Annotated in this window: 70 protein-coding genes and 1 tRNA gene (1 of these 71 cut by a window edge); 47 read left to right on the forward strand and 24 right to left on the reverse strand. The window is 49.8% G+C overall.

Features of this window, described 5'->3' with window-relative positions; translation table 11 throughout:
• From P0078_RS14830 to P0078_RS14860, 7 genes are all read right to left on the reverse strand, one after another.
• Positions 1 to 47, reverse strand: partial view of a GDSL-type esterase/lipase family protein gene (locus P0078_RS14830; protein ID WP_282930709.1) — the beginning only. 577 nt of this gene lie to the left of the window's left edge; 47 of the gene's 624 nt are visible here — the first part of the coding sequence; the start codon lies at positions 45 to 47; the stop codon falls past the left edge of the window.
• Positions 48 to 426: 379 nt separating this feature from the next.
• Positions 427 to 864 carry a DUF1810 domain-containing protein gene (locus tag P0078_RS14835; RefSeq protein ID WP_282930710.1) on the reverse strand — a complete coding sequence of 146 codons (438 nt, stop codon included), beginning with the start codon at positions 862 to 864 and terminating at the stop codon, positions 427 to 429.
• 101 nt (positions 865 to 965) lie between these two features.
• Positions 966 to 1,499 (reverse strand): hypothetical protein, encoded by a 534-nt coding sequence (locus tag P0078_RS14840; protein WP_282930711.1) that lies wholly within the window; start codon positions 1,497 to 1,499, stop codon positions 966 to 968.
• A 506-nt stretch (positions 1,500 to 2,005) separates the two neighbouring features.
• A complete protein-coding gene (locus tag P0078_RS14845) occupies positions 2,006 to 2,431 on the reverse strand; it encodes a hypothetical protein (protein WP_282930712.1) in 426 nt (141 codons plus the stop codon).
• A gap of 632 nt (positions 2,432 to 3,063) precedes the next feature.
• Positions 3,064 to 3,402 (reverse strand): hypothetical protein, encoded by a 339-nt coding sequence (locus P0078_RS14850; RefSeq protein WP_282930713.1) that lies wholly within the window; start codon positions 3,400 to 3,402, stop codon positions 3,064 to 3,066.
• Positions 3,403 to 3,867: 465 nt separating this feature from the next.
• Complete coding sequence (locus P0078_RS14855; protein ID WP_282930714.1) at positions 3,868 to 4,950, reverse strand: phage integrase; 1,083 nt, start codon at positions 4,948 to 4,950, stop codon at positions 3,868 to 3,870.
• Complete coding sequence (locus P0078_RS14860; RefSeq protein WP_282930715.1) at positions 4,950 to 5,297, reverse strand: helix-turn-helix domain-containing protein; 348 nt, start codon at positions 5,295 to 5,297, stop codon at positions 4,950 to 4,952. Before P0078_RS14860 ends, P0078_RS14855 begins: the two co-directional genes overlap by 1 nt.
• 241 nt (positions 5,298 to 5,538) lie before the next feature.
• On the opposite strand from P0078_RS14860, the gene P0078_RS14865 reads away from it, so the two are divergent.
• From P0078_RS14865 to P0078_RS14910, 10 genes are all read left to right on the forward strand, one after another.
• Complete coding sequence (locus P0078_RS14865; protein ID WP_282930716.1) at positions 5,539 to 5,937, forward strand: hypothetical protein; 399 nt, start codon at positions 5,539 to 5,541, stop codon at positions 5,935 to 5,937.
• Positions 5,938 to 5,959: 22 nt separating this feature from the next.
• Positions 5,960 to 7,828, forward strand: coding sequence for a hypothetical protein (locus P0078_RS14870; protein WP_282930717.1), 1,869 nt, complete (start codon positions 5,960 to 5,962; stop codon positions 7,826 to 7,828).
• A gap of 71 nt (positions 7,829 to 7,899) precedes the next feature.
• Positions 7,900 to 8,634 (forward strand): hypothetical protein, encoded by a 735-nt coding sequence (locus P0078_RS14875; RefSeq protein WP_282930718.1) that lies wholly within the window; start codon positions 7,900 to 7,902, stop codon positions 8,632 to 8,634.
• A 144-nt stretch (positions 8,635 to 8,778) separates the two neighbouring features.
• Positions 8,779 to 9,069, forward strand: a complete 291-nt coding sequence (locus P0078_RS14880; protein WP_282930719.1) for a hypothetical protein — start codon at positions 8,779 to 8,781, stop codon at positions 9,067 to 9,069.
• Positions 9,069 to 9,356, forward strand: a complete 288-nt coding sequence (locus P0078_RS14885; RefSeq protein WP_282930720.1) for a hypothetical protein — start codon at positions 9,069 to 9,071, stop codon at positions 9,354 to 9,356. Before P0078_RS14880 ends, P0078_RS14885 begins: the two co-directional genes overlap by 1 nt.
• A gap of 3 nt (positions 9,357 to 9,359) precedes the next feature.
• Complete coding sequence (locus P0078_RS14890; RefSeq protein ID WP_282930721.1) at positions 9,360 to 9,779, forward strand: hypothetical protein; 420 nt, start codon at positions 9,360 to 9,362, stop codon at positions 9,777 to 9,779.
• Positions 9,772 to 10,035 (forward strand): hypothetical protein, encoded by a 264-nt coding sequence (locus P0078_RS14895; protein ID WP_252472051.1) that lies wholly within the window; start codon positions 9,772 to 9,774, stop codon positions 10,033 to 10,035. Before P0078_RS14890 ends, P0078_RS14895 begins: the two co-directional genes overlap by 8 nt.
• 19 nt (positions 10,036 to 10,054) lie before the next feature.
• Complete coding sequence (locus P0078_RS14900) at positions 10,055 to 10,351, forward strand: hypothetical protein (protein ID WP_282930722.1); 297 nt, start codon at positions 10,055 to 10,057, stop codon at positions 10,349 to 10,351.
• A gap of 12 nt (positions 10,352 to 10,363) precedes the next feature.
• The gene (locus P0078_RS14905; protein ID WP_282930723.1) at positions 10,364 to 10,657 is read left to right on the forward strand and encodes a hypothetical protein; all 294 of its coding nucleotides are present in this window, start codon (positions 10,364 to 10,366) and stop codon (positions 10,655 to 10,657) included.
• 205 nt (positions 10,658 to 10,862) lie between these two features.
• Positions 10,863 to 11,672: a hypothetical protein gene (locus P0078_RS14910; protein WP_282930724.1), complete on the forward strand. Its 810-nt coding sequence runs from the start codon at positions 10,863 to 10,865 to the stop codon at positions 11,670 to 11,672.
• Here P0078_RS14910 and P0078_RS14915 read toward each other — a convergent pair.
• On the reverse strand, positions 11,669 to 12,052 hold the full coding sequence (locus P0078_RS14915) for a helix-turn-helix domain-containing protein (protein WP_282930725.1): 384 nt from the start codon (positions 12,050 to 12,052) through the stop codon (positions 11,669 to 11,671). The two genes, P0078_RS14910 and P0078_RS14915, sit on opposite strands and share 4 nt — an antisense overlap.
• Positions 12,053 to 12,273: 221 nt before the next feature.
• On the opposite strand from P0078_RS14915, the gene P0078_RS14920 reads away from it, so the two are divergent.
• Entirely contained in the window at positions 12,274 to 12,450 is a 177-nt protein-coding gene (locus tag P0078_RS14920) for a hypothetical protein (protein WP_282930726.1), read from the forward strand.
• A gap of 48 nt (positions 12,451 to 12,498) precedes the next feature.
• Here the strand turns inward: P0078_RS14920 and P0078_RS24620 are convergent, their stop codons facing one another.
• The 4 genes from P0078_RS24620 to P0078_RS14935 form a co-directional block, all read right to left on the reverse strand.
• Positions 12,499 to 12,825, reverse strand: coding sequence for an ogr/Delta-like zinc finger family protein (locus P0078_RS24620; RefSeq protein ID WP_353057008.1), 327 nt, complete (start codon positions 12,823 to 12,825; stop codon positions 12,499 to 12,501).
• The gene (locus P0078_RS14925) at positions 12,818 to 13,873 is read right to left on the reverse strand and encodes a phage portal protein (RefSeq protein WP_282930727.1); all 1,056 of its coding nucleotides are present in this window, start codon (positions 13,871 to 13,873) and stop codon (positions 12,818 to 12,820) included. The genes P0078_RS24620 and P0078_RS14925 overlap by 8 nt, the downstream gene beginning before the upstream one ends.
• A gap of 121 nt (positions 13,874 to 13,994) precedes the next feature.
• Positions 13,995 to 14,747, reverse strand: coding sequence for a terminase large subunit domain-containing protein (locus P0078_RS14930; RefSeq protein WP_282930728.1), 753 nt, complete (start codon positions 14,745 to 14,747; stop codon positions 13,995 to 13,997).
• Positions 14,748 to 14,760: 13 nt separating this feature from the next.
• Entirely contained in the window at positions 14,761 to 16,503 is a 1,743-nt protein-coding gene (locus tag P0078_RS14935; RefSeq protein ID WP_282930729.1) for a terminase large subunit domain-containing protein, read from the reverse strand.
• Positions 16,504 to 16,694: 191 nt separating this feature from the next.
• Here P0078_RS14935 and P0078_RS14940 point away from each other — a divergent pair, with 191 nt between their 5' ends.
• The 26 genes from P0078_RS14940 to P0078_RS15065 all read left to right on the forward strand — a co-directional run bounded on the left by P0078_RS14940 (position 16,695) and on the right by P0078_RS15065 (position 34,771).
• The gene (locus tag P0078_RS14940; protein ID WP_282930730.1) at positions 16,695 to 17,570 is read left to right on the forward strand and encodes a GPO family capsid scaffolding protein; all 876 of its coding nucleotides are present in this window, start codon (positions 16,695 to 16,697) and stop codon (positions 17,568 to 17,570) included.
• 54 nt (positions 17,571 to 17,624) lie between these two features.
• Positions 17,625 to 18,671: a phage major capsid protein, P2 family gene (locus P0078_RS14945; RefSeq protein WP_282930731.1), complete on the forward strand. Its 1,047-nt coding sequence runs from the start codon at positions 17,625 to 17,627 to the stop codon at positions 18,669 to 18,671.
• A gap of 68 nt (positions 18,672 to 18,739) precedes the next feature.
• A complete protein-coding gene (gene gpM, locus P0078_RS14950) occupies positions 18,740 to 19,471 on the forward strand; it encodes a phage terminase small subunit (RefSeq protein ID WP_282930732.1) in 732 nt (243 codons plus the stop codon).
• 95 nt (positions 19,472 to 19,566) lie between these two features.
• Positions 19,567 to 20,031: a head completion/stabilization protein gene (locus tag P0078_RS14955; RefSeq protein ID WP_282930733.1), complete on the forward strand. Its 465-nt coding sequence runs from the start codon at positions 19,567 to 19,569 to the stop codon at positions 20,029 to 20,031.
• 2 nt (positions 20,032 to 20,033) lie between these two features.
• The gene (locus P0078_RS14960; RefSeq protein WP_282930734.1) at positions 20,034 to 20,522 is read left to right on the forward strand and encodes a phage tail protein; all 489 of its coding nucleotides are present in this window, start codon (positions 20,034 to 20,036) and stop codon (positions 20,520 to 20,522) included.
• Positions 20,512 to 21,168 (forward strand): phage virion morphogenesis protein, encoded by a 657-nt coding sequence (locus P0078_RS14965; RefSeq protein ID WP_282930735.1) that lies wholly within the window; start codon positions 20,512 to 20,514, stop codon positions 21,166 to 21,168. The genes P0078_RS14960 and P0078_RS14965 overlap by 11 nt, the downstream gene beginning before the upstream one ends.
• A gap of 8 nt (positions 21,169 to 21,176) precedes the next feature.
• Positions 21,177 to 22,286: a DUF2586 domain-containing protein gene (locus P0078_RS14970; protein ID WP_282930736.1), complete on the forward strand. Its 1,110-nt coding sequence runs from the start codon at positions 21,177 to 21,179 to the stop codon at positions 22,284 to 22,286.
• 51 nt (positions 22,287 to 22,337) lie between these two features.
• Positions 22,338 to 22,784, forward strand: a complete 447-nt coding sequence (locus tag P0078_RS14975; RefSeq protein ID WP_282930737.1) for a phage protein — start codon at positions 22,338 to 22,340, stop codon at positions 22,782 to 22,784.
• 9 nt (positions 22,785 to 22,793) lie between these two features.
• Positions 22,794 to 23,003 carry a TraR/DksA C4-type zinc finger protein gene (locus tag P0078_RS14980; protein ID WP_282930738.1) on the forward strand — a complete coding sequence of 70 codons (210 nt, stop codon included), beginning with the start codon at positions 22,794 to 22,796 and terminating at the stop codon, positions 23,001 to 23,003.
• A gap of 2 nt (positions 23,004 to 23,005) precedes the next feature.
• A complete protein-coding gene (locus P0078_RS14985; protein ID WP_282930739.1) occupies positions 23,006 to 23,590 on the forward strand; it encodes a hypothetical protein in 585 nt (194 codons plus the stop codon).
• Entirely contained in the window at positions 23,571 to 24,086 is a 516-nt protein-coding gene (locus tag P0078_RS14990; RefSeq protein WP_282930740.1) for a hypothetical protein, read from the forward strand. Before P0078_RS14985 ends, P0078_RS14990 begins: the two co-directional genes overlap by 20 nt.
• The gene (locus tag P0078_RS14995) at positions 24,070 to 24,330 is read left to right on the forward strand and encodes a hypothetical protein (protein WP_282930741.1); all 261 of its coding nucleotides are present in this window, start codon (positions 24,070 to 24,072) and stop codon (positions 24,328 to 24,330) included. Before P0078_RS14990 ends, P0078_RS14995 begins: the two co-directional genes overlap by 17 nt.
• Before the next feature lie 30 nt (positions 24,331 to 24,360).
• Complete coding sequence (locus tag P0078_RS15000; protein WP_282930742.1) at positions 24,361 to 24,648, forward strand: putative phage tail assembly chaperone; 288 nt, start codon at positions 24,361 to 24,363, stop codon at positions 24,646 to 24,648.
• A gap of 14 nt (positions 24,649 to 24,662) precedes the next feature.
• Positions 24,663 to 24,830, forward strand: a complete 168-nt coding sequence (locus P0078_RS15005; RefSeq protein WP_282930743.1) for a DUF6890 family protein — start codon at positions 24,663 to 24,665, stop codon at positions 24,828 to 24,830.
• Between the two features lie 4 nt (positions 24,831 to 24,834).
• Positions 24,835 to 26,751 (forward strand): phage tail tape measure protein, encoded by a 1,917-nt coding sequence (locus P0078_RS15010; protein WP_282930744.1) that lies wholly within the window; start codon positions 24,835 to 24,837, stop codon positions 26,749 to 26,751.
• Positions 26,751 to 27,071, forward strand: a complete 321-nt coding sequence (locus P0078_RS15015; protein ID WP_282930745.1) for a DUF2590 family protein — start codon at positions 26,751 to 26,753, stop codon at positions 27,069 to 27,071. Before P0078_RS15010 ends, P0078_RS15015 begins: the two co-directional genes overlap by 1 nt.
• Positions 27,068 to 28,237: a baseplate J/gp47 family protein gene (locus P0078_RS15020; RefSeq protein WP_282930746.1), complete on the forward strand. Its 1,170-nt coding sequence runs from the start codon at positions 27,068 to 27,070 to the stop codon at positions 28,235 to 28,237. Before P0078_RS15015 ends, P0078_RS15020 begins: the two co-directional genes overlap by 4 nt.
• Positions 28,234 to 28,758 (forward strand): phage tail protein, encoded by a 525-nt coding sequence (locus P0078_RS15025; protein ID WP_282930747.1) that lies wholly within the window; start codon positions 28,234 to 28,236, stop codon positions 28,756 to 28,758. Before P0078_RS15020 ends, P0078_RS15025 begins: the two co-directional genes overlap by 4 nt.
• 9 nt (positions 28,759 to 28,767) lie before the next feature.
• On the forward strand, positions 28,768 to 30,546 hold the full coding sequence (locus tag P0078_RS15030; protein ID WP_282930748.1) for a phage tail-collar fiber domain-containing protein: 1,779 nt from the start codon (positions 28,768 to 28,770) through the stop codon (positions 30,544 to 30,546).
• 11 nt (positions 30,547 to 30,557) lie between these two features.
• Complete coding sequence (locus P0078_RS15035) at positions 30,558 to 31,202, forward strand: hypothetical protein (RefSeq protein WP_282930749.1); 645 nt, start codon at positions 30,558 to 30,560, stop codon at positions 31,200 to 31,202.
• A 3-nt stretch (positions 31,203 to 31,205) separates the two neighbouring features.
• Positions 31,206 to 31,406, forward strand: coding sequence for a hypothetical protein (locus tag P0078_RS15040; RefSeq protein WP_282930750.1), 201 nt, complete (start codon positions 31,206 to 31,208; stop codon positions 31,404 to 31,406).
• Complete coding sequence (locus P0078_RS15045; RefSeq protein WP_282930751.1) at positions 31,406 to 32,311, forward strand: hypothetical protein; 906 nt, start codon at positions 31,406 to 31,408, stop codon at positions 32,309 to 32,311. The genes P0078_RS15040 and P0078_RS15045 overlap by 1 nt, the downstream gene beginning before the upstream one ends.
• On the forward strand, positions 32,308 to 32,865 hold the full coding sequence (locus P0078_RS15050; protein ID WP_282930752.1) for a baseplate complex protein: 558 nt from the start codon (positions 32,308 to 32,310) through the stop codon (positions 32,863 to 32,865). Before P0078_RS15045 ends, P0078_RS15050 begins: the two co-directional genes overlap by 4 nt.
• Complete coding sequence (locus P0078_RS15055; protein ID WP_282930753.1) at positions 32,852 to 33,553, forward strand: hypothetical protein; 702 nt, start codon at positions 32,852 to 32,854, stop codon at positions 33,551 to 33,553. Before P0078_RS15050 ends, P0078_RS15055 begins: the two co-directional genes overlap by 14 nt.
• A complete protein-coding gene (locus tag P0078_RS15060) occupies positions 33,538 to 34,497 on the forward strand; it encodes a hypothetical protein (RefSeq protein WP_282930754.1) in 960 nt (319 codons plus the stop codon). Before P0078_RS15055 ends, P0078_RS15060 begins: the two co-directional genes overlap by 16 nt.
• A gap of 28 nt (positions 34,498 to 34,525) precedes the next feature.
• Positions 34,526 to 34,771: a hypothetical protein gene (locus P0078_RS15065; RefSeq protein ID WP_282930755.1), complete on the forward strand. Its 246-nt coding sequence runs from the start codon at positions 34,526 to 34,528 to the stop codon at positions 34,769 to 34,771.
• A 48-nt stretch (positions 34,772 to 34,819) separates the two neighbouring features.
• On the opposite strand, the gene P0078_RS15070 is transcribed toward P0078_RS15065, so the two are convergent.
• The 9 genes from P0078_RS15070 to P0078_RS15110 form a co-directional block, all read right to left on the reverse strand.
• Positions 34,820 to 35,002: a hypothetical protein gene (locus P0078_RS15070; RefSeq protein ID WP_282930756.1), complete on the reverse strand. Its 183-nt coding sequence runs from the start codon at positions 35,000 to 35,002 to the stop codon at positions 34,820 to 34,822.
• Positions 34,999 to 35,175 (reverse strand): hypothetical protein, encoded by a 177-nt coding sequence (locus tag P0078_RS15075; protein WP_282930757.1) that lies wholly within the window; start codon positions 35,173 to 35,175, stop codon positions 34,999 to 35,001. The genes P0078_RS15070 and P0078_RS15075 overlap by 4 nt, the downstream gene beginning before the upstream one ends.
• Positions 35,176 to 35,183: 8 nt before the next feature.
• A complete protein-coding gene (locus P0078_RS15080; RefSeq protein ID WP_282930758.1) occupies positions 35,184 to 35,468 on the reverse strand; it encodes a BrnT family toxin in 285 nt (94 codons plus the stop codon).
• Positions 35,469 to 36,044: 576 nt separating this feature from the next.
• Positions 36,045 to 36,120, reverse strand: a tRNA-Phe gene (locus P0078_RS15085).
• 124 nt (positions 36,121 to 36,244) lie between these two features.
• Positions 36,245 to 36,520 (reverse strand): oxidative damage protection protein, encoded by a 276-nt coding sequence (locus P0078_RS15090; protein WP_282930759.1) that lies wholly within the window; start codon positions 36,518 to 36,520, stop codon positions 36,245 to 36,247.
• Between the two features lie 15 nt (positions 36,521 to 36,535).
• Complete coding sequence (gene mutY / locus P0078_RS15095; RefSeq protein ID WP_282934623.1) at positions 36,536 to 37,621, reverse strand: A/G-specific adenine glycosylase; 1,086 nt, start codon at positions 37,619 to 37,621, stop codon at positions 36,536 to 36,538.
• 79 nt (positions 37,622 to 37,700) lie between these two features.
• The gene (locus tag P0078_RS15100; RefSeq protein ID WP_282930760.1) at positions 37,701 to 39,860 is read right to left on the reverse strand and encodes an AsmA family protein; all 2,160 of its coding nucleotides are present in this window, start codon (positions 39,858 to 39,860) and stop codon (positions 37,701 to 37,703) included.
• A 165-nt stretch (positions 39,861 to 40,025) separates the two neighbouring features.
• Positions 40,026 to 42,098 carry a TonB-dependent receptor gene (locus P0078_RS15105; protein WP_282930761.1) on the reverse strand — a complete coding sequence of 691 codons (2,073 nt, stop codon included), beginning with the start codon at positions 42,096 to 42,098 and terminating at the stop codon, positions 40,026 to 40,028.
• 83 nt (positions 42,099 to 42,181) lie between these two features.
• A complete protein-coding gene (locus tag P0078_RS15110) occupies positions 42,182 to 42,481 on the reverse strand; it encodes a hypothetical protein (protein ID WP_282930762.1) in 300 nt (99 codons plus the stop codon).
• 116 nt (positions 42,482 to 42,597) lie between these two features.
• Between P0078_RS15110 and hisB the strand changes: the two genes are divergently transcribed.
• The 4 genes from hisB to hisF are packed head-to-tail and all read left to right on the forward strand — an operon-like array spanning position 42,598 to position 45,379.
• A complete protein-coding gene (gene hisB, locus P0078_RS15115) occupies positions 42,598 to 43,185 on the forward strand; it encodes an imidazoleglycerol-phosphate dehydratase HisB (protein WP_282930763.1) in 588 nt (195 codons plus the stop codon).
• On the forward strand, positions 43,185 to 43,838 hold the full coding sequence (hisH, locus tag P0078_RS15120) for an imidazole glycerol phosphate synthase subunit HisH (RefSeq protein ID WP_282930764.1): 654 nt from the start codon (positions 43,185 to 43,187) through the stop codon (positions 43,836 to 43,838). The genes hisB and hisH overlap by 1 nt, the downstream gene beginning before the upstream one ends.
• A gap of 48 nt (positions 43,839 to 43,886) precedes the next feature.
• Positions 43,887 to 44,618: a 1-(5-phosphoribosyl)-5-[(5-phosphoribosylamino)methylideneamino]imidazole-4-carboxamide isomerase gene (gene hisA, locus P0078_RS15125; RefSeq protein ID WP_282930765.1), complete on the forward strand. Its 732-nt coding sequence runs from the start codon at positions 43,887 to 43,889 to the stop codon at positions 44,616 to 44,618.
• Complete coding sequence (hisF, locus tag P0078_RS15130; protein WP_282930766.1) at positions 44,618 to 45,379, forward strand: imidazole glycerol phosphate synthase subunit HisF; 762 nt, start codon at positions 44,618 to 44,620, stop codon at positions 45,377 to 45,379. The genes hisA and hisF overlap by 1 nt, the downstream gene beginning before the upstream one ends.
• Before the next feature lie 46 nt (positions 45,380 to 45,425).
• On the opposite strand, the gene P0078_RS15135 is transcribed toward hisF, so the two are convergent.
• The 3 genes from P0078_RS15135 to gpmI all read right to left on the reverse strand — a co-directional run bounded on the left by P0078_RS15135 (position 45,426) and on the right by gpmI (position 49,831).
• The gene (locus P0078_RS15135) at positions 45,426 to 46,784 is read right to left on the reverse strand and encodes a S41 family peptidase (protein ID WP_282930767.1); all 1,359 of its coding nucleotides are present in this window, start codon (positions 46,782 to 46,784) and stop codon (positions 45,426 to 45,428) included.
• A 372-nt stretch (positions 46,785 to 47,156) separates the two neighbouring features.
• A complete protein-coding gene (locus P0078_RS15140; RefSeq protein WP_282930768.1) occupies positions 47,157 to 48,284 on the reverse strand; it encodes a murein hydrolase activator EnvC family protein in 1,128 nt (375 codons plus the stop codon).
• A complete protein-coding gene (gene gpmI, locus P0078_RS15145; protein WP_282930769.1) occupies positions 48,284 to 49,831 on the reverse strand; it encodes a 2,3-bisphosphoglycerate-independent phosphoglycerate mutase in 1,548 nt (515 codons plus the stop codon). The genes P0078_RS15140 and gpmI overlap by 1 nt, the downstream gene beginning before the upstream one ends.
• Positions 49,832 to 50,047: 216 nt before the next feature.
• Here gpmI and P0078_RS15150 point away from each other — a divergent pair, with 216 nt between their 5' ends.
• The 6 genes from P0078_RS15150 (at position 50,048) to smrA (ending at position 53,455) form a co-directional block, all read left to right on the forward strand.
• Positions 50,048 to 50,464, forward strand: a complete 417-nt coding sequence (locus P0078_RS15150) for a rhodanese-like domain-containing protein (protein ID WP_282930770.1) — start codon at positions 50,048 to 50,050, stop codon at positions 50,462 to 50,464.
• Between the two features lie 30 nt (positions 50,465 to 50,494).
• Entirely contained in the window at positions 50,495 to 50,755 is a 261-nt protein-coding gene (gene grxC, locus P0078_RS15155) for a glutaredoxin 3 (RefSeq protein WP_282930771.1), read from the forward strand.
• 160 nt (positions 50,756 to 50,915) lie between these two features.
• Entirely contained in the window at positions 50,916 to 51,407 is a 492-nt protein-coding gene (gene secB, locus P0078_RS15160; RefSeq protein WP_282930772.1) for a protein-export chaperone SecB, read from the forward strand.
• 133 nt (positions 51,408 to 51,540) lie between these two features.
• A complete protein-coding gene (locus P0078_RS15165) occupies positions 51,541 to 51,993 on the forward strand; it encodes an acyl-CoA thioesterase (protein ID WP_282930773.1) in 453 nt (150 codons plus the stop codon).
• On the forward strand, positions 51,986 to 52,849 hold the full coding sequence (locus P0078_RS15170; RefSeq protein ID WP_282930774.1) for an SDR family oxidoreductase: 864 nt from the start codon (positions 51,986 to 51,988) through the stop codon (positions 52,847 to 52,849). The genes P0078_RS15165 and P0078_RS15170 overlap by 8 nt, the downstream gene beginning before the upstream one ends.
• Positions 52,850 to 52,867: 18 nt before the next feature.
• Positions 52,868 to 53,455 carry a DNA endonuclease SmrA gene (gene smrA, locus P0078_RS15175; protein WP_282930775.1) on the forward strand — a complete coding sequence of 196 codons (588 nt, stop codon included), beginning with the start codon at positions 52,868 to 52,870 and terminating at the stop codon, positions 53,453 to 53,455.
• Positions 53,456 to 53,472: the final 17 nt, after the last annotated feature.

Here is a 53,472-nt window from a genome sequence, read left to right on the forward strand (position 1 = left end):
GAACTGGAGCCAATAAAGATAATTTTTTTGGGTACTCTTCGTGCCATAGAAAGTCACTAATTTGACTGAACTTTGGATTTTATTTGCCGTTACCATTATAGACATCGACCAGGTCCAGGTTGTATGCATTAGTATCAAATCGTGATTTAGAAAAGTTGAGAGTCCAAGGCTGGGGTAGGAATAGCCTTGTTAAAAAACAAATAGAAATTGAATGGAGAGAGTTCTAAGGTGGGCAGCAGATTTACAGTTTCTTTGGGGGGAAAGAGGTGCTGATCGGTTCGGCTTAAAATGGTAGGGAAAATTTCATACGGGTAGAGTGGTAGATTCTGTGAGTATGGATACTACAGCTTGTACGCCAATATAATGGTTCAGATCATGATTGCCACCCAGCCTTCCGATCATAAAAAGCCCCACCCTTGCAGGTAACTAATGTTGGATAGGAACTTTCAGTATCTCGAAAGTACGAAGGTCCTTCTGTCCTTCATAGTATTTTTCCAGCACCTCTTCAAATAGCTTGTCTTTGGGATCGGCGATAGAAAATAGCGTCATGGATGACTTAAGTTTTACATCATCCGGTGAGCCGAATATCTGGTAAGCGGAGTAATTATTCAGTTGCAATAACTCCTTGCAGCACTCTTTGAGCCTGGGGCCGAGCACAGGGTGCTCCAGGTAAGCCCGGGCTTCATCCAGGTTTTTAATTGCAAAATGTTCGGATGTCGCGCTGTGCCCTAGGCCGGAGATCTGGGGGAATATATACCACATCCAGTGGGAGCGCTTATGGCCGCTATGTAACTCACTCAGGGCACTTTCATAAGAGCTTTCTTGCGCCGTCACAAAACGCTCAAGGTGAAATGGTTGGGCCATGCTTTGATTCCCTTTATTCTTATTCCTTTGCAGGCCCAAGGTTAGCAGCAATAAGGATGAATGCGAGAGGATGAACTGCCTGACGGCTGAACTTCCACCAATTAATTGATATTCATCATGATCTCAGCAAGGGCGGGCTCCTTGGCTCCCACTGGAGAATCTCCCAATAGGTTCTTCATATCGGCATAGGAAAGTTGAATTAGCCGATGTATGTCATTGGAAGTGTCAGCAGTAAAAGGAAAACTACCGCTGACAAAGACGGAAATTGAATTTGTTCGCTGAGTATTAAAAATACGAATTTCCCGCCTGAAAAAATCATTGCCGCGACAGGATGCCGCTCTTCCTGATGGAATACTATTGCCTGCGGGAACGCTTAGCAGTACATCTTTGGATCTTTCTTCAAAAGGGCCACGTCTATAGATCAACATTTCTCGTAGTCCTTTAGACACTGGATGGTTAAATTCCAGACCGCTAATTGCGTCGATAACCTGCAAGCTTTCAACATCGTAGTAGCTGTGAGCTTGTCGATCGAAGGGGCCCTTTAACCCATAGAGAAGCTCCCGCAAACGTCGGGAGACTTGCGACTTGACGGGCTGCTTTTCAATCTCTCCAATAAGTTCAGGATCGGTCGGCAAATAGAAATTACCAAATTCCTTTAATAGGGCCTTGGATTCACGACTTGCTTCCTAATTTTGGAACAGCTTATCGAGTAAGGCTCGAATTGAAACTGATTGGTTGTTATCATCAATTTGTAGTTCCAGCTCATTGTTTCCTATTTTCACCCGTAGGGAACCGTTACTTTCACTTTTATAGAGTAAAAAACAAAAGCTCAAAACAAAAGCTCAAAACAAAAGCTCAAAACAATAAGAGCAATGATACTTCCATAAATAAAATGAACACTCTTATTCGGCTTCCCTGCTGGCATATATACCTCTGAAACTTAGCTATAACTTTTTTGTGGTTCACTGCTTAGGTGCAAAAAGCCGCGCATTCTATAGTAGGTAGGGTGTTGGTCCAATTAAATATCTATCTTACGATTGATATTTGTGATTGAAATGGTATTGGCCGAAAAGTTACAGGCTGAGATGATTAGGAAAGGGAAGTAAAATGATTCAAAATACTGTTAAGCTGATTTTTATCTTTAAAAAATACAATTAACATCAGGGTGCCTTCTTATTGCAGAAAGTTTAACTTCGTTGAATGTTACAGCGTAATGGCGCGATTTTTCTGGGGTGTATTTTAATTGTTGAATTTTTTCAAGTTCTGTAAGATTAGGCTCAAAGTCAGCATTGTCTTTATAAAATTTCAAGCTTACTAAAGTGGATAAGCAGTTTAGATATTTTTCTTCATCTAAACCTGGGATATTCGCTATTTTGCTTCCCATGTAGCTTTCTGCCATCAAGGTTAAATTGTTATTTTTTAATTCATTGGTTGCATGTTCTTGAGCTAGTGCTCGGGCTTCATTGAGGATGTTGTCATTGCCTTCTTTTCCGTATAGAAAGCTGTAAATTGAAGAGAATAAAATAAGCATTAAAGAGGTGGAGCCAATTATTATATAGTTCTTCATGTATGTTTCTTTTGTGGACATAGTTTTCTTGGTGAAAGACACAATTGTTGAGTCTATATAATCCTATCTGTGAATAAACCTAATATATTCTTCTGTCATCCTTGATATGAGGTGGTGCCTTAGGGCGCTTTTCTTCTGAAGTCGAGTTTTTATACCTTGGTCTTGGATAGTAAGTGTAATTGGTAAGCGAGGGCTTAGCTAGTAGAGTCAGTACCTCTCTCGACTGAGAGAAAGGCGCTGATGAGCTATTGCGAGCTGAGCGAGAGCGAACGATATCATATTTATTGCCTGAGAAAATCCGGACACTCTTAGAAGGCAATATCAATACTGTTAGGACAGTATCCCTCGACGATCAATCGAGATCTGCGAAGCAATATAATTCGACAGTGTTTTTCAAAAGGGTACTGATTTTAATAAAGTGTCAGGCGAGCAGGTTTAGTTTGTAATGGGGCGGTTGAATTGTAGACCAAGAGATAATCGGATGGAGGGTGACTGAATGAATTATTTGTGGGGCTGCATGATGATTTACTTTCAGAATAAAGGAATTGTAGTCATTACTTAAAATTAATAGTTTTTAAATTATGAGAATTTCACTACTAGAATATTAAATTTTTCTAGTAGTGAGGGCTTTATCAAAAATTTACATCTACTCTATATATTGTCGGATAACCTAAAGAGTGAATTGTACAGCCACTAATGCCAAAGCCTACTTTTTTATTTGCCGTGGCCGCTGAAAGCAGAGCTGAATACATTTCTTTAGAAGTGCTGTCTTCAAACTCTAGTATAACTTGCTCCTCAGTTTCAGTTGGGCAGCCCTGTGTATTGGTAAATCCAGGTTTAAAATAAATAACTGCAAAATCTTCATATGTTCTTATTAAGTATATTTCACGATCTATTGATACTTGGTCATTTCCCCCATATGCGAAACTGGAAAGGCATAGGCATAAGGCAGCAATTGATTTTTTAAACATTTATTCCCCCTATATAAGAGTTGCTATTAAATATAAATTTTAATTTCATATTATTCATTGATTGTTAGATTGAGTAAACCTAAAGTAAATCATTGGAAAATTATTGGGTTTTAAAGTCTGCACTTTCGTACAAGTTTACACTTAAATTTTTTCTTATGTTTAGGAGAGGCTAAGGCATCTTCCTGATGCGGTAACAAGGGGGCAAGTTACTTGAAATGGTGTTTTTAGCCAGGAGGATAAGCTGGAATAATTTTGGGGGGAGTGAGAGTTAGTGTCTTTTTTAAATATATAGATATGTAAAATTTGAGGGCATCTGAATTTGCTTCAGTATTTTTGACATAAAAAAAGCCCCATCCTTGCGGATGAGGCTTTTAGATATGGTGCCCGGAGGCGGAATCGAACCACCGACACGGGGATTTTCAATCCTTCTAGATGGCATCAAGTACAACTTTTTATCTACATGAATCAAGGAGTTATGGGCATGTCAGGGCGTATATATCCTTGTATCGTCCCCTCTGCGTTGACGCTTTGTTGACACTCTAATGCTGCTAAGGGGTTCTTAGTTACAGCATCCGCTAGATGCTTAGGCGACAGTTTTGCATAGCGTACAGTCATGGCCAGTGTTTGGTGGCCCAGAATATCTTTAAGCTTCAGTATATTCCCGTCATTCATAACGTAGTGACTAGCGAAAGTATGGCGTAAAACATGCGTTAGCTGACCATCGGGCAGTGTAATCCCTGCACGCGCTACAGCTCGCCGGAATGCTTGGTGGCTGTAGTCATTGAATAGCCGACCTGATCGGGGGCGACCTTTCCTGAGATCCGCTTCAAGCTGTGCATGAATTGGGACAGCTCTGGCCTTGCTGTTTTTGGTTCTAGTGAAATGCACCTTTCCTTGGCGGATCTGCTCTGCCCGGAGCGCTTCAGCCTCTCCCCACCTGGCACCAGTGGAAAGACAAACCCGAGAAATAAGCAAGACATCAGGATTAGTGGATTGCTCTAGCGACTTTAGGAGCGCTTTTATTTGGTCAAGCTCTAGGTAAATCAGATCCAGTTCATCTAATTTTACTTTTGGGATTCCCTGGAGTGGGTTCGGCAGTTTCCAATTTCGAAGCTTTATTAAAGTGCCAAATACAGCTGATAGATACGCTTGTTCATGGTTTAAAGTGTTTGGAGAAACAAGTTTATTCCGTCGCTCCTGCTTCTCGGACAACCGTTTTTTTCGATAGCGTAGAAAGTCCTCACCACTAAAATTACGCGCTAGCGGATTACCAAGACGCTTGCAAATACCATCAAGCTTGCCTTTTCGCTTTGCCCCATCTTTAAGGGTGTATCCGTGCAGGGAGTACCATTCGTCTATCAAAAATTGTAAGCGACGATTTTCCTTGATCGGAGGTGACCACTCTCCACTATTTGCTTTTGCCCGCTGTTGGGTTTCAAAATTTTCTGCTTCCCTTTTCGTTTTAAAGGTTCGTCGAACCCTCTTCCCGCCTCGGCCTTCTGGCTGAATGTCAGCTTGCCATCCTTTGATAACCTGTTTAATCGCCATCAATAAAGCCGCTGAAACTGATTATTTAATCTTGTCGTGGATGTAATAACCGGGGGAATTTGCCCAGCGGTTATTTTGGCCGCGGCCAATTGACACAATGGCTCCGGACTATTCCTCAAGTCCTCCACCACTATGTCTCCCTCATAAGTTATCCATGGCATAAATTCAGGGAACCTTTGTCCAATCTTGGCAAACTCTTCTTCCGCCATTCGCACTTTCTGTTGTTCTATATTCTTCATTCTGATCCAGGGGATATCGACTAACTCGGAAAAGTCGTCCCGAGTAATGCCAAGCAGCTCCCGCATCCCCTTAAGGCGTTGCCCCGCCCTTAGCTTCATTTCTATCACGATTTCTCCTAAATACGACTTGCGCCATGTAGCGGCGTGTACCGCCATCCTTTTACGCCGAAGGGCGTAAAAAATCAACGGATAAGGCTAAAGAATACCCCTAAAGGGGCAAAATGTGATCATACAAGCCATTACGGGCGTTAAAATTACGCCCTAGGAGCACAAAAAGCTTGACCTTTGATATTGGGCGTAATTATTATCTCCTGCGTGTTCAGTTAATTACCACCATGGAGTACAACAAATGACCCTCAGTCAATGTCAATCCAACCCACCCACCGCACTTCCCGTCCAGCTGGCCAGCCCGGTAATGACCCGCGAGAAGTTCGCTTCTATGTCCGGCCTTCGCGAAGGGCAGATTCGCGGCCAGATAGAGCGTGGCCATCTACCAGTTTTCCACGTTGGGCGCCTCGCCTTGGTCAATGTCGCCTTACTCACCTGGGATGACGTTCACCTGATTCCCTGCCCAATCATGACCAAGGACGCATTTGCCAAAGCCACAGGTCTCCGTGAACAGCAAGTTGAGTCACAGCTTGATAGAGGGAATTTGCCTCGTAGGGATGTGGGGAGGCTGGCTCTAGTTAATGTTTCTGAATTAGTTCGTCAGTGCATGGCTCAGCAAGACAGCAGCCGTAGTTACTAATATTTACGTAATTGGAAAGACCATGGACTACAGCCAAATAAACCATGAAGTACTTGAGGCCCTGGAAAATGATCACAGCCTCAATTTGGTTCGTAAGGGCACAGGTAATAAAGCCGTGCTTCGGGGAACCTGTCCCGACTGTGCCCAGAAAACAGTTTGGATCAAAGTTGATAAACCTATCGCTTTGCGTTGTGACCGTGAGGATAAATGCGGATATGAAGAAAGGGTAAGGGATCGCTACCCGGACCTTTTCGAAAACTTCTCCAAGCGCTTTCCATCAAGCGACGAAGACCCCAAAGCTACGGCGCGAGCCTACTTATCTATTCAGCGCGGGTTTCCCGCTGCTGATATTGAAGATTGGTTTCAGCAGGGGTTTTATAAATTGCCGGATGGCTCCTGGGCGGAGACAGTACGCTTCCTTCTATTTGGAGGTGAGAAAGATTACTGGGAACGTATTGTTGATAAACAACATGTAAAAAAGGCGGGTAAAAAAGCCCGCTTTAAAACCGGCACAAGCTATGCCGGGAAGCACTGGGCACCACCTGGGCAAAAAATCAAACCCATGGAAAAAGTCTTCATTGTTGAAGGTATTTTCCACTGTATTGCGATGTACCTAAAAGGCTACAAAGCGGTTTGCGCGTTCTCCTGTTCCAATTTACCGAGAGAACTCATTAAGGAAAATAAAGGCCAGGGCATTATCTGGCACTTGGCATACGATGACGAACCCGGTGCGCGTAAGCATGTTGCTAAATACTACAAAGAACTCAAGGAGCAGAAAGAAACTGTAGAAGTCGCGCAGACCGGCAGCTGTAAAGATTGGGATGATCTTTATAGAGATGGTTTGCTTAATGATGAAACCATTGAGAACTGTGTTTGGCGTGGTCGCGTTTTTGTGGCTGAAACGCCAAAGCGTAAAGCTTATGCGCAGTATGGGTGGAAGCCATTTGGCAAAACCATCATTGAGCATAACGATAGATTACATTCTGTAAAATTCTCCCTGGAAGACTTTAACAAAGCTAGTGAGGGAGAACCCTACAAGTGGGGCTTCTCCTGGGATGCTTTTAACCAGGCTGCCAAAGTAGAGCAAATTTCAAACTGCGTTCCTAAATTCCAGTACACGGAAATCGATCGGCTAACTAATGAGCGTCGCTATTTTTTTGCTATCAAGAAATCGGGCACCAAGCGCAGCTACCTTGGTGCATTTACTCCCAACGCACTATCCGACCCCCGCGCCTTTGGCCTTGCTCTGCTTTCGCATACAGACGGCGGCAGCTTTGAGGGCGGAGCAGGTGATTTAAAAATTCTCAAGTCTCGCTGGCTAGACGGCGAAGTTAACCGGGTAACTACCTTGCCGCACATGGGATTTGATGAAAATACCCGCACTTATATCTTTCCTGGTTTTGGCTATCAAAACGGCAAATTAATTACAGCCAATGAACACGGCTTTTTACAGCAGGGTGATACCGCCATTAAAACCACCCTGGAGGGAATGCCGGTTCATCAGAGCGATAAATTTGACGGAAGCTGGTGGCCGGATTTTGTAAAGGTATTTCACTTAAACGGTATCGCCGCTTTGGCTTACTTCACCGCCAGCCTGTTTGCCCGCCAGATCAAGGAAAAACACCAGGCGTTTCATATTCTGGAAATTACCGGTGATCCCGATGCCGGTAAATCCACCCTAATCCGTTTTATCTGGAAATTACTGGGCCGAGACAACTACGAAGGTGTAGACCTACTGAGTACCTCAACGTCCAGTTACGGGCGTAACTTGGGTAAGGTTAGTAACCTTCCGGTTGTGGTCATTGAGAGTGACCGAGAAACCAGCGGCGGCACAGGGGGCGCCCTGCAAAGTCCTTTGAATGGGATATTTTCAAAAAGATCACGGATTTAGATGGCGTTGTTGATTCAAGGGGGGTCAAGACCAACGACAATAAAACCCATGACCGTATTTTCCGTGGCTCTATGGTTATCAGCCAAAATGCCACGGTTCATGCATCAGCGGCAATGCTCTCGCGTATTGTCCACCTTCACTGCACAACCGCCCACAAGCGAACGGAAAACCGCCCTCTGGCAGATCGCCTCAAACGCGAGTCGGTAGAAAACCTGGCGGGATATCTTCACCAGGTGCTTACCCATGAGACAGAGTGGCTATCTCACTTCTTTAACGCTTTTGAAAGCCACCGGGCAACCTTAACCACTGATGACGGTATTTCCCAAGGCCGGGTTATCGATTTCCATGCCCAACTGATGGCAGCGGTAGAAGCCCTGCAAGTCGTCCTGCCGAACTTTGATACTTCTTTAATTAACCAGGTGCAAGAACACCTGGTTGAGCGCGCACGGGACCGCCAGCGCCGTTTAAACAAGGATCATCCGATCATTGAGCAGTTCTGGGACACCTATCACTTTCTTAACGATCAAGTGGTTTATGTCGAAGACGAGCAAGGGAAACGGCACGTAAACACTGATCGCCTGAACCACAGCATCGATCCCGCCTTAATCGCCATCAACCTCAACGAGTACATGGAACTCTGCCGCAAACGCGGACAGGAGCTGATACCCGTAGCGGAATTAAAACAGCTATTCCCCACCAGCCAGCGTTATCCATTTGCAGGTTACAAGCGGATCAGGTCGAAGCGAGAGAAGAAGGCCAGCCCCTGGTGCTGGGTATTCAAAAGAACCGGCGGAAGTGGTCGCTGATTCTCCAGTTTGTATTTTTTTTGAGCCTGTAAGGCAGGGCGAGAAATGAGGGAGAGGGGGCTAAAAAAACATAGAACAAAGCGGAACAAGAGATAAATAGATAAAAAACTCTATATATATCAATAAGTTAAATGGATATACAGCATGGAACATTTTTGGAACATTGATGGAACAACACGGAACATGGCTTTGGTAACAAGTTACCAATCCGCCGCCAATATTGGTAACAGCCCAAAAGCCCGCAAACCCAGTAATGGCGGGGCCTCCAGCAAATCGGGAGGCGGCGTGTTCCATCTTGTTCCAAAAAAAATGGAACAAGGTAGCTCCTCTACAGGCCGCATAAAACCTAGCTTTAAAGGTGAAATAGGCGCCATGTTCCATTGTTCCGGGTTTTTTTACCCCCTCCGAGCATTTTTCAGCAAAGGGGGTGCCTGATGGTCAACGGATACCAAGACGCAGTGCCGGGCATCAGCGCCAGCATTACCGCTGCAACGGACGCGGGCTGGGTTCCCCCTCTGATCGCCGAGGCCGCCGATTCCAGCAGCGAGGACCACCGCCGTAACTGCCTGGCCTGGTACCTGTTTCGCACAAAGACCCGGCCAGAAATCCTGGCCTGGCTGAATAAACAGAACTCACGATTTAAGGCTGATATGCGCGCTCGCCTCAATACCCTGCGGGGTGAGGTGCGGCAGATGCGCGAGCAAGTACAGGAGGAGGGGTAAGTCATGGAACGCCAGCGCAGCCTGCGGTTAATCCAGGGGGAAATCACTGAAGCCCATGTGTTCAACGCCTACCAGCGAAACAGCTCAGTAAATACCGCCGTTACCTGGGAAGAGGTACTGCACAGCCCCGCGCTGTTTCACTGCCTGGCATTGGAAGCGAAATACACCTACCGGGGACAAGCACCTCGGGAATTTACAAAAAGCAAAAAACAGGAAAACGCAATGCGACACACAACCGTACTTGATGCCGCGCAAGTGGCGCAGATAAAACTGGCTTTGATGCTTTGCCGAGAGCGTATCAATTGTCCCAATACCACCACGGTCAAACAGGGCGAAGCCAGTCAGGAATTACAAAGCGCCCTGGATATATTCAGAGCACACGACCAACGCAATGGAGAAATAAAGGGAGTTACCCATGTTTGAAATTAATATCGCCATGTCAGAAGACACCGCCCAAATTATCTATGCACTGAAACAGCGCCGGGATTTGCTGATCCGTTTAATTAAGCACTCGGAAGAAATTGGGGCGACCCACCGCATAGACCCCTATGTCGATGAACTCAGTGAGATAGAAGTGAAGCTGATTTCATTCGGGGTCGAACTCCTATCAATGGGTAAGTATGTCGAAGAGAGTTCTGCATCCTATCAGCTGGCCAGTAAAACACTGGTTTTACACTAAAGGAAAAGGGGCATAAAAAATGACTGAATTATTCGCTGCCATTCGTGAAGACTCTAAATACTTTTACCAAAACCCTAAAGCTTTGCCTTTTCCCGTAAGTATTGTGAACACCACCGACGCCTACCGGGTAAAAGGCAATGGCGATCAATACCGGCTGGAAGATGTTTATCTCTTTGTGCAATCGGGACGCAATTTTCAGCAAATCAATAAGGAAGTTACAAAGCCGTTCCCAAATTGTGGTGCCTGCCCTGGAGGCGGGACAGTATGCAAAACGGCTTGTCTGCACGCTCAGGAAAATCCCACTACAGACCTATAAGGAACCTACAAAATGTTAATCGCAACCATTGATACTGAAGACTATTTATTAAAAGATTCGAAAGACGCTGAAGCTCTGTTACGTGTCCTTCAGAGAGCTAAGAAACTTAAATCCTTCCACCGGCTTGAATCTGGCATCCATTATTCAGAGAGCCAGGAATCCGTATCGGTAAAAATATCGATTGTTACCAGAGAGCTTATATCCCAAGAGGATATGGAAAAGCTCAAGAATAAGCGTGAACAGGAGATGCAAGAAAGGAGAAATAAAAGACTAGAGGAAATCGTTGCAAGGGAGGGCAACCCGTGATTTTCTTCTGGAAACTTTTTACCGGGCTTGCTGCACTAATTTTCTGTAGTACGTCTGTAGCGTTCACTATCGGTCTGTGGATTTCCATTCCCACGCCGGGGGGCCTCCCCTGGTGTGGGGGTTGTCTGCTGGCACACTGGTAGCCGGTTGTACTGCCTTCGCTTTGGAGTTGTGCAAATTTGCGTTTGCTCCCCTGGGGATATGGTTGAAGGAAAAAAAGCGCCGTATAGGTTGGGCGCTTCTGTTTATTTGGCCGATATTAGTGTTGATTAGCATTGCCGCCACCGTTGGCTTTTTGGAGAGCAACGCAACGGAACAGAAACAGACAGCAGCAACCAATAGCGTTGAGTATCAAACCTTGAAACAACAGTTAAACAGTTATAACCAGCGAATAAACAATACCAACGAGATTGTTGCAGGTTACAAAGCGGGAAATTTCAAGAAAGTGGCACTAGAAAAAGATCAGAGGATAGATGACCTTGAGGAAAAGCGGGCTCAAATACTGGCCCAGCTGAAAGCGGTACAAGGAGACAGCACAGGGAGCGCACAGGCGGCCTTCCAGGGTTGGGCAACCCTAACCCATGTGGAGTCCGATAAACTCCAGCATGGCGCCTTTCTAGCGCTAGCGGTTATTACTGATGTTGTTGGATTACTGGCACTGCTGGCCTTTAATAGCGCGGTAACTGTTAAAAGCACCGTAACGGCAGAACAGGACAACGCTGAACAGCAAGAACCGTTAACAGAGGATCAACAGCAAGAACAGAATCACCAGGAAGAACCCGAAAGCGGAATAGAATTAGATGAATCGTTTAGTGCAGTGCAACGGGATTTGGCAATCCGTATTGCTGGCGGTGAGTATGGACTAAATCCAGTCTTGCGGGACATCAACCGATCAGTGACCGGGGGCAATGCTGTAGTCAGGCCTGTCTTTCAGCACTTACAAAAAATAGGTGTGATAGATAAGCAGGGGCGAGGATTCGCCTTGATCAAATATGTAGATGTGGCCCCTACTTAAGGGGCTCTATTTCTCTCCCTTTCCTTCCTCTCATGGTTGTAAACCATCTCCAAGTGCTTCAATACTAAAGACCGGTGATCCGCGTTTAACTCTGACAAGATGGTCATATAAAAAACCGCATCCTCTTCTAATGCACCATCTACGGTATTGGGAGATAAGATACTGGATACCGGAACACACAGCACTGAACACCAGTCAGCCAGCAATTCAGCCGGGATAATTTGCTTCCCGTTTTCCATTTGTGAAAGGGAGTCGTTACGAACGTTTAATTTTTTGGCCAGTACCAGGCCAGTAACACCAGAATTCCGCCGCGCTTTTTTGAGTCGCGCCCCAATTTTGGAGCGAGAAGCCTGCCTTGTTTCAGGACTAAAATCAGTCATAATTTTTTTGACTGTCCGTCCTTAAACAGCTGTACCACCCATAATGTGAATTAATTTTTAATGTTTTTGATATATCCAAAAAGGATTCTTATCAGTTTTGGCTAGTCCAAAATGTAGCAAAATTTATACTTTACTAAAATAAAAAAATACTGCTAAATGGTTATCACATCTCCGAAATAGGTAGAGATGTTTTAAGAAGAATGTGGTACAGGAGGTTTTAAGTGTCTTCTAAAGATAATACATTGAGCATCAAGGAAGAGTTATCAGAGGTGGATAAGTTGTTGGCTTTAGTTCAGCACATCACCACAACAAATACAGACTGCCTATCAAAAGAAGCAACTGGCGGGTTGTATCTACTGGTCGACCACGTTCGCGATAGGGTCCAGGGTTGTATTTAATATAAAAGGAATATTATTTCTTTAAAGGCGCTATATGCGCCTTTTTTATTAGCTGGCTATTTGTGCCTGATTGACCAAGGCCTGGCGCTCAGAAGTTGAAAGGCCGCGCAGGTAATCCAAGGCCGTCTCTCTTACTTGCAACTGTGAAGGGGCGATTGAATGGCTATAGGTTAATTTTGCTACGAAGTAATGCCGACACTCTGGATTAGTGCAAGTGCAATAGAGATCAACCACCTTTGGGTCAATTTCATTTCGGCTATTTATTAGCGCCTTATGCCCGCACGTCTCACATTTAACCCGCATTATCGTATTCCCCTCAGCCGTAAGGGGAAATCTTATCACTTTGTTATCCCCTAGGGGGTAATTATTATCCATTAAGGGCAAACTCTGGTTTAGTGAATTCTATGCGCTTATTCCTGGGAAGCCACTCATTCAACTGCAAAAAAACGTCTTGCATAGGCACAACCTCATTCTCAAAATAAACGCGGGTAATCTTCTCTATATCACCAAACCCCCCGCTATTTTCCGGCATGACTCCAGCCAGCGCGGGCTGAATTCGCCACATGCTTAGAATATCGTTCCGCGTTAGGTTCTTGATTCGCTCGAATTCGTCTTTGGTGGCAATGTCACCCACGGGAATAATCTGAACACTCTTCTCTTTGCCGTTGGGAATATTCAGGAACATTGAACGGAAGTTGCCCACCCCTTTACTACTCTTTATTTGCTCCTTGATAGCCGCCTCATCCTCTGGGCTAAGGTGTGCGTCTGCGGTGTAGAATATATACCCCATATGGGCTCCGTTGTTGTAATAGCGGCGCCTGAAGAGTGTGCTGTCTTCATTTAGCAAAACTGATTGAACGCCGCCTAAATATTGTGGCCTACCGTAGATTTGCTGTGCGGGGTCGTACTCCTTCAGCTGTACAACCTCCCCAGGCTCATAGACGACCGGGTCAGCGCCATTTGGCTGCAACATGCAAAAGCGGTCAGACTCTTTCATTCTTCGCATATTGACCCCCGGCAAATGCTCCAAACGCAGAAGATGGCCAAAGGCGTTGTACTTTTTCTTGAAATAGCAGTGCCCTAAAACCTCATTATCAAACCCGGCTTTTGCTAGGCATTCTGTGCGAACCCCGCCCCCTGGTTTGAACCACTTGCGCAACTGGTTGCGCTTAAAGTAGGGGATAGTTCCATGATGGGCATTGGCACCTAGAAGATTGATCAACCCGGTTTGGCTTACAGGGGGCACGTAGTAGTCACCACCAGGCTGTAAGAATGTACCGAGGTAATCCCCCAGATTCCCATTTAGGACCGGCTCAGGATCACCAAAGCTAAACATTGTGGGGCCGTTATCTACGGGGGTTGCCTTCATGCTCTCAGAACTGGCTTTTGCCTTTGCTTTAAAGCGGTTTCTCTTGCGTCCCATTAATTACTCTCTCTAGCTGGCAAGTGCCACAGTGGTTTTACGTTGGTTTCGGTTTAGGGGTTAATTGCTAAGGGCGTGCATAAGTGCCCAGGACACATCCGCGTGGCCAGTGGCGCAATATTTAATTGAAGCAACACATAAAAAATCTATTAAATTCAGCTTGACTGTATTCATTGCGAAGACTGGCAATATCGAATAAATCAGAGCCTTGCTCTATGGCATCCTTTACCGTGACAACATTTCGCCAGATATTATCTAGTCCAACTTGTCCATACTTAATAATTTTATGGTCAATATTTACTAAATCTTTACCCTTGTTTTTCCGGTTGTAATGCTCACCGTTCCATATCAAGTAAGCGGGGTGATTCTCTACTGAAAGGCTAGAAAAATAAGTTTTACGATGTATTTTCTTGGCTGCCATTCCAGAAGCAATTATGTTTATAGTTTCAAAGGTCGTCATCCAAAATGGTTCATTTATATAAACATTGCCGTCGTGGCTTGCGGTTAAGCTATCTGGTGTCCAAAAAATCAGTAATGCCCCGTTAGATAACTCAATAATCTCATCACCTTTTAGTTCAATATCAAAGTACTGCTTTGCAAATTGCAAAATATACATAAGATATATTTCGCACTCTCCATTGCTGGAGCAGAGAAATATTTGATTGCTGCCTGTAATTATGGCGTCTTCAAGTGCTTCCCAAGCAAAGTAGTAAGTTGTGCCGATTTGTCGTGACTTAAGAATGAATCGCGTTCGCTCGCCTTTGTGGTCATGCCAGCGGTGCTGATAGCTGTAGAATAATTCTTTGCGGATCTCTTCCAGCTGTTCCGCTGTGATATCACTAATATCATTCTTTAGAGTTTTTCTTATTGTCATGGATTAATACTCCTCAACTGGCAAGTGCCACAGTGGTTTTACGTTGGTTTCGGTTTAGGGGTTCATTGCTAAGGGCGTGCATAATTGCCCAGGCCACGTCCGCGTGTCCGGTAGTACTGGTGCGGTTTGCGGCATAGGTGATTTGGTCGTTGCCGGTAGTGACCTGGTGAATCTGCAAAAACGCTTGGGGTATGTCGGTGTGTTCCGCGTCCCATTCGACGCGACGGGACTCAATAACGTCTTGCGCTTTGAGCACCAGGTTTGTTTTTGTATTGATGCCGTAAGTAATTGGCGTTACCCGTGGGAAGAAGTCTTTGACCATCTCATAAACCCCATTGCCCGGCCCGGTACAATCAATGCCGATAAACTGGGTATTATATTTTTCTGTCAGTTCTTTAATTCGGTTTGCTTGCCACTGCCAGGCGCGGTTGCGCATAACAATTTTTTCTAAAACCCGGAATTTACCACCAGGTTTAAGCGGCGGAGCAATAACAACGACTGCGGCACCGTCGCCACTACGGGAGGGGTCATAACCAATCCATACCGGAAGATTGCCATAAGGCCGAACTTCGCGCTTTTTAAAATCGACCCAGGTGACATTGGTATCAATCGAGCAACTAAGCAGATCATCTAATTTAAATACTGATAAGCCCGCCTCCATAAAGGCGCACATAAATAAGTTATTAAATTCAGAATCGCTGTATTCGTCCTTAAGTTCTTCGATATTGAAAAGGTCACAGCCTTGTTCCTCGGCATCCTTGACGGTGACGATGTTTCGCCAGATGCGATCCTTTCCTTTTTGCCCAGTCTTCAGGGTTTCCCGTGTAAGATCGAATTCAACTTTATTTACTCTTTTTTCGTTGTACTTCTCACCACTCCATAGCGGGTAGGCGCCGTGACTTTTTACTGACGGCGTAGAGAAATAGGTTTTACGCCATTTCTTTTGAGAAGCCATCGCACTAGCCAGCTTGTTCAGGTTCTCAAAATCGGGTATCCAAAAGACTTCATCAATATAGAGATGACCGTGATAGCTCTGGGCGGTGCGCCCGTTGGTCGATACAAAGCGCAATTCAGCTCCATTCGAAAGCTGAATAAAGTCAGCGCCTTTAAGCTCAATATCAAAATACTTGCTGGCGAATAAAAGAATGTAAGCCTTAAATACTTCTGCTTGACTGCGGCTGGCGGAAAGGAATATCTGATTGTCACCTGTGATTATGGCGTCTTCTAACGCTTCCCAGGCAAAGTAATATGTGGCGCCTATCTGACGTGATTTGAGTATAAAGCGAGTGCGCTCGCCCTTATGGTCGTGCCAGCGGTGCTGGTAGCCGTAGAATAATTCTTTGCGAATTTCTTCCAGCTGTTCCGCTGTGACTTCACTAATATCATTTTTAGGCTTTTTCTTTTTGCCTTTACTTTCCCCGCGTTCTCCACGGGAAGCCGCCGCCTTCTCTTTAGCTGCCCTCGCCTTTTTCAATTCAATCCCGGCCAGCTTATCCAGCAGATTTGCAAGGCGGTCTATTTCTGTGAAGTCCTCCTTTGTTTTGTTGGGCTTCTCCACTAAAGCAATAAGCTGGCGTGAGGTGGCTTGCTCAACAGTTTCATGTTGAAGCATGTCTTCCCAGTGGCCTTTCTCCGCCCACTGGTAAACCACTCGAACGCTGTTCAAGTTTAATTGGTCCGCTATCTCTCGCGCGCTCACTCTGCGCAACCACATCAATTTAGCGGCGGTTTTGATTTCGTCTGAATATGTAGCCATGCCGCGGAGTGTACGCAACGAAATTAATATTTTTGCCCGGTTTAATTCCTAAGAATTCCGATTTTCCAAAAATAGGAATTTTTAGGAATTTATTGAATTGTGAGGTGTGCCGACTACCTATAAATTTCAAATTCTCGGCGCGGCACAGACCGCAAAGTGAAATCAATCTTTCAATAGTGTGTAGGCGAACAATGGCAAGAAATCTGAAAACCGGCTGGGTGGTATTGGCTACTAGTGGATCAGTTGTGCATGGTCTTGATGATGGTCGAACCATAGAAAAGCAGTGGTTGTTAGATATGGCGGAAACCTACAACACAAAAATACACACCGCCAGAATCTGGCCAGACCATCAGCGCTACTGGAACGGCGGCAAAGTATTAGCTTTAAAAACAGAGGAAGCCAAAGAACCAGAACTAAAAGGGGAAATCCAGCTTTACGGGATCATGGCGCCTAATGATTCTTTGATAAGCGCAAACCGTCGCGGCGACTATACACACCCATCTATTGAAGTTGGCGAGGACTACCGAGGTACAGGCAAGTTCTTTTTAAGAGGTCTGGGCGTAACCGATGATCCAGCTAGTGCAGGAGTTTCAGAACTTCACTTTTCGGCCAAGTCTGGTGAGCAGAAAACAGCACTGATATTTCCCGGCCATCAAATCAATGTGGCTGAATCTCTCCAGGAAGAAAAGGGCCTTTTCTCAAAAATCTTCAATAAAGAGATACAGCAGGAAAAATACGAAACTCAGCAACAGGAAAATAACAGCATGGCTTTTGATGACGCTCAGAAAAGTGAACTTAGAGAAATCATCTCAACTGAAATAAAAAATGCTTTTTCAACCCAATCGGCAGGTAGTCAGGGCGACGCTAAACCAAAAGGCGGTGAGGGTGATGAAGGGGGAGCCCCTGAAAGTGATAGCGAAGAAACCGTGCCAATGAAGAAGTTCAAGAAACTGGAAGGTGAGCTTGAAGACCTGAAAACACAATTTGCGGCAGCGCTCAATCAAGAGAAGCCGGGCACGCAGGCCCCTGAAGGTACAGGCGGCGCAGAATCTAAGCGTGTTCTGTAGGTTGTTTTATTTGAGTATTTCGAATTAGTTAAATTTTTTTAAAACGGTAAATCCATGAACTTTGAAACCAAAAAACTCTTTTCAGCAATGCTGCTGGCTATGGCAACTACTTATAGTGTGCCAAGTGTTTCTGAAAAATTTAGCGTTACCCCATCGGTCGCCCAGGAACTGCAAGACGCAATCACCGAAAGTGATGAATTCCTAAAGCGTATCAACGTTATCCCTGTCGATGAGGTGAAGGGGGAAAAAGTATTAGGTTCTGTTACCGGATTGCTACCAAAGCGCACGGATACCGACAATGAAGACCGACAAACAAGTGAAGTTTGGTCTCTCGGTAGTAAAAACTATGAATTATTTAAAACAGAATATGACACCCATATTCGCTATATCACTATGGATTCCTGGGCTAAATTCCCTGATTTCCAACAAAGATATGGAAACTGGGTGCGCAGAGCAATCGGCCTAGCCCGTATCCGTGTTGGTTGGATGGGTACCCAAGCAGCAACAAAAACCGATAGTGCAAGCAACCCGAACGGTGAAGATGTTAATAAAGGTTGGCTGCAACATCTGAGGGAATATGATAGCGGTAGTCACTGGTTTGATGGCTCCAGCGGCACCCAGGTAGCCAATAAAATCCGTATTGGCGCGGGCGGCGATTTTGAAAACCTGGATTCCGCCATTCTTGCCCTAAAGCAAATGATCCACCAGATACATCGTGGCTCCAAGGATTTGGTAGCGATTGTTGGTGATGACCTTATCGCAGAAGAAAAGGCCGCACTCTATAAAGCGATGGGGCAAAAACCCTCAGAGAAAGAGCGCGTAGAAAAAGAGGTTGTCACCAAAATCTATGCGGGCCTACCCATCGTTAACGATGTTCCTAATTTTCCGGCACGGGGTATTTTGATTACCAGCCTGGATAATCTCTCTATTTACTATCAAACCGATAGCTGGCGCCGCCAAGTTACAGATAACCCTAAGCGGGACCGCATTGAGGACTACAACTCAGTCAATGAAGGATATGTGATTGAAGATGAGGAAAAGGCGGCAGGTATCGAGTTCGCGAATGTGCAGTTACCAGACGGCAGTGGTGGTTGGGCTTAGGTAGACGGTGCTTCCCCCGGCACTGCGCCGGGGGCTTTTTTAAATCCATTATAACTAGGTCAATAAAAATGCCGTTTATCACTGTTGCGCATCAAAACAAATGCAAAGCAAAAGCTGCAAAAGAAAAAGCCGAACAGCAAGCATTAGAAAATCACGCGGTTTTATTTGCTGACAACATAGCGCCGCAGAGTGCACCTACCAATGTCGAGGATAGTGCCGCATCTCACGAAGTTATAGAGGTCTCTTTAGATCGTGATCTTGAATTACTCAAAGAGCGCACGAACATTGCCGATAAAGTGGACCTCAAGCGCCAGCTGTTGCCGAAGTACCTACCGTTTGTGAAAAAATACCGCGAAAGCGGAGAGCACTATAAAAACTTGGTTTTGGTGTACTGCACACTGTGGGCAATGGATGTTGAAGATATTGAGCTTGCGCTTGATCTTGCAAAGTTCGCCGTCGAACAACAGCAAAAGCTACCGCACTATTTCAAGTCTGATGACCTGCAAACCTTTGTTGCGGAAAGCCTGCACGATTGGGCATTGAAGCAATACAAAAACAACACGACCGCCAGCCCTTATTTTGATGAAGTGTTAGAGCTGGTGACTAATAACAGCTGGCCAATTATCAACACAATTGTTCTTGGCAAGCTGTACAAGATGGCCGGGCTATTTGCCGAGAAAGCCGGCGACCAGGAATCCGCTTTTAAATGGTATCACTCCGCCGAGGAAGCCAACCCCAGAAAAGCTGGGGTTAAAACCCGCTTAGAAGCGCTGGCAAAAAAATTGAATAAACCATTGTAACGACTCCCACAGCCACGCGGGCCAGTGGGGCGCTTAACGCCCTGCGCGTTTATGCAAACCACTTGGCGCCGCGTTTTTAAAAAAGAATTTTTGTTATGAGCTTTACCGGAAGGTCTGCAAGTTATTTAGAGACCGTTTTACAAAACAGCGGTTTCTTCCCTGATATATCCCTAGGGGATTATCAGAAGATGTACAGCGCACCGGCAAGCCTGATGCAAGAAAAGGTTGAGCACTTATTGCGCCTGGCAATGATTGAAATCAACGAAGGTTTGGAGGATCAGCAAGCGCTTTGGGAAGAGGAAGGCTATTCCACGCTTGCAGAAGTACCGGCTAAGTTGGTCGGGGGTAAGAGCCGGTTATTGGTGCATTACCAGCGCGCGGTTTTTTCTTTGGCAACTGCAATGGCTTTCCGAGAATTTCCAACGGTTGCACGCCGTGAGGTGGGAGAGCACCAGGCAGCTCAAAGCCTAGATACAGAGCAAATGTACCGGGCTGAATCTGATAGAGCTGCGCGCCGCTTGCGCGGTATCTCAACCAATATAACCGCTGAGATTATCTAGTTATGGCTGGGAAAAAGTTACAAGAAATTACCGCGCATTTGCTAGCCGCTAATTTAGTGCCGCAAGAAAAGTTTGAATCTTGGATGGAAGAAGGGCGCATAGAAACAGCTAGCAAGAATTTAGGGAATGGCATTCGAATTAGTCGGACAGAGTACGACGCTGTAATCGTACTTGAAGAATATAGCGGTGACGCGGCCCTGGTCCTCGCATTGGTGACAACCTGGTTAATGGAAAATGATTCCAGCCGCTTTGATGTCGATATGCCAGAGCCGCAAATAGAAGTCACACCGATTGATGACAAGTCGGTAGATGTGGAAATCACAATCCGATTTTTTGAGAACGTGGATTTAGTGCCTGACGATAACGGCCCTATTTCGTACCTAGGGCAACGCTATGCAATTGCGACCGTGCCTATTGATGAGCCAAGCCAAGTAGCGGTTGGCGATAACAAAGAATTACCCACCGACGCCCCATATAGCCGTGCAGATTGATCTAACAGGACATTTAAAAGCTCGGCAGCAACTAGCGCTGCTAAAGCTACCACCAGCGAAACAGCGGCGTATAGGCGGCACGCTGGCCCGTAAAGTTCGCACTTATAGCCGCAAGCGATTGCGCGAACAAAAAGATCTGAATGGTAAAAGCTGGGAGAAGCGGAAGAAGCGCAGACAGGGCAAAGGAAAAAAGATGCTGCGCGGCATGAGTAAGAGAATGCGAACCAGAAGTACCGGCTTAGGTGGTGAAGTATTTTTTGCCGATAAAAACACGGCCCAAATTGCTTACCAGCACCAACACGGTATTGCTGAAGAATGGGACGGGCAAAAGGCAGAAAAGGTTTACGGCCAACCGGACTACAAGGCACCGGCAACGCGACGACAGGCAAGAGCGTTGAAAAAAGAGGGGTACAAAGTGCGGCTTCCTGGAGGCCGCAAGAAAAAGCCAACCCTGCGTTGGATCACTGAAAACCTAACCCTTGGGCAAGCGGGATTGATCTTACAGGTATTGCGCGATGAGCCGAAGGAAAACAGCTGGGTTATTGAATTACCAGAGCGCAGTTTTTTAGGTACTACAGACCGGGAAGTGAGCGAGCTTGCCGACATGATTTTTAAAGAAACCAGCGGACGTATTAACAGCATTTAGGGGGCCACATGGCACAGGGGACAGTAACGGTAAATAACCTGAACTTAGGTCAGGGCGCCTTCGATGAAATCGAACGCAAGGCACTTTTTTTGGGGGTAGGGGACACCAATAAAAATAGTGTTCTTGCATTGAATTCACAGAGTGATCTGGACGAACTACTGGGCGCAAATGATTCACAGCTAAAAACCCAAGTGATGGCCGCACAGGCCAATGGTGGGGAAAACTGGAACGCCTGGGCCGTGCCCCTGGATGTGTCCGACGATTGGAAGACCGCGCTGGATACGGCAATGCAGAGTGTCTCCCCAGAGCTGGTAGCCGTTTGTACCCCGGCATTGGTGGCCAATGACCTAGATGTAGCTTTTGCCAAGGCTGAGAGCATTAGAACCAGCCTGGGGCGCCGTGTAGGTATTCTGGTTGCTACTCCCTGTATCGATGACACTAGCGAGAGCTGGAGCGATTACCTGGCCGCACAGGCCGCCATTGTGGACCCTGTAAACGCCTATCGGGTATCAGCGGTTCCCCTGCTGCACGGAAACAACCTGGGCGAATTGGTAGGCCGCCTGTGCAATCGTGCTGCCAGCGTCGCTGATTCCCCTATGCGGGTGGCCACAGGGCCGCTGTTAGCGCTGGGTTCTGTACCCAACGACAAAGACGGCGTACCGCTAGATAACGCCATGTTGGCGAGTCTGGACGCTCTGAGGCTGTCAGTACCGCAAACCTATGTTGATTATCCGGGTACCTATTGGGGCGACTGCAACATGTTGGACGCCGAAGGGGGAGACTACCAGGTTATTGAAAACCTCCGTGTCGTGGATAAAGCAGCCCGCGCTATTCGGGTGTTGGCGATTGCGCGGATAGGCAATCGACAACTGAACAGTACCCCAATCTCTATTGCCTCCAATAAAACCTACTTTTCCCGCCCACTACGGGAAATGGCCCGCAGTGTGCAATTTGGGGCTGATGTATTCCCCGGCGAGATTAAACAGCCCAAGGACGGCGATATTGAAATTATTTGGCCGACTCGCGACAAAGTGGAAATTTATTTAAAGGTAACGCCTTACAACGCACCGAAATCTATTACCGCCAATATTGCGTTGGACCTAACCAACCTTGGCTGAGTACGGTTTTTTCAATCTTAATTTTTAGCTTTTAAATACCAGGGGATAGTTATGTCAAAAATTTCCGGACGCGACATTGACACCACGATCGGTAGTTACCGCGTCAATATCGAAGAGGCCAGTCTTTCTATCGAAGACGGCACCGGCACCACAAAAACCCGTGGTGTACCCGATGGATTTATTGAGGGTGATGTTTCGGCCAGTGGAGAGATCAAACTGAATACCGGGCAGTTTCAAATCATTGTTGAAGCGGCCAAAGAGGCGGGCAGCTTTCGGGGGCTGCCAACTTTTGATTTGGTGTTTAACGCGGAAACCACTGATGAATCCATCAATGTTGAAGCCTTTGACTGCAAGCTGAGTTTATCGGATGTCCTGAGCGCAAATCAAAGCAATGAACGGCTAATGCATACCATTAAGTACGAAGTAACAGGCCGTGAATTTGTCAATATCAACGGTGTGCCCTATCTGCGCTCTGAAGAAATAGAGCGGCTGAATTAAGGGCCTGTTATGCCAGATCTATTTGACCAGGCGTCACAGCTAGAGCAGCGGGAGCGGGACAGCGTATTAGCTGCACAGCGCGACCGATCCCGACAAAAGATATCCAGTCGGGAAAGCTGTAAAGAGTGTGACGAGCCTATCCCGTTAGCACGGCGGGCCTTTGGTGGCGTAACCAGGTGTATTGAGTGTCAGGAATTTTTTGAAAAAACGGGGCGCTAAAAATGCGAGTACGGTACGGACAATTACAAACGGCAATGATACGGAAAGGATACCGTTTCTTTGATGAAGGAGACTTTAATCTTAACTTGATTGGTATTCGTAGTTCCGACCGTGACGCCAATTCTTTTAACGATCGTTTTGCTGTTGCCTGGCGTTTTCAAGGGATGCCCCATTGCCTTAGCTTTTCCGCGACCACTGATCCCGGCAATTTCTGGCGAGAAAACCCGCTTAATGTAAACGGTACTGCCATTTTAGTCCCTGGACAGTATCCGGGGTTATGGCAACTGGGTTTACACCAGGGTAAATACCGCGCATTGGTACAGCGGAAGTCTGCGCGGGTGTATCGAGACAATAACCAGGATTCAATCATCAATATTGATTCCCCCATCGACGACGGACTATTCGGGATTAATTGTCACCGAGCAAACGCCACTCAAAAAAGCCGCCGTGTGGATCGTTGGAGCGCGGGTTGTCAGGTGTTGGCTGATCCTTTTGATTTTGCACTGCTAATTTCGCTATGTGATGTGGCGGCGGAAAAGTGGGGAACCTCATTTACCTATACGTTACTTGAAGAGAAAGACCTATGAACCTTTTAAAAAAATTGTAAGCGCTGCTACGGGTGGTATTGGAAAGTTGGCTTTCGAGGTGGCAGAAAAATATTTTCCGCCGAACATGAGTGAAGCGGAGCGAGAGAAAGTCCGTATTGATTTCCAAAAGATGGAAGATGCAAGGACTCGTGAAGCTGATAACGCGGCGCTAATGGCTGAGAAAGCCCACACAGAAAGAGTCAGTATCCTTGAGGGGTCTGCAAGTGATCTCAAATCAATACCAGTACTAGGTTCGCTAATTCTCTTCTTGAGAGGCTGTCAGCGTCCCGCGTGGGGATTCGTCACTCTCTACTTAGATTGGCTTTGGTTTAGTAGCTGGACTCTTACAGAAAGGCAGGAAACGGCACTAATCGTTATCAACTCTTTAGTTTTAGGTTTCCTTTTTGGTGAGCGTGCCGTTCGTAATGTGTCGCCAATGATTGCGGAAGTATTCCGGGCACGTGTTGGCGGGGCGGGTAATGGAAAACCTATCTGAACAGGAATCAGCAGTAGCAAGACGGGCAGCAGATGAAGCCCTAGACGGGATGCTACAAAGGCTGGGCATAGATACTGAAAACGTCCTGGAGACACAAAAAGACCAGGCGTACTTGCGTCAGCAACGCCTGGCAGCAGAACAGGTTACCAAGTGGACTAAACGAATCATTCTAGGAATATTTCTGAGTAGTTTATTTGGAATTCTTTGGGCCGGCTTTAAAGCTGCTCTAAATATCAAAAGTTAAACATAAATCAACTTTAGTTAAGGAAATATCATGGCAAACGCTACCAACGAAAACACACAAGAATTTGAAGTCACTATTGATGGTAATGAGGTTCAGTTCAAAGTTACTCGCAGTGATTACAACAAGCTGGTTAACCAGTTAGGGCCAGGTAATAAAGTCAACGCCTTTCATAATTTCCTGGTTTCTACGGTGACTGACGAAGGCAAGCAAACCTTGTTGAAAGTGCTAACGGATATGCCTGGAAGTGAAATTGCCATTGGCACAGATATTTATGAAGCCTATACCCCGGATCTGCAAGTTACCGTAAAAAAGCGTTAGCGCTCGCCGACGCAATGTCGGAAAACGGGTATAGCCAGTTATGCGCTTATGCCCGGAAGTGGTTGCCGGGTGAGCCTCTTACAGAGGACACCTTGGCAACTGCAACGATGTTAGAGCGGGAATACTGGAAGAACTTTGAAGCAGCCGTAACTAACGGTATTGGTAAAGCCTGGAAAAATTGACGCAATGAGCACCAAGCTAGAAAAGCTAATGTTTCGAATAGCTCTGATTGATAGGGCTAGTGGTCCAATCGGAAAGATTGACTCACAGGTGAAACAATTAAAAGCCACTGCTACAACGGGCGGTGCAATGCTTGGTGGTGCAGCTGCGGGCGGCTGGGCTTTACAGCGTTCTCTTTCAGGTTTACTTGATCCCGCTATTGAAATTAACCGTGCATTAGGAGAGGTCAAAAGTCTTGATGTTCACGGTAAGGCACTGAATAAGTTACAGCGAAGCGCTCTAGCAACTTCTATTCAGTACGGCACCAGCGCAGCTGGTTTTATCCGGGCATCCTACGATATTCAGAGCGCTATTTCTGGCCTAAAAGGAGATGAACTAGCGCGGTTTACTAAAGCTAGTGCTGTATTAGCTCAGGGCACAAAGTCTGATGTGGGCACTATCACTAATTATATGGGCACCATGTACGGCATCTTTCAAAAGGATGCTGAAAGGTTGGGCAATGCTAAGTGGGTCGAAATTGTTGCAGGCCAAACAGCCACCGCTGTACAGATGTTCAAAACTACCGGGGCAGAGATGGCCGCCGCCTATTCCACTTTAGGGGCTGAAGCTCAATCTCACGGGATTCAAATGGCCGAGCAAATGGCCATTGTTGGCCAGCTTCAATCCACCATGAGCGGCAGTGAAGCGGGCACCAAGTACAAGGCATTTTTACAAGGGGTCGGAAAAGCACAGGGCGTTCTAGGCCTTCAGTTAACAGATAGCCAGGGCCGCATGTTACCCATGCTGGATATTCTTGGAAAACTTCAGGGCCGTCTAGCGGGTATGGGTTCTGTTGAGCAAGGGCAATTGCTACTAAAAGCCTTTGGCCGTGGTGAAGCGGTGGCATTGATTAAACAATTAATGCTGGATACCGAAGGATTAGCAAACAATATCCAGGCGCTAGGCAACGTCAAAGGGATGGAAAAAGCCCGTCGAATGGCAACGGAAATTGCCGACCCCTTCGACCGCTGGCGCGAGAGTAGCAAAGCAGTGCGGGCGGTTATTGGTCAGTCGCTGTTACCTGTTATCACGCCACTGATTAATAACTTGATTGCCGCCAACGCCACTATGGTTGATTGGTCGTATAAGTTCCCGCACTTAACAAAGGCTATAGGCATTACTGTATTGGTAATCGGTGGCCTAATTGCAACGGTATTAGTTTTTGCTGCGGTTGGTGGGGTTGTTCAGCTAACAATAGCGGGATTAATTGGCCTTCAAACCGCGTGGACAGGTATTACAGCACTTGGAGCAGGCGCATTAGGGTTGTTATCTAAAGGGCTTAAGGCTGTACGCATAGCAACGCTACTCTTTAGTTTGGCTTTATATGCTAATCCCTTGGTTTGGATTGCAGCTGCGGTAATAGGTTTAGTGGCTGGCCTTGCTTTACTGGTGGTTCATTGGGACACCGTCAAAGCGGCCGCACTTGGTTTTATTAGTGGTTTTGTTGAACGCTGGGGGGTTATCCGTAATGCGATTGAAAGCAACCCTATTACCCGAATTCTTGCGGCCCCGTTCCTTGTCGCCATTGATTTGATTGGGTTTTTGTTTAAGCAGATTAAAAAGATACCGGCGTTATTTACCCGACTTAAAAATTGGTTGGGCGATATCGGTGTGTTTGACGCATTGGGTAGCGCTGCTGATTGGGTGATTGAAAAGTTAAACCTAATACCGGGCATTAATATTGAAGCGACGGTAGAGAAAGAGCGCTCAAGTATTCCCAAGGCGTCAACGCCTCAGTATCAGCCCAGTGCTGTTCCGGCCGGAGGTATCTCCCAGCATATCCAGAACAACCAGAAAGGCGGCACACATATCGAAAAAGTCGAGGTAATTAACCCGGCGAGCGGTTACGGCTTTGTAGATGAAATGGAAATGGCGGCGGGCTAATGACGGAACCTAAATACCAGGATTTATTAATTGTTAATAACGATATCGCCCTGGATTCCCTGGGCGTTCCTATGGGGATTAGCGACAGGGCATCCGTTGCACAGGATATCAAACACATGATTAGAGAGAGTGGCCTGCTGGTGGAGCTCGTGGGTGAGCGCCAGAGCGACAAATGGGCGTTAAATCTTTCTCGACTTGAGAACCTGGTGGAAAGTGATTCCCGTATTGAACCAGGTACAGCGCGCCTTTCTCGTGATGAAGGAGAAATTTTAGTCACTGCCACCACGGTAGATTTTAAAGATATCGAGTTTACCTTATGAGCGAACAAGAGCTATTTACCAACCTTTTAAAAGATGGCGGTATCCCAACCACTGAAGAAGAGGTGCGCGCGGAATTTGAAAAAGAGGTAGACGCGGAAGGTGTCGCCTTTACCAATAATCGGGACATTTCACCCTGGTGGCGAATGGTTACGGTGCTAATTACAACGCCGATAGTTTGGTTGATACAAGCATTAATTAAACTCGTAATGCCACAAATGTACGTGAAGACCGCAAGCGGTGAATTTCTCGCATTACATGCTGACGGCGTAAACCTGGAGCCGAAAACAAAGAGTAAGGCCCAAGGCTTTGTGCAATTTTTACGGGCGGATAGTTCGGGCTCCCTGGATGTGCCCATCAACACGGCAATACAAAGTGCCAATATTAATGGCCGTGTCTATACCCTACGAACAACAGCAACGGTGACGTTTAGCGATGGATTGGACACGGTTCTAGCACCAGTGGAAGCTGAAGAGGCGGGCAGTGCCTATAACTTGGCAGCGGGGTATTACTCAGTATTGCCGGTTTTATTGCCGGGTATTGTGGCAGTAGCCAACCTGGAAGACTGGCTTACACATCCTGGAACGGATGACGAAGACCCAGAGGAATTAAGAAAGAGAATTAGAACTCAGTATATGGCGGTGAACCAGTGGCACACAGACGCTGTTTACCGATCATTAATTGCCAGTTTTGATGGTGTTAATGATGACAACGTATTTTTTGACAGTGATGCACCGCGCGGCCCTGGTACCGCTGATGCCTATGTGATGTTTGAGACCGGTCAACCAGATGACAGTTTTATCCATACTATCCAGCAAAAAATCACCGATGAAGGGAACCACGGTCACGGGGATGATTTAAAAATTTATGCCATGCCTGAAACCTTCCACGATATTACGGTGACGGTATACACCATTGATGGCCTAAGTGGTGGTACCAAAGATGAAATCAAAAAGAGTGTTGAGGATTTTATCTGGGCTGCCTTTAGGGGGAATTTAGATTATCAACCAACCCTGGTTAAGCCTTGGAGTCGCTTTTCTTTCTCGCTATTGGGTGGCGAGCTACATAGACAATTCGACTTGCTTCGCGGTGTCGATTTCAGCCTGGATTACATCGTTAGTCAAATGGATTTACCCAGAATTAATAGCCTATCGGTGACAGTGGCATGATTGACTTAAAACTGCCTTTTTGGTTATCCGGTCCCCAGCTCTCTAAGTTACGCAATGCTTGCCAACGCTTTTGGGAGCGTGTGGAGGAGTGGCTTTATTGGCCGGTACGACAACTGGACCCGGAGACCTGTATACCTGATGCCCTGGATTTGCTTGCCTGGCAAAGAGGGGTGGAACGGTTTGAAGGCGAATCCATGCAGTTATATCGCTTGCGGGTTAAATACGCTTTTGTGAATGCACAGGATGCGGGCAGCACAGCCGGTTTAAAGCGTATCTTTGAACGGCTATTAATTGGTTATATCGAGATTGAAGAACGCTTACCGGATCGCGACTGGGATGTGATCAAGTTGCATTTAACCGACTCACAGTTGGCAGAAAACCCAGAACTATTACAAATCATTTTAAGTAAATATGGCCGGATATGTCGCCGCTATGAGTTTGAAGTTTTAACTCCATTGCAAGTGCAATTGCGCACCGCAGATTGTGGCCATGATAACGGCTATCTAGTCGCTTCACTTTAAGGGGGAACTATGCCCGCGATTATCAATACAGGGGCGGCTTATATTGCAGCCCAGACTGGCGCAGATGAACCGGTAGATATCACGCAGTTTATATTGGCTGATATTGATGGCCTTGACCATACACAGTCAGTAAATCTAGCGGAGACCATGCCTGCCGCTAATGAAATAGTGCATTCAGCTGCTGTAACTCAGAAAGGCTATTTAACCAGTGACAAAGTAGTTTATTCGCTTTCTATGGATACGAGCGTTGGCGATTTCTATTTTAACTGGCTTGGCTTGATTGCCAGTGATGGCACCTTAGTAGCGACTGCCTATGTACCGCGCACATTAAAGACTGCAACCGCTAACGGTGTACAAGGAAATAACATTACCCGAAATTTCCTTTTGCAGTTTGCAGACGCGCAGCTGGCAACCGGAATCACTGTATCCGCCGAAACCTGGCAAATAGACCTAAGCGCCTGGCTTAATGCTATGGACGTTAGAGAGCGTGAAAGTAACCGGGATATATACGGGCGCGCTAGTTTCTTTGGCGATGCCTGGAAAGTGGTTCTTGATGGCGGTGATTACAAAGTACAACCAGGTATTGGCTATATAGAAGGGATACGCATTGTAAACCCCTCTGAAATCGTTATTGCAGCACCAAGCGCTTTACCTAAAGAGTTGTGTCTTGATGTTTCACTACAAAAAGACGTTAACCAGGTATCCGCAGTTGTTACTTTTTTTTATGGGTCTCCCGTTGATTATGCGGACGGTGCAGGGGTTCAACATTATGTTGAAAAAATATCATACCTTTTAGCTACGGGTGATCCTGAAGATAGACGCACGGTATACGATGTAGACGATACGGGCTTGATCAACTTTATTCAGACCCGTACTAATCTTTATGTTTCCCAGCAGCAATACGCCTCTGAAACTGAGCACGGTATTGTCAAGCGCGCAACTCAAACGCAGCTTTTAGAGCGAGCAGATAATGAAACGTATATTTCCCCAAAACAATTATGGGCGGCACTGGATCATTTAATACCACTCAATGTCGGCGTTACTTGGCATGGGACAATAGATGATATTCCTGATGGCTGGGCACTATGTGACGGACAGGACGGGCGCCCCAACTTAATTAATCGCGTGATTATTTGTGCGGGTGATGAATATGAGCCGGGGGATATAGGTGGGGCGGATAAACCCGATACCGGTGACGGCGGCAGTCACTCGCACAGTGCATCTACGGGTGATGCCGGTAGCCATAGCCATGGCGGTAAAGCTGATGATGCAGGTAGTCATTCCCATACAGCTACGACAGCTAGCGCAGGTAGTCACAGCCATAGTGCATCTACAGGCAGTGCCGGAAGCCATTCTCATACAATTTCGGTTGCGAACCATACGTTAGCAACGTCGCGGATACCTTCGCACGGTCACAATATTAATAGCGTGCAGCTTTTGAGATATCCGGGTAATGAATCTTCTAGTTTCGGGCCTGACTATGACCCTAGTGACCGCGACGGCCTAACGGTTACAGGATCAAATAACGGCAGCGGCGGCGCGCACAATCACTCAGCCTCAAGTAATTCCACTGGTTCGCATACTCACAGCGTTAGTGTGAATAGTAACGGCTCTCATACTCACTCCGTTACGGTAAAAGACGACGGCAGCCACAGCCATAACCTGTCGATAGATGACAGTGGTGATCATAATCACTCCGTTACCATAAATAATGATGGTAGCCACACACATACTGTCGATGTACGCCAACGCTATTACGCGGCGGCTCATATTATCCGTGTTGCATAAAAGGAGCAGGCATGAAGCTTTCAATTATTAATGGCGATGCCGGAGACGATACGACCACTATTAACGGGGTTGGTTTTCATTTTGACCTGGTGGGCCTCATCGATGATGCAATCTGGGCTGTACAGTGGAGTGATGAAGGTGAAAACCCCGGCGGTGAAATTGAATACCGCAATGGTACCCATAGAAAAATTCGTTCTATAGCACCGTTTAAAAAAATTATTGATCGGTGGAATGAAGAAAAGGCCAAAGTAGATGAAGAAGAATCAAACCGGCAGGAGTTTATGCAAAGCCGACAATTTGCCCTGGACTTAATCGACAACACTGCCGGAAAAACGCGCTTGCGTTCTGTCCCTATCGGCTACGGCATGACAGATGAATATGCACGAGTAAGGGCAGAGGCGAAAAGATTTTTAGAGCCTGAGTTTTCGGGTGATATTCCGGCGGTTATTCAAACACACTCAGAAGTTGAGGCGGTAACCCCGCAAGAGGCCGCAGAGGCGATTTTATCGGCTGCTAATAAATGGGATAGCGCCTTAGACAAAATTCGCGATATTCGCATAAGAGCAAAAGCGAAGATCAAGCAAGCTGAAGAGGGTGCGCATTATGTCGATATTGCGCGCCCATTCTTAGAACAATTAAAGACATTGGAGTTTTAAATCATGGGTAACAAAATCTGGGGCTTTATCCGTTGGCACTTTGAACCGCGCCACTTCACGACGCCGCTAGCGACCACCAACAGCCTTGCCACAATAGAGGTTTTAGAAGGTGGGCGCGGCGCAATTGTACGGGGGCAAACCCATATATTTATTTTTGGTGTTCGTGTGGCTTGCATTCAACGAACTGTGCCTTGGGAAAAATAATGACCTGGCAAAGCGCGGCAATACAGTTTCCACCCAGTGCCCAAAGCCTTAGCGATGCGGTAGACGCTACGCTGGTACAGGGTAGTGGTGAAATTACTTCGGCCCTGGCGCGATTGGGGGATATTTCCCCCAGTTTTGCGGCAAACCCAACCGCCAGCACCGCAACCGGTAGCGCAGCCAATCAAAATGCCCTGGTTGACCTTTTCGGGGCCGATATGCGCGCGCTAGTGGTTCACCCTTATCAACAGGGCGTTGGACAGGGGGAGAGCTACAGCAGGCACCTCAGCGCACCCAATGCACAACAAGCGCTTGCGGCAAAGCTGGGGGACGCCTGGGACAACTACAAGCCAAGCGGCAACCTGGAGGCCGTGTGTGTGCTTTTTGCAGAGCAAACCCTTGCCGCCTTCGCAACCAGGTTAAAAACGGTGTGTGGATTATTCCCTATCTCTGAGCTTTGCGAGGCAGAGCACCGAGCGGAACAGCTGCTAAGGCTGGAGTCTGAAAAATCGGTATTGCCTGGGGCGCCTCTGGGCGGCCACTGGAGGCCGCGCAAGCTTACCCAGTTGCAGACAGCCCGCTGGGCTTCAGAAGCCATAGGCGCGGAGATTGCGAGCGCTTACGGCTATGAAGTGGAGAACACCGACCCGCTGCAAGAACTGCAAACCTTGGCCGCAAAAAAACAACAGTACCTGGATCAAGTGCGGGCTAACACGGTAAGCCTAGCCGCGCAGTTTGTCGGAACTGAAAATACTTATAGCTTATTTGCAACAGGGACAACCCGAGAGATTGCCAACCAGGTATTGGCGTCGAAGCCTTTTGACCATGACCACGTTTTTAGCGCGGCCATGTTATTTGCTGCGGCCCCTGGTGAATTAACTATTCTGCGCGAGCTATTCGGATTATGAGATTAAATGATTTTACTCTGCGCGGTTCACAGTTGGCCGTTAATGGGGTTTTGCGTATTGAGACGGAATCACTAGGCGGGAATACCAGCAGCACTGAGCGTGCGCAGAACGGCATTAAACCAAAGGCGTTGACGGTCTCTTTAGTCATTACTTTTGATAACGCGGACGACCTGTCCAGCTTATTACAGCAGGCAGAATCCGTAGATGAAAATGGAAAGCTGACGGTATTTGATATTGTGGACGATACCGCACGGGCAATGAATATTCGCCAAGTGCAATTTAATGAAGCTTTCAACGTGCGCGAGATGGTAGGTCAAAAAGCTTGGAGAATTAACTTTACTCTCTCCGAGTATTTATCCGTTCCCGAGAAAAAAGAGCAGCGCTTACAAGCTGAGACCGCCCAACAACAGAGCGCCAGCGGTGAGGCTGTGGCCGAAACAGGGATAGACAGCCAAGAAGAAGCCGAAACTTTCACCGGCTTTGAAAAGGTTTTAAAGCTCGCTGATGACGCCTTAGCACCAGACGAAGAGGAAAGCGGCAGTGCAGTTGCATAAGCGTTTAACCGTAAATGGCGAGCTGGTGCCCATCATCAATGATGATGTGCGGCTAGATTTGTTTACACCAGGTAGAGCGGCTTTCACTGTGCGCAGTGCTGCCAATTTAAATGGTCTGGTGCAATTAGATTTAGGTTACAACGTTAATCAGTTGCAGAGATTCTTTATTGGTTATGTTGTGAGTTGCACCAGTGTGAATGGTGATCAAAAAAAACTGATGTGCCGAGAGTTAACAGCCACATTGGCTAAGGTTGTGCCGCTGGCAGAGCGCTATGTCACCTTGGCGGGGGTTCTTGGGGTTGTTTCGTCGTTAACGGGGTTACAGTTTTTGACGGGTAGCGGGAGTTACACCGACAACAAAGCCCCGGCGTTTTACAGTTTGGGGGCTGGGTATTGGGTGATGGATAACCTGGGACAAGTCTTTGATATCCCGCAATACACCTGGCAGCAACAGGGGGACGGTAAAGTCTTTGTCGGTAGCTGGGCGGATAGTTACTGGGCAGGCCGCCCCCTGACATTACCCAGCGGATATACAACGAACTTTGGAGTATCTAACCGGGCAAAAATCGCCTGTATTCCAAGGCTGCGCCCCGGCGTTTTACTCAATGGACACTATGCAACCAAAGTAGAACTCTCTGGGAATTATATGAATTTAACTTGGAGCGCGGACCCTTGGACCAGCAAATAAAAAGAATTATTGCGCGACTCTACCCTGAAATTAATAGCGGGTTACATTTGCCAATACTGGCAAAAGTGGTAGCGATTAGCGACCCCATGCAAAAGCAGGAACTAGCGGAAGAGTACCGCCCACGCTACGGAGTAGACGTACAGGTTTTAAAGCCTGATGGTCAGGCAGATGAACAGTTACCTATTTTTCGTAGTGTACCGTTACCGCTGCAAAATGCAGGTAATGAACGCGGCGTGTTTGGTTTCCCACAACCTGGGACGGTGGTTGAATTGGCTTTTGCCTATGGTCAGCCAGATCAGCCATTTATTAGAACGGTATTATCGCGCGGGGTTGGAGTTCCAGCGCTCGACCGTGAGGATTTAGCATGGCAGCAAAGCGACTCAGTACGGCAGAGAGTGGACGCGCAAGCAGAGTGGAGCCGGGAGACCCATGGGGATATTAATGAAAGTTCACTACGCAGAATTATTAAGGCTGCGGAATTACAAAGCAGCTGTGACAACGAGTACCGACAAGTTAAAGAGCACTCGATAGAGGAAATTGCCGGGGTAAAAATTATTGAAGCCCTTGGGGCTTTACGCTTCTTATCGGGTGGCAGTCTGAACTTATCAGCGCTGGACAATCTAAATGTTACAACCGCTAGTGATATTAATATTTCAGCGGGGCGCGACTTAAAGGAACAAATCGGGAATATTCGGGAATCTATAGCCAAAGCCGAACAAACTATTAAGGTAAAAAGCGGCGGTAAGGTTTGGTTGGGGAGCGAAGCTTTAAACGTGCTGAAAGTGCTAGAGGACTTAATCGGCGTAGTGTCGGCCCTCGCTGGTACGCTGGCGACTCACTCACACCCAAGTAGCGGACAGAAGCCAACACAAGATACCGCAATCACAGCACACCAAACTAACGCAGACAATTTGAAATCGCAGCTAACGCCAATAGTAGCTTAAGCTGATTACTTAAAAGTAGGGGGAAAGCATGAAAGGGAAAAACAACAGGTACGCAATTTTTGCAGGTGGAGTTCATTTGATGAATGGAGGGGCAAACAGCTTTAAGGTTGCAGCACCTACCAAGAAAGAGGCAGTGGAACTGGCCGAGGAAATTGCCCAGTCAGAAAAAGCTATTTTTTATAGTTGGTTGAATATCTTGGATATACAGACTGGGGAAGTTGTTCGTTATTCAATATTGCGGGGCGGGGTATTGGTTGAGCAGCGCTGCTCTTAGTTTCAGTTAAAGTGCCAGTTTGTGCTGGCACTTTAAAATCAAAAGTTTTCATTTTTTCGGGATTACTTTCTTCTCTGATTTGACAAACTTGTTAGACTGCAAGACAGGGTTTTCTAAGTCCTGGCTTGATCTTATGTCCGCCAAATCTTGGCTTTCACTTATTAATCTATTCCAGTCTGTTTTATCCTCCACCTTAAAGGAATTTTTTTCGGTTACTTTTGTGGTGCTCATTTTCTCTTTACCTTTCTAAATTTTTTTAAATCTTCTTCAGTTGGAGTTAGTGCGTCGGGATCTGTTTTGGCGCCCTTTTCTATTTCTTCTTCAGTCATTCTTTTCTGGCGTTCATAATCAGTTAAGTCTTTAAGATCTTTAACTTCTTCTTGGGTGTATTTTTTAATACTCATAATTAAGCCTATTGTCCAAGCATTGAATTATAAATTGCACGTTCTTTCCTGTTTGCTCTTCGTGCAGAGATTAGTCGATAGCTGTTTCCCGAATTTCTTTCAGTATACACAACGAAAAGAATACCAGGTCTAGCCATGCCGATAACTTGAATTCTTTCTTCGCCGTAGTCTTCTCGGGTATCTTCGGTTTCAATACGCTCCTGGTCTTGGAATACTTCGGTTGCTACAGCAAAGTCAATGTTGTGCTTGTCGAGATTTCTTTGACGCTTATTTTCATCCCATTCAAAATCCATTTTCTATCCTTGGGTTAGATTTTCCTTATTAATTGTTGTGCCAATCATAAATCCGTTTTTTTTGATGGCAACTACAGTCACTTATAGAGAGTTTTTCGAAATTTATTTGTTTTGGCTGAAAGTGTTTTCAGCAATTCCATGTAAAAAATTATCATCGATTAGATTTCAAAATCCTTCATAGGCTCCTTTGGCTGAAAAATTTGTGAATCTTCTTCTAACCCCTTAGATTTCTAGGCCCTCAAGCCAAGCCGGTTAAAAAACGTACTACAAAAAACGGCGCCGGTCACTCCTCCCCACGCCTGCCGATTTTTGGCGTTCTTTTAGTTGATGAAATGAGATTGGCGGCCAGAGCCTGAGCTGGTACGGGGTTTGGGTAAGAACTGGATTTCACACTTTGAAGAGTTACGAAGAGAAGTGAAAGGATATTGCACAGCCGGATGGCTTGCGGGGTAGCAAAGTGTCAACGTGATTTTGCGTTGACACAATGTTGACACTTTGGGGGATTTTGCCGCCAAAACTTTAAGGGCGGTAGAATTAAAAAACCCGCGAAAGCTAGTGCTGACGCGGGTTTAAAGATGGTGCCCGGAGGCGGAATCGAACCACCGACACGGGGATTTTCAATCCCCTGCTCTACCGACTGAGCTATCCGGGCTTTGCGATTTTGCTGGGCTTCCCCTGCGTCGCGAGGCGCGTATTAAAGCCCTTCCCCGAGTCAGAGTCAACCCCTTGATTATAAAAAGTTTTTTTCTTTGCCGGGGAAGCTTCGGGGCCTTGTGTTACTGCTGTTCCGGCGGAACGTAACCGTCGGCTGCGTCGTATTCCTCGCCACTCAAGAACTTCATCATCTGCTCGCTCAAGTAGGCGCGGCTTGAGGGTTCCATCATGTTCAGGTGCTTTTCGTTAATCAGCATGGTCTGGTGGGACATCCACTCCAACCAGGCCTTCTTTGAAACGTTCTCGAAGATATCCATGCCTTTGGGGCCTGGGAAGGGCGGTGCATCCAGACCTTCCAATTCCTCTTGGTACTTGCGGCAGAATACGGTTCTGGACATGGACTCCTCCTGGTTTTAGTCGGCAGTGGTCGGCGTGAGCAGGGGAGCCTGCAGCGCCAGTAGTTGTTTTGCCAGCTTGACGATAGGGGCGGGTAGCCCCAGTTCCTGGGCCGCACGAGGGCGGTTTAAACGCCGCAGTTTATACCAGCCAGCGCCGCTCTCCGCCACCTGTGCTGGGACTTTGCTCAGTTGTACCCACACCGGGGAAATATCCAGGTGAAAGTGAGTGAAGGTGTGTCGCAGGGTCGGCAGGCTTTGGACGTCACTGGCACGCCAGCGCTTTGCCTTGAGCCAGTCGCTGCTATTGTCGGCTTCAGGCGGGCTCCAGAGTCCGCCCCAGATGCCGCTGGGCGGGCGCTGTTCCAGGTAGATTTCACCTTTGTGTTCAAGCAAGAGCAGGGTGGCGCTGCGCACCGGCTTTTCCTTGCGCGGTTTCTTGCCGGGGTAATCCTGTGGGTTGCCCTGGGCGTGAGCCACACAGGATTTTTTCACCGGGCACTCCTCGCAGCGTGGTTTCGAGCGGGTGCACAGGGTGGCACCCAGGTCCATCATCACCTGGGTGTAGTCGTTAACGCGTTGGTTTGGGGTGTAGGTCTCGGCCAGTTCCCACAGTTGATTGGCAACCGCTGTCTGTCCGGGCCAGCCTTCCACTGCGTGAAAGCGGGCCAGCACCCGTTTGACGTTGCCATCTAAGATCGGCGCCCTGAGTCCCATACTGATACTGGCAATAGCGCCAGCGGTGGAGCGGCCTATGCCGCTCAATTCGGTCAGTTCCTCTACGTCCTGGGGAAACTCCCCGCCGTATTCCTCCAGTACTGTCTGGGCGCACTTGTGCAGGTTGCGGGCGCGGGCGTAGTAGCCGAGGCCGCTCCAGTGAGCCAGGACTTTGTCCTGAGGCGCGCGGGCGAGGCTTTCCAGGGTGGGGAAGCTCTGCATAAAGCGCTCAAAGTAGGGAATCACCGTGGTGACCTGGGTCTGTTGCAGCATGATTTCGGACAACCAAACCCGATAGGGGTTGATGTCTTGCTGCCAGGGCAGGTCTTTGCGCCCGTGTTTGTCGAACCATTTCAGGACGGCATTTTGGAACTGCTTTGGGGTCATGGGGATACTGCGGGCTGGAATCTGTGGTTGAACGCTGGAGTTGTGCACCGGGTGGGCCCCAGTGCACTTCAGAGGGGCCTTAGCGGCCGAAGAGATTTTTCAATTTTTCTTTCAGTTCGTCGACCTTTTCTTCAACTTTATCGCCATATTTCTTTTCGGCTTTGTGCTTCAGTTCTTCCCGCAGCAAGTCGTCGAGGCGGCGGCTGTCGGGTTTACAGGTGCTGATGTTCACATCGTCGAAGTCGCCCTTGCAGCGCAGCGGCAGCGGGCGATTGCGCCAGCGCTTGTTGCGCACGGTACAGCCGTCGGCGGAGGTGCTCTCGCCCACCAGGGCCAAGCCGAGCTTGAAGTCGAAGTCCTGTTTCTTCAGGTCCACCTCTCCGTCACCGGTCAGGGCGATATTTTCGATACCGGCGAGAATTTCGCTCACATCTACCTGGTCGCCTTTTACCGCGATGGTGGCGCGAAGGTCCTGTAGTCCGGTACTGTTGGGCCAGTCCCGGGTGGGCATTTCGGTATTTTCTGTGTAGCTGAACAGCTGGCACATGTTTTTCTCCAGGTTGAATGGAGAAATCGACATTTCCTTACTGGAAACCTCAATGGAGGCACGCAGGTTTTTCTCTAGGGCTGTGGATGTTTTGCCTTTGGTGCTGGCGCTCCAGTTAACGCTGGCTTCTCCGGCCAGCTGGACATCTTCACTGGGGAAGAGGGCGGCCTGGATCTTGCCAATATCGACATTGGTGAGACCGCCGCGCATTTGCGCCTCGGCGGACTGGGCGCGAGCGTTGAGCTGGCCATTCGTGTTCAGCTGGCCACCATAGATATCGGCGCTCAATTTTTGCAGGCGGTAGAGGCCATTATCCACGGTGAGTTGGATTTCCGGGCTGTCCATTTGCAGGTCAGCGGCTTGCAGTTGGTCCAGTGCCAGGCTGATATTGGCGTTGAAGCCGCGCAGGTCGCTCAGTGGCAGGGGTTCTGCCGCAGGCGGCTTGGCAGCTACTGTTCTCTTTGGTTTTTCTGCGGTTTCAGTTTGATCGCTCTGTGCCGCCTGCTCTCCCTGCTTTTTGCCTTCAGCGGCGGGAGCCTGAGCACTCTGTGCTTCCACTCCCTCGGTTTGTTCCGCCGAAGCGGCTCCAGCCTCATCTTCGTTCGAAGGGGGCAAGTAGTTATCCAGGTTAAAGGCGCCGCCGCGCAGGTTCAGGTCCAGCCCGGGCATTTCTGCGTTGCGCAACTGGGCGTTGCCACTAAAGGTGACGTCGTCCAGTTTCAATTGCAGCGGTGTCAGGTCGAGTTTTTGCTCGGTACCTTCCACACTCGCTTCGATACTCAGCTTTTGCAGTGCCGCTTTATCGCGGGTATCGATTTCGGTGCCCGTCAGTTCAAACCAGGGGCGCAGAGGGTCGGCATTAGCGTTGACGTTAAGCTGTATACGCCAGGGTTGGGTGTTGCTGTCCCTGCGCAGGTAGCCGCGCATATGCAGGCTGGCCTTGGCGCTGTTCTCAGAGGTGAGGTCTACTTGTAGCGGTTGCAGGCGCAGCCCATTGAGGCCCTCATCCAGAGCGAGGGTGCTGTCAATTTTTAGCTTTAGCGGGTGTTTGAGGTCGCTGCCGGTAAGGTCTGCTGCGGCAGTGAGTTTGCCCGGCTCGCCGCCTGGCACCAGGTTGATAACGCTCACCTGCAGGTCTTGGACTTTGTACTCTTTGTTGGTTTGGGCATCGCTATAGAGTACCAAGCCCTTCTCGATACGCAGCTTTTGCAGGCTCAGGTCGACCTGTTGTTGTGAAGGCTCTTCCTGTTCCTTGGGGATGGAGAGTTTGGGAGGTTGCTTGCTCTGCGCTTCCAGGGCCTCGCTGATCAGCTCCCAGTTGCCGCGCCCTTCTTTGTCGACAGTGAGCTCAATTTGCGGAGCTACCAGGACTATCTCCTCAGCCTCTACTTTGCGTTGCAGTAGTGGCTTGAGGGCCACGCCGATGGCAATTTTTTCTGCTTTCACCAGAGTTTGTTTTGGCAGCTTTAATGGTGCCAGCTGTACATCTTCAAGTTGCAGGCCGAGCTTGGGCCACAGTTGCCAGCCGATATCACCTTCCAGTTGCAGGGAGATGCCCTGCTTGGCAGCGAGTTTTTCTAACTGGGGTTTGTATTGGTTGATGTCGAGTCCTGCTAACAGCCAGGCGACGGCGCCAGCGAGTAGCAGGAAAACGATTAAAAGTGCGATAAAAGTGCGCTTTATCCAGGCCATGGAGAGCATTGTCCCTGTGTATTTGTCGTGTGGTGTCACGCATATGACGCCGCAGCGCGGCTCGATGTTCCCGCGCACTTCTACAAATAGGTTATGCCGGAATTGTAGGAGATGCAGCCCCGCGAGGCTGGGAAAGCGCTGCGGGGCCATTGAAGCAGGTGTTTATTAGAAAATAAACCGCACACCGGCTTCGACGCTGCGACCAGCTTCAGGAGCGTAGTCGCGCAGTAGTGAGGTGGAGTTGCGAATTTCTTCGTCGAGCAGGTTGCGGGCGCTGGCGAAGATCACCGCGTCGCTGCTGCCGATGTTGAAGTTGTAGTGGGCACTCAGGTCCATGCGGGTATAGCCGTCGGTTTCCTCTTCGTAGGCGCCGGCACGATCCTGGTCTGCAGCTTCGACTGTGCGCCATTCCCAACCCCACTGGTCGTACTCTGCTCCCAGGGCGAGGCCCAGGCGCAGGGGAGGCATGCGCGGCACGTCGGAACTCTCACCGGCAATATCTTCGTCGAAGCTCGCGCGCACAACATCGCCAAACAGAGTCAGGTAGAAGTTGCTGCGCAGGGGGAGTTTCACCGAGGCTTCAGCACCGTAGAAGGTGGCATCGCGATTGGCATAGGCGTAAATGGGCAGCTCTTCATCCTCGTACTCAAGGCCGGTATTTTGCGAATAGATGTAGTCGCCGATGCGGTTGTAGAAGACGCTGGCTTCAATCTGCGCTGCATGCCAGCCGCTGGCCGCTTCGTTGTGGTGGTGATAGCCCAGTTCCAGGTTTAAAGAGCGTTCTTTGTCCAGGTCGCTGTTACCGATCAGGTAGCGCGATTCGGCCAGGTGCTCACCGTCGGCAAACAGCTCTTCGGCTACTGGGGCGCGCTCGGAGTGGGTGGCGCCGACGCTGATGTGTTGGTGCTCTTGCAGGAAGTACTGCAGGGTGGCACTGGTGCTGAACAGATTGAAGTCGCGATCCTCTGCGGTCTCCGGATCGATATCGACACGCTCAATACGCGCGCCCAGGTCCAGGTGCCAGTTGCCCCACTCGCGTTCCTTCATAGTGAAGAGGCCGGCGCTGCGGGTGCGGGAGGGCTGGATAAAGGCTTCGTCGCCCACTGCGGCAAAGTCTTTGTCGGACAATTGCAGGCCGTAGGCACCACGCCACTCACTATCGTTGTCGTGGGTGATCTCCAAGCGACTTTCCCAGGCTTCATTGGTAAAGCGGGTACCGGGTTCACCTTCTTCCAGCTCTACGTGCTCATAGTCGTTGTAGCCGATACGCAGGCGCATCTTGTCCCAGTAATTACTATCGAAGCGATGTTCGCCTTTGAAGTCGTAGCGGGTTTGCGCCATATCGATGCGCACGGCTTCGACTTCGCTCTCCTCCTCGTGATCTTCTTCCTCTTCTTCGTGATGATGCTCGTGGGTGCCGAGGGGAATGCCGTAGTTGTTCTCCAGCTTGTTCACTGACAGGCCGAAATAACCGCTATCAGTAATCCATGAAACACCGCCGCTGTAGCTGTGAGCGCGGGCATTGGTGTTGCCGACGTAACCGTCGGTGTTGAATTCTTCCTCGTGCTCTTCTTCGTCCTCATCGTGCTCTTCATGCTCGACGATGGCGAGACCAGGAATTTCGGTATCGTCATTTTCGCGGTAGACACCGTCGAAGTACCAGGCCAGCTGCCCGGCACCGCCGGTAAAGCGGAATACCGAGGCATCCTGGCTATTGGCAGTGTCGTGGCGCATCTCAACCGCGCCTTCAACTTCCTCGGGTACCTCAGTGGGGATGCGACCGTCGATAATATTTACCACCCCACCGATAGCGCCGCTGCCGTAGCGCAGTGCCGCCGGTCCGCGCAGTATTTCGATGCGCTCCGCCAGTAGAGGTTCGATACTGGCAGCGTGATCGGCGCTGGTGTTGGAGGCGTCAGAGACATCCAGGTTATCGTTCAGGATCTTCACCCGGTTGGCGCTCTGGCCGCGAATAACCGGTAGGCCCACGCCACTGCCAAAGGAGGCGTTGGCCACACCCGGCTGGTTCTTCAGGGTTTCGCCCAGGGTGGCGGAAGCGGCTTTGCGCAGGGTCTCGCCGGAGAGCACCGATACCGGGGCAGCTACTGCGTCGGCGGGCTTATCCAAGGGAGATACGGTGACGTTAACTTCTTCCAGTTTGTTGCTGTCTTCCGCAGCGCAAATAGCGGGCACGGCCAAGCTGGCAATAGCCAGGGCCAAAGTATTGAACTTAGTCATTGTTTTTTATTCCTGTCACAGACGGACAATGCCATACGCGCTCCAGCGCGGGCATTCACTAAAAAAATATCGGTTTTTGGGTGTTAGCTGAGTGACAGGAAGAAAGGAGGGGCGCGCGCACTCTGGCGCTCTGGCTGGCAATCGCGCGCGGTTGGCGCAGAGGGCCGTTCGTAGTGACTTTGGGGCTCAGCCTGTACGAGCAATGGCTCGCTGCCGAGTGCTGCAGGTGAATGCATGCAACACAGGTCACACATCTCTACCTGGGTATTGCCCAGGTGGAAGTGCTCCGCCCACAGCGGCTGAGCTGCTACTACGGCGAGTAACAGGAACAGGCTGGCCCAGTAATGGGATTTTCGGCGCTTTAGAGTAACCATGCGGTGCATGATAGGGCTAAACAATTACGAATCAAGTTTCATCTGACACTAGAGAGCCACAGGGGATGTCATTCATCCTATAATTTGCGCCCTCTGTCTTATCGTGCAAATAAGGATCGCTTTCGATGCGTACAGCTAGCGTCACCCGTGACACCCTGGAAACCAAGATTCAAGTCAGCGTTAACCTGGACGGCCAAGGTCATGGCAAGTTCGCGACTGGGGTTCCTTTCCTGGAGCATATGCTCGATCAAATTGCCCGCCACGGCATGATCGACATGGACATTAGCTGCGATGGCGATATTCATATCGATGACCATCATACGGTGGAAGATATCGGCATTACCCTGGGCAAAGCCATTACCGAAGCGCTGGGAGATAAAAAGGGGATGACCCGTTACGGCCACAGCTATGTCCCATTGGATGAGGCGCTTTCCCGGGTCGTAATCGACTTCTCCGGGCGGCCCGGCCTGGTTATGGATGTGCCTTTCACCCAGAAGCGGATCGGCAATTTTGATACTGAACTGTTTTTTGAGTTCTTCCAGGGCTTCGTCAATCACGCACTGGTAACCGTACATATTGACTGCCTGCGTGGCCACAACGCTCACCATCAGGTGGAAACTGTATTTAAAGCCTTTGGCCGCGCCCTGCGTATGGCGTTGACCCCGGACCCCCGTATGGCCGGCACCATGCCCTCCACCAAAGGAGTCTTGTGATGGGTAAGATTGCGGTACTCGATTACGGTATGGGCAACCTGCACTCGGTGGCCAGCGCCCTGAACAAGGTGGCGCCGGAGGCCGAGGTGGTGCTGGCACAAACTCCGGAGCAGGCCGAGGGCGCAGAGCGCCTGGTGGTGCCCGGTGTGGGTGCCATTCGGGATTGTATGGCAGGGTTTGTCGAGGCGGGTTTTTCGCCGCTGCTTCGCGAGGCCATCAGTGTGGGTACCCCGGTGCTGGGTATCTGTGTGGGTATGCAGATTATGATGCACCACAGCGAGGAGAATAATGGCGTTGATTGCCTGGGGATTTTCCCGGAGCCGGTGAAATTCTTCGGCGACAACATTCCCCCGGCGCAGAGTGCTGAACGGCTCAAGGTGCCCCATATGGGCTGGAACAGTGTTCAGCAGCGTCAGCCGCACCCCCTGTGGGCCGATATTGCCGATGGCAGCCGTTTCTACTTTGTCCACAGCTACTATGTGCCGGCTGCTGAAAATCCGGATATTGCCGGGCAAGCCGAATACGGCATTCCCCTGGCTGCCGCAGTTGCCAGGGAGAATATCTTCGCCACCCAGTTCCACCCGGAGAAGAGTGCCGAGGCTGGCTTGCAGCTGCTAAAGAACTTTGTCCACTGGAACGGCCGGGCCCAATAGACCCAGCTCACCGATCACACTGAAATTACTGCCGACGTAAGAAAAGACATGATTGTAATTCCCGCGATAGATTTAAAAGACGGCCAATGCGTGCGCCTGCGCCAGGGCGAGATGGATGACGCCACTGTATTTTCCGATGATCCCCTGGCTACAGCTCAGCATTGGGTGAACGAGGGAGCCAAGCGACTGCACCTGGTGGATTTGAACGGCGCCTTCGCCGGCAACCCGGTGAACGGTGAAGCGGTAACTGCTATCGCCAAACAGTTTCCCGATTTACCGGTGCAAATTGGCGGAGGAATTCGCGATTTGCACACTATCGAGCGCTATCTGGATGCCGGTGTGCAGTGGGGGATTATCGGCACTGCGGCGGTAAAAAATCCCAAGCTGGTGGAAGAGGCGTGTCGCGAGTTTGAGGGCCATATTATTGTCGGGCTCGATGCCAAAGGTGGCTTGGTGGCTACTGAGGGCTGGGCTGAGGTCTCCGAGCTGAAGGCGACAGAACTGGCCAAGCGCTTTGCCGATTGTGGCGTCAGCTCTATTGTTTATACAGATATTGCCCGCGACGGGATGATGCAAGGCGTCAATATTGAGGCGACTCTGGAAATGGCCCGCGCAGTGCAGGTGCCTATTATTGCCTCCGGCGGTGTCAGCAGCATTGAGGACATTGAACAGCTGTTGGATGCCGGTGAAATCTACGGTGCGATTACCGGCCGGGCGATCTACGAAGACAAGTTGAACCTGCGCGAAGCGCAGCAGCTTTGCGACCAACGGAACAAATAATGGCTCTGGCGAAACGTATTATTCCCTGTCTGGATGTGGACAACGGCCGCGTGGTGAAGGGCGTTAACTTTGTCGATATCCGCGATGCCGGCGACCCGGTGGAAATTGCCCGCCGCTACAACGAAGCGGGCGCGGATGAAGTCACTTTCCTCGATATCACCGCCACCCATGAGCAGCGCGATACCATCCTGCACACCGTGGAGAAAATGGCCCACGAGGTGTTTATCCCCCTCACTGTCGGCGGCGGTGTGCGCACCTTGCAAGATATCCGCAATCTGCTGAATGCCGGTGCGGACAAGACTGCAATCAATTCAGCGGCGGTGAAAAATCCCGAGTTTGTACGCGAGGCCGCCGAGCGCTTTGGCAGCCAGTGTATTGTGGTGGCCATTGATGCCAAACAGGTGGGAGAGGGTCGCTGGGAGATCTTCACTCATGGCGGGCGCCAGCCCACTGGCATTGATGCAGTGGCCTGGGCTCGGCAGATGGCCGAATACGGTGCGGGCGAAATCCTGCTGACCAGTATGGATCGCGACGGTACCAAGAACGGTTTTGACCTGGCCCTGACCCGGGCAGTTACCGAGGCGGTTCAAGTGCCAGTCATTGCTTCCGGTGGTGTGGGAGATCTACAGCACCTGGCGGATGGCGTATTGCACGGCGGTGCGGATGCGGTATTGGCTGCGAGTATCTTCCACTTTGGCGAGTACACCATTGCCGAGGCGAAAGCGTTTATGCACAGCGCTGGGATTGAAATGCGTTTGTAGGTCGGTGTAGGTCTTGCACGGCGGGCCCTGGGCCCGCCGCACTCTGCTACTGCTGTTCGTCTGCGCGGGCAAGGCGCTCGCGCAAACCTCTGTCCCTGTGAGCGTAGAGATTGAGGCCCTTGAGTACATTGAGGGCTTCGAAGATTTGATTGTCACGATCCATCCAGTCTTCCCGTTCTTCCTGTTCTCTCGAGCGGTCTTCAGAAGTCCGGTCGGCACCACCGTTACCGTTGTCCAGATGCCCTGCCAAATCCGCTTCAGTGGGTCTGGGAGAGTCGTCCAAGCGGGTGACTTTCACCCGCTCTACCACGATATCCGGTGTGATGCCCTGGGCCTGGATTGAGCGCCCATTGGGAGTGAAGTAGAGCGCGGTTGTCAGCTTAATAGCGCGCTCATTATTGATCGGGATTACCGTTTGGACCGAGCCCTTGCCGAAGCTGTCGGTGCCCATCACCACTGCGCGGCGATGGTCTTGCAGGGCGCCGGCGACAATTTCCGCTGCAGAGGCGGAGCCCGCGTTGATTAATACAACCAGCGGAGCGCCTTCGGTTAAATCGCCCGGCTCGGCGGAATAGCTCAGGTTGGCAGCTTCATTGCGACCTTCGGTGTAGACGACCAGGCCCTCTTCCAAAAATGCATCCGCTACTTCCACCGAGGATTGCAGCACGCCACCGGGGTTGTTGCGCAGGTCGATAACCAGCCCTTTAAGTGCTCCTTTCTTCTGCAACTTGATCAGCTCATCGGCCACATCGGCGCCGGTGTCCAGTTGGAACTGGCTGATGCGCAGGTAACCGTAGCCATCGTCGAGGACTTTGCTGCGCACACTGCGTACGCGCACGGTGTCCCGCTTGAGAGTGACATCGAAAGGTTCTTTAAAACCTTTGCGAGCGATGGTCAGGGTGACACTGCTGCCTTTGGGCCCGCGCATCCACTCCACCGCTTCATCCAGGCTCACGCCCTTCATGGATTTGCCCGACAGGCGCAGTATGACATCGCCGGCCTTGAGGCCAGCGCGGGAGGCGGGAGTGTTGTCCATGGGGGTGACGACGGTGATATGGTCGTTTTCGATGCCTACCTCGATTCCGAGGCCGGCAAATTCACCGGTGGTGTTGGCTTGTAAATCGTCAAAGGAGCGGCGATCAAGGTAGGAGGAGTGAGGGTCTAGGCCTTGCAGCATGCCCTTGATGGCGTATTCCAGCAGGGTGCGGTCGTCCACTTCCTCGATATAGCCCTGGCGAATTTGCTCGAAAACTTTGGCAAAGCTGCGCAGATCTTCCAGCGGCAGGCGGGCTTCAGTGTCTGCAGCCACCTGGGAATGGCTATCGCCGTCGGTCAAACCCATTAAAGGCAGGGCTGTCAGAGCGGCTGCGCCGATCAAGGTTGTCAGCGCCTTGGGGATAAACATGTTGTTGTGACCTCTGCCTTATTTCTTCGCTGCTTTGCGAAAGTGTAGACCGCAGAGATTGGCAGGGATTCTAAGCGGACGCCAAATTCTACAGTGTCACGATCTTAGTCGTCATAAGCCCAGAGGTCTTACACCTGGGTTGTCTCCCGCTCTTATTCTCTTTTGGCGATAAAAAAGCCGATACTCCGCAGCTTTTCGTCGTGGTGCTTTCTCATTTAATTAGCACAGCGGCCGGAGTCGTGAGATGAAGTGGGGAGCATTAGGCGGGTGTGTAATCCCGATCGCTGTGATTTGCGAGGGGGCTCTATAACGGGTGCGTGGAAAATGCCCGGGATTTTACGCCTCGTATTATGCCCTCTGTGCCAGCTCCGATCAGGAGCGGCACCAAACTGTAGGGTCCTGCGCTTTACCCCGGTGGCGAATTTCGAAGTAAACACCGCTATGGCTGAGTCCACCGCTATTGCCAACCCGAGCGATGGTGTCACCACTTTCCACCCACTCGCCAATATTGCGGGTGAGGGACTGGTTGTGGGCGTAGAGACTCATGTACTCCTCTCCATGATCCAGGATAACCAGCATGCCGTGGCCGCGCAGGTAATCGGAGAAAACCACGCGGCCGCGGTGGATTGCCCGCACCGGCTCCCCTTCATTGGCGCGCAAGGTGACACCTTTCCAAGTGATGCCATTGGCGCGGCGCTGTCCATAGGCATTGGCGCGGCGGCCATCAACAGGCCACTGCATCTTGCCCCGCTGGCGCGCAAAGGGCTTTTGCTCGCTGGGGTTTACCAGTGAGGCGATGGCGCGACCTACTTCGTCGACCAATTTTTGTAGGCGTGTGCGATCTCCTTGGAGCTGCTTGAGTTCACCGCTGCCATCGGAGAGCCGCGCCGCAAGTTTATCCAGCGTGTCCTTGCGATTCTGCTGTGCGACGCGCAGTTTGCTCTGGCGTTTCTGCAGCTGCTCTCGCTCCGCTTTCAGGGTCTCGCGCTCGCGCTCAATGGAGGCGGATACGGTTTTCAGTGAGGTGAGGGTTTCAAGGTAAGTGTCTATGATGCGGCTGCGTTCTTGGAGGAAGTAATCGTGGTAGCGGAGATGGCGGGCGACGTTCTGTGGATCTTGCTGGTTGAGCAGGAGCTTGATCTGCTCCTGTCGGCCTAGTCGGTATGCGGCGGCGATCTCCTGCTCGACCCGCCGCTGCATACTTCGTCGCGACTCTTGCAGTTGCTGTTGTTCCTGCTGGAGTTCGTGCAACTTGTCCGAGCGGCTGCGCATATCCTGTTTGATCTTGTCTATGCGCTGGTGCAGCCCGGAAATATCTTTCTCGTTCTCTTCCAAATCCTTGAGCAATTGGTCGCGCTGGCCCTGCACCTGATTGAGTTCCTGTTGCAGGGACTCAATGCGTTGCTTGATTTGCGCCAGGCGCGCCTGCTCATCTCCCTCTGCCTGGCTCCAGGCGGGTAGGGAAATCAGTGTGATCAGGAAGAGTACGAGAGTTTTCATCAGTCCATTTTTACCAAACTTTGGCCGGTCATTTCCGTCGGCTGTGGCAGATCCATCAACGCTAACATGGTTGGTGCTACATCCGCCAGACTACCTCCGTCACACATTTGCACATTGCGCTCGCCGATATAAACAAAAGGCACCGGCAGAGTGGAGTGCTGGGTGCTGACCTGGCCGGAGTTGGCGTCGAACATCTCTTCCACATTGCCGTGGTCGGCAGTTATCAGCACTTCGCCGCCGGCAGCCAGAGCGGCGTTTACGACGCGCTCTACACACTGGTCCAGGGCTTCGACGGCTTTTACTGCCGCCTCGAAAACACCGGTATGGCCGACCATATCGCCGTTGGCGTAGTTGCAGATAATGGCGTCGTACTCGCCGCTCTCAATCGCCGCTACCAGTTTGTCAGTGACAATTGGCGCATTCATTTCCGGTTGCAGATCGTAGGTGGCCACATCCGGTGACTTGATCAGTTCGCGGGTTTCGCCGTTGTAGGGCTCTTCGCGGCCGCCGCTGAAGAAGAAGGTAACGTGGGCGTACTTCTCTGTCTCGGCGATGCGCAGCTGGGTTTTGCCCTCTGCAGACAAGTACTCGCCGAGGGAGTTGACCAGGTTTTCTGGCGGGAAGGCACAGCTGGCGTGGATATTGGCAGCATATTCGGTCGTCATGACGAAGTCCGCCAGCTGCGGTTTGGCTTTGCGCTCGAAGCCGCTGAAGTCCTGCTCGGTAAAAGCGCGGGTTAACTGGCGCGCGCGATCCGGGCGGAAATTCATAAAGATAAGGGCATCGCCGTCTTGGATAGGAGCGGGCTCGCCAATCACCGTTGGCGCGACAAACTCATCGTTTTCACCGCGCTCATAGGCCGAGGCCAGTCCTGCCAGGGCGTCACTGGCACGGTGCTCTGCTGTACCCAGGGTCAGCATGTCGTAAACGGACTCGGTGCGCTCCCAGCGCTGGTCGCGATCCATGGCGAAGTAGCGCCCGGCCAGGGTAGCCATATGGGCATTGCCGACGGAGTCACACACCTGCATCAGGCGCGCCAGGGAGGGTTCGGCACTGCGCGGTGGGGTGTCGCGGCCATCGAGAAATGCGTGTACATAAATAGCGCGGGCGCCGCGCTGTGCCGCCAGGGTTATCATGGCGACAATATGATCTTCGTGGCTGTGTACGCCGCCTTCGGACAGGAGTCCCATAATATGGACGGCGCCGTTGTTGGCGATAGCCTTATCGACCGCAGTGGTGTAAGCGGTATTGCGGAAGAAGTCGCCGTCCTGAATGGCTTTGTTGATCCGGGTGAAGTTCTGGTAGACCACTCGACCGGCGCCCAGTGTCATATGGCCGACTTCCGAGTTGCCCATTTGTCCATCGGGCAGGCCCACCGCCATCCCGGATGTCTGGATCAGGGTTTTTGGGCGGGTTGCCCAGATATTGTCCCAAACCGGAGACTTGGCTGCGTGAATCGCATTGTGCTCGGGATTGTCGCTGTGGCCGAAGCCGTCCAGAATCAGCAGGACCAGGGGGCGTTTTTGCGGGGCTTGCGTAGCGGCCATAGCGACAGTATTCCTCTTCCAAGGGTTAAATTGCGGACGCGGATTTTAACCTGTGGGGCTGGTATTTCACCATGTTATTTAGCTTAAGCCGGATTACAAAGAGGCTGGGGCGGAGGGATTTGGTTGATTAGAATTTCGCCATGATCGTGTATACTCCCGCCGGCATTGGGCGCCGTAGTGCCCTATTGATTACCACTTGAGGATTTTGGGGGCGAAGTGGATTTTCTCGACTTTTTAGCTGAGCAGTGGCTGTTGGTCGGCCTGCTTGTGGCATTGCTTTACGCATTTGTTTTGACTGAGCGATTCAAGTCTGGCGAGCCGGCATCACTTCATGAAGTGACCAAGCTGATCAATAGCGACGGGGCCAAGGTGCTGGATATTCGCGATCGCAGCGAGTTCACTGCCGGTCATATTGTCGACTCCCTGCATATTCCCCACGGGGATGTGGCTGAGCGCATTGCCGAGCTGGAACCGTTTAAAGATAAGACCATTATTGTCGCTGACAAGATGGGGCAGCACGCAGGTCCGGTGGGGCGCATGCTGAAACAGAAAGGTTTCCAAGTGCGTCGCCTGCAGGGCGGAATGAGCGAGTGGGCTAACCAGAACCTGCCTGTCGTTAAAGGCAAAGGTTAACCTGAAGTATAAGTTTGACGGAGTTTTGTCATGCAGAATGTTGTCATTTATACCACCCGTTTCTGCCCCTACTGTATTCGCGCCAAGCAGCTACTGGATAGCAAGGGTGTCGCTTATCGCGAAATCCCTGTGGACAATAATCCCGGCTTGCGCGCAGAAATGGCTGACAAGGCGGGGCGCCGCTCGGTGCCGCAGATTTGGATTGGCGATAAGCATGTAGGTGGTTGCGACGACCTGATGGCGTTGGAGCGCGGTGGCCGACTCGACAAATTGCTGAAAGCAGCGGGATAAGCGGAAAACTGACGCGGCCGCCAACATGCGGTCCCCAATTTTTGCTATTTATCCGGTCTGGGCCTTGAAACGTTTTATCGAGGCCCCAACTGTTGAGTTATTACCGGAGTCTTTCTCACGGAAGGCATCAATAAACTTTTTATAATGAACAGGCTGTAACATGGCTGAAGAATTAAATGGCGCAGCGGCAAACGCAGAGGCTCCACAAGTACAATTTGCGATGCAACGCATCTACCTGAAAGACCTCTCCTTCGAAACCCCGATGGGTGCCGAGGTCTTCAAAAAGCAGTGGAAGCCCCAGGTTAATCAGGAGCTGAACACCAAGACCGCGAAGATCGAAGACGATCTGTACGAAGTGGCTCTGACCCTGACTATCACCGTAAAGCTGGAAGAAGATACCGCTTTCCTGGTGGAAGTAAAACAAGCTGGCCTATTCGGTATCAAAGGTCTGGAAGGTCAACAGCTGGCCCAGGCCCTGAATACTGCCTGCCCGCAAATTCTGTTCCCCTACGCTCGCGAAGTGATCGATAACGCAGTAGTTAAAGGTTCTTTCCCGGCACTGATGTTGCCGCCTGTGAACTTCGACGCTCTGTTCGCTGCTGCCCTCGATAAGGCACAGAAAGAAGCAGAAGGCGCTCAAGCGAACGCTTAATTCGTTTTAGCCCAGCTGGCACGATAAAAAGGTCCCTTAGCGGGGCCTTTTTTTATATCTGTAATCTCCCCGGGGATAGCGTCCATTTTACTGACTATCCCTCCGCAACCGCAGCACAAACCTGGAGCCGCTTATGCAGTGGGATCTGCCAAACCCATTTATCACCAAAGTGACGGTTGGCGCCGAACATGTGGATGGTCTGAGTCATGCCAACAATGCGGAATATGTGCGTTGGTGTGAGGCTACCGCCTGGGCGCACAGCGCAGCCCTGGGTCTGGATGTCACGAATTATCAGCAGCTTGACCGGGGAATGGCAATTCGTCATGGCGAGTATGACTATATACTGGCGGCCAGAGAGGGGGAGGAATTGCTGTTTGGCACCTGGCTCACTGAGGTGGACGGGCGTCTGAATATGACTCGCCGCTTTCAGGTGTTTCGCGCCGCCGATAAGGCATTGGTATTGCGGGCCGAATGGCGGATGGTGTGCATTGAGCTTTCCACTGGCAAGCCAAAACGTATGCCGGCGATCTTCAAGGAAATTTACAGTCCGGCAGTGACTGCCCCGGAGGCTGAAAAAAATGAGTGAAGAGTTTGTATCCCTGACCAACAATTCAGGGGCGCTTAAGGACAAGACCATCTTTATCACTGGTGCCAGTCGCGGCATCGGCCGGGCGATTGCCCTCAAATGCGCGGCGGATGGTGCCAATATCGTGATTGCCGCTAAGTCGGCAGAGCCACATCCCAAGCTTCCGGGAACCATCTTCTCGGTGGCGGAGGAAGTGGAGAAAGCCGGCGGCAATGCCCTGGCCCTGCAGGTGGATGTGCGCGATGAGCAGCGAGTAGAGCAGGCTATGTCGGAGGCTGCCGAAAAATTTGGCGGCATCGACGCTGTGATTAATAATGCGGGCGCGATCAACCTGACCAATGTTGAGTCGACACCACCCAAGCGCTACGACCTGATGCAGAGTATCAACAGTCGCGCGGTGTATCTCACCGCCCACTTGGCGACTCCCTACCTGAAAAAAGCTGACAACGCCCATATCCTCAGCCTGTGCCCACCGCTGAATATCCAGCCCAAGTGGTTGGGGCCCTTCGCTCCTTACGCCCTGTCAAAGTTTGGTATGACCATTCTCAGCCTGGGTTTGGCGGAAGAGCTGCGTGAGGCGGGGATCAGCGTGAACACCTTGTGGCCGCGCACGCTGGTGGCCACTGCTGCGATTGAGTTTGCGGTGGGTAGTCGCGATATGTTTGAGCAGAGCCGCAAGCCCTCAATTATGGCCGATGCGGCCTACGAGATACTGACGACTAAAGATGTCGCCTTGAGCGGTCGCCAGCTAATCGATGAAGAGCTGTTGGCAGAGCGCGGTGTGAAGGATTTCACCGGTTATGCCCACAATCCAGCCAATGCAGACAATTTAACCAAGGATTTATTTCTCGACTGACGCTGGCAGGGGGTATTTGTGAGCAGCGACAGCAAATTATTTAAAGACGCTCTCGGTGAAATGGGAGACGTTAAACCGCTGGCGCAGGAGCGCCGCGTCAATTTGCGCAAGGAGCCGAAGCAATCTGAGTCTATGTTGCGGGAGCGCCGCGCCGCTGCCACACGACTGACAGAGCGGGAAATGAACCCCCTGTCCGGTGAATATATTGATCTGGTAGAGCCATGGGATCCGTTGGAATTCAAGCGCGATGGTGTGCAAAACGGGGTCTATCGCAATTTGCGCCTAGGCAAATACAGCATAGATGCGCGCCTGGATTTACATCGCCACTCTGTGGAGATGGCGCGCAGGGCCGTGATGGAATTTATCCGTGATTGTGTTGAAGCGGATGTGCGCTGTGCCCTGATTACCCACGGTAAGGGTGAGGGGCGTAAGCAGCCGGCGTTATTGAAAAGCTGTATCAATCACTGGTTGCCGCAGCTGCACGAAGTACTGGCTTTTCACAGTGCGCAACCCCAACACGGGGGCTTGGGAGCGACTTATCTGCTGCTGAGAAAGAGTGAACGCAAGCGGCAGGAGAATCTGGAGATACATCAAAGACGCCGTTAAGGTTCTTTTGTAACTTT

It is taken from the genome of Microbulbifer sp. VAAF005 (assembly GCF_030012985.1).
GTDB lineage: Bacteria > Pseudomonadota > Gammaproteobacteria > Pseudomonadales > Cellvibrionaceae > Microbulbifer.

What these genes read in the sequence shown, in the direction of transcription:
- hisF (WP_282930766.1), top strand. Translation starts at nt 44,618, where the DNA reads ATGGCTCTGGCGAAACGTATTATTCCCTGTCTGGATGTGGACAACGGC.
- P0078_RS14930 (WP_282930728.1), bottom strand. Translation starts at nt 14,747, where the DNA reads ATGACAATAAGAAAAACTCTAAAGAATGATATTAGTGATATCACAGCG.
- P0078_RS15035 (WP_282930749.1), top strand. Translation starts at nt 30,558, where the DNA reads ATGAAGCTTTCAATTATTAATGGCGATGCCGGAGACGATACGACCACT.
- P0078_RS15010 (WP_282930744.1), top strand. Translation starts at nt 24,835, where the DNA reads ATGAGCACCAAGCTAGAAAAGCTAATGTTTCGAATAGCTCTGATTGAT.
- P0078_RS15105 (WP_282930761.1), bottom strand. Translation starts at nt 42,098, where the DNA reads ATGACTAAGTTCAATACTTTGGCCCTGGCTATTGCCAGCTTGGCCGTG.
- P0078_RS15050 (WP_282930752.1), top strand. Translation starts at nt 32,308, where the DNA reads ATGAGATTAAATGATTTTACTCTGCGCGGTTCACAGTTGGCCGTTAAT.
- hisB (WP_282930763.1), top strand. Translation starts at nt 42,598, where the DNA reads ATGCGTACAGCTAGCGTCACCCGTGACACCCTGGAAACCAAGATTCAA.
- P0078_RS15030 (WP_282930748.1), top strand. Translation starts at nt 28,768, where the DNA reads ATGCCCGCGATTATCAATACAGGGGCGGCTTATATTGCAGCCCAGACT.
- P0078_RS14975 (WP_282930737.1), top strand. Translation starts at nt 22,338, where the DNA reads ATGTCAAAAATTTCCGGACGCGACATTGACACCACGATCGGTAGTTAC.
- P0078_RS14905 (WP_282930723.1), top strand. Translation starts at nt 10,364, where the DNA reads ATGTTAATCGCAACCATTGATACTGAAGACTATTTATTAAAAGATTCG.
- P0078_RS15070 (WP_282930756.1), bottom strand. Translation starts at nt 35,002, where the DNA reads ATGAGCACCACAAAAGTAACCGAAAAAAATTCCTTTAAGGTGGAGGAT.
- P0078_RS15100 (WP_282930760.1), bottom strand. Translation starts at nt 39,860, where the DNA reads ATGGCCTGGATAAAGCGCACTTTTATCGCACTTTTAATCGTTTTCCTG.
- hisH (WP_282930764.1), top strand. Translation starts at nt 43,185, where the DNA reads ATGGGTAAGATTGCGGTACTCGATTACGGTATGGGCAACCTGCACTCG.
- P0078_RS14940 (WP_282930730.1), top strand. Translation starts at nt 16,695, where the DNA reads ATGGCAAGAAATCTGAAAACCGGCTGGGTGGTATTGGCTACTAGTGGA.
- P0078_RS14865 (WP_282930716.1), top strand. Translation starts at nt 5,539, where the DNA reads ATGACCCTCAGTCAATGTCAATCCAACCCACCCACCGCACTTCCCGTC.
- P0078_RS15075 (WP_282930757.1), bottom strand. Translation starts at nt 35,175, where the DNA reads ATGAGTATTAAAAAATACACCCAAGAAGAAGTTAAAGATCTTAAAGAC.
- P0078_RS14955 (WP_282930733.1), top strand. Translation starts at nt 19,567, where the DNA reads ATGAGCTTTACCGGAAGGTCTGCAAGTTATTTAGAGACCGTTTTACAA.
- P0078_RS24620 (WP_353057008.1), bottom strand. Translation starts at nt 12,825, where the DNA reads ATGGATAATAATTACCCCCTAGGGGATAACAAAGTGATAAGATTTCCC.
- P0078_RS15045 (WP_282930751.1), top strand. Translation starts at nt 31,406, where the DNA reads ATGACCTGGCAAAGCGCGGCAATACAGTTTCCACCCAGTGCCCAAAGC.
- P0078_RS15140 (WP_282930768.1), bottom strand. Translation starts at nt 48,284, where the DNA reads ATGAAAACTCTCGTACTCTTCCTGATCACACTGATTTCCCTACCCGCC.
- P0078_RS14980 (WP_282930738.1), top strand. Translation starts at nt 22,794, where the DNA reads ATGCCAGATCTATTTGACCAGGCGTCACAGCTAGAGCAGCGGGAGCGG.
- P0078_RS15135 (WP_282930767.1), bottom strand. Translation starts at nt 46,784, where the DNA reads ATGTTTATCCCCAAGGCGCTGACAACCTTGATCGGCGCAGCCGCTCTG.
- P0078_RS14855 (WP_282930714.1), bottom strand. Translation starts at nt 4,950, where the DNA reads ATGGCGATTAAACAGGTTATCAAAGGATGGCAAGCTGACATTCAGCCA.
- P0078_RS15090 (WP_282930759.1), bottom strand. Translation starts at nt 36,520, where the DNA reads ATGTCCAGAACCGTATTCTGCCGCAAGTACCAAGAGGAATTGGAAGGT.
- P0078_RS14850 (WP_282930713.1), bottom strand. Translation starts at nt 3,402, where the DNA reads ATGTTTAAAAAATCAATTGCTGCCTTATGCCTATGCCTTTCCAGTTTC.
- P0078_RS14970 (WP_282930736.1), top strand. Translation starts at nt 21,177, where the DNA reads ATGGCACAGGGGACAGTAACGGTAAATAACCTGAACTTAGGTCAGGGC.
- P0078_RS14915 (WP_282930725.1), bottom strand. Translation starts at nt 12,052, where the DNA reads ATGACTGATTTTAGTCCTGAAACAAGGCAGGCTTCTCGCTCCAAAATT.
- P0078_RS14895 (WP_252472051.1), top strand. Translation starts at nt 9,772, where the DNA reads ATGTTTGAAATTAATATCGCCATGTCAGAAGACACCGCCCAAATTATC.
- P0078_RS15020 (WP_282930746.1), top strand. Translation starts at nt 27,068, where the DNA reads ATGAGCGAACAAGAGCTATTTACCAACCTTTTAAAAGATGGCGGTATC.
- P0078_RS14885 (WP_282930720.1), top strand. Translation starts at nt 9,069, where the DNA reads ATGGTCAACGGATACCAAGACGCAGTGCCGGGCATCAGCGCCAGCATT.
- gpmI (WP_282930769.1), bottom strand. Translation starts at nt 49,831, where the DNA reads ATGGCCGCTACGCAAGCCCCGCAAAAACGCCCCCTGGTCCTGCTGATT.
- P0078_RS15005 (WP_282930743.1), top strand. Translation starts at nt 24,663, where the DNA reads ATGTCGGAAAACGGGTATAGCCAGTTATGCGCTTATGCCCGGAAGTGG.
- P0078_RS15025 (WP_282930747.1), top strand. Translation starts at nt 28,234, where the DNA reads ATGATTGACTTAAAACTGCCTTTTTGGTTATCCGGTCCCCAGCTCTCT.
- P0078_RS15065 (WP_282930755.1), top strand. Translation starts at nt 34,526, where the DNA reads ATGAAAGGGAAAAACAACAGGTACGCAATTTTTGCAGGTGGAGTTCAT.
- P0078_RS14845 (WP_282930712.1), bottom strand. Translation starts at nt 2,431, where the DNA reads ATGAAGAACTATATAATAATTGGCTCCACCTCTTTAATGCTTATTTTA.
- mutY (WP_282934623.1), bottom strand. Translation starts at nt 37,621, where the DNA reads ATGACCCCAAAGCAGTTCCAAAATGCCGTCCTGAAATGGTTCGACAAA.
- P0078_RS15110 (WP_282930762.1), bottom strand. Translation starts at nt 42,481, where the DNA reads ATGCACCGCATGGTTACTCTAAAGCGCCGAAAATCCCATTACTGGGCC.
- P0078_RS15165 (WP_282930773.1), top strand. Translation starts at nt 51,541, where the DNA reads ATGCAGTGGGATCTGCCAAACCCATTTATCACCAAAGTGACGGTTGGC.
- P0078_RS15040 (WP_282930750.1), top strand. Translation starts at nt 31,206, where the DNA reads ATGGGTAACAAAATCTGGGGCTTTATCCGTTGGCACTTTGAACCGCGC.
- P0078_RS14945 (WP_282930731.1), top strand. Translation starts at nt 17,625, where the DNA reads ATGAACTTTGAAACCAAAAAACTCTTTTCAGCAATGCTGCTGGCTATG.
- P0078_RS15000 (WP_282930742.1), top strand. Translation starts at nt 24,361, where the DNA reads ATGGCAAACGCTACCAACGAAAACACACAAGAATTTGAAGTCACTATT.
- P0078_RS14995 (WP_282930741.1), top strand. Translation starts at nt 24,070, where the DNA reads ATGGAAAACCTATCTGAACAGGAATCAGCAGTAGCAAGACGGGCAGCA.
- secB (WP_282930772.1), top strand. Translation starts at nt 50,916, where the DNA reads ATGGCTGAAGAATTAAATGGCGCAGCGGCAAACGCAGAGGCTCCACAA.
- P0078_RS14985 (WP_282930739.1), top strand. Translation starts at nt 23,006, where the DNA reads ATGCGAGTACGGTACGGACAATTACAAACGGCAATGATACGGAAAGGA.
- P0078_RS14880 (WP_282930719.1), top strand. Translation starts at nt 8,779, where the DNA reads ATGGAACATTTTTGGAACATTGATGGAACAACACGGAACATGGCTTTG.
- P0078_RS14890 (WP_282930721.1), top strand. Translation starts at nt 9,360, where the DNA reads ATGGAACGCCAGCGCAGCCTGCGGTTAATCCAGGGGGAAATCACTGAA.
- P0078_RS14835 (WP_282930710.1), bottom strand. Translation starts at nt 864, where the DNA reads ATGGCCCAACCATTTCACCTTGAGCGTTTTGTGACGGCGCAAGAAAGC.
- P0078_RS14960 (WP_282930734.1), top strand. Translation starts at nt 20,034, where the DNA reads ATGGCTGGGAAAAAGTTACAAGAAATTACCGCGCATTTGCTAGCCGCT.
- P0078_RS14935 (WP_282930729.1), bottom strand. Translation starts at nt 16,503, where the DNA reads ATGGCTACATATTCAGACGAAATCAAAACCGCCGCTAAATTGATGTGG.
- hisA (WP_282930765.1), top strand. Translation starts at nt 43,887, where the DNA reads ATGATTGTAATTCCCGCGATAGATTTAAAAGACGGCCAATGCGTGCGC.
- P0078_RS14875 (WP_282930718.1), top strand. Translation starts at nt 7,900, where the DNA reads ATGGTTATCAGCCAAAATGCCACGGTTCATGCATCAGCGGCAATGCTC.
- P0078_RS14870 (WP_282930717.1), top strand. Translation starts at nt 5,960, where the DNA reads ATGGACTACAGCCAAATAAACCATGAAGTACTTGAGGCCCTGGAAAAT.
- P0078_RS15015 (WP_282930745.1), top strand. Translation starts at nt 26,751, where the DNA reads ATGACGGAACCTAAATACCAGGATTTATTAATTGTTAATAACGATATC.
- P0078_RS14925 (WP_282930727.1), bottom strand. Translation starts at nt 13,873, where the DNA reads ATGGGACGCAAGAGAAACCGCTTTAAAGCAAAGGCAAAAGCCAGTTCT.
- P0078_RS15080 (WP_282930758.1), bottom strand. Translation starts at nt 35,468, where the DNA reads ATGGATTTTGAATGGGATGAAAATAAGCGTCAAAGAAATCTCGACAAG.
- P0078_RS15170 (WP_282930774.1), top strand. Translation starts at nt 51,986, where the DNA reads ATGAGTGAAGAGTTTGTATCCCTGACCAACAATTCAGGGGCGCTTAAG.
- gpM (WP_282930732.1), top strand. Translation starts at nt 18,740, where the DNA reads ATGCCGTTTATCACTGTTGCGCATCAAAACAAATGCAAAGCAAAAGCT.
- grxC (WP_282930771.1), top strand. Translation starts at nt 50,495, where the DNA reads ATGCAGAATGTTGTCATTTATACCACCCGTTTCTGCCCCTACTGTATT.
- P0078_RS14900 (WP_282930722.1), top strand. Translation starts at nt 10,055, where the DNA reads ATGACTGAATTATTCGCTGCCATTCGTGAAGACTCTAAATACTTTTAC.